We start from the raw sequence: 56,824 nt of genomic DNA on the forward strand, positions 1-56,824 counted from the left end.
AAACCATTAAACACTACATGACCAATATCCTGCAGAAGTCACAAGTGCGAAACCGGGTTGAGGCGGCCTTGCTTGCCCGGCAGGCGACCGAATCCTGAATGCGCAGGGTGGTATTGCCCGCCGGCCGTTCGGTTGGTAATGGCCACCTCAAACCGCCCGTGCGCCTGACGGACGGGTTTAGCTGCAGAGCTGTTTATGGGCTTAAACCGGGAATGCAATCCCCCTGTAACACATCGAATCTTCAGGGTTTTCATTATTGGCGGAGAGCGAGGGATGAGCTCCCTGCGGTCGCTGGAGCTACGCGCTGCGCGCTGCGCGCTCCGCGATCGAACCTGCTTTTGAATCGAGGGTTCGAATCGTGGGCTGATCGGCTGCCCACGATTACCAACTTCATTGGTTGTTGACAAATTTGGCGGAGAGCGAGGGATTCGAACCCTCGATACGCTACTAACGTATACACACTTTCCAGGCGTGCTCCTTCAGCCACTCGGACAGCTCTCCAGATTGTTTTTTCAGCTCCTTGCCGATACAAGCGCCGCGTAGGCGGGCTCGTTACCCGGGCTTGCGCCCTCGCCCCTTTGGGCAAAACCAGCGCGCAGAAATATACGTCCCTCCGCGTCTCTGATTTTTGGAGGCGCAAGGGTATACCAGAACGCCCGTGGGCGCAATGCCGTCGGGGCAGATTATCGGGTTAGATATGATGGCTCATTGGCAGCTGTTTGGAATCTTTCAGCAGATTCCTGAACTCCTCCCCCGTCATTCTGATCAGAGCCCGGTGGTCGCCGGCCTCAAAATAGATTTCCGGTTGATCGAGCAGTAAGGGGTCAACCCAGGTGTCAATCCCGTAGGCTTCGCCAATGGGCGGCATGGCACCTACTTCGCAGTCGGAAAATGCGCCCGCCATCTCACTCTCCGTGATCAGCTGCAGTCGGTGTTTCACCAGTTCGCTGAGTTTGTTGAGCTCCAGCCGATGGGTCGCCGGGATGACGGCCAGCAGATACCGGTCTTCGTCACCCAACAGCACGCTTTTGGCCAGCCGGTCACCCGGCACGTGAGCAACTTCCGAAGTTTCCAGCGCCGAGTTTGTCCGCACATGTTCAATCACCTGATAGGTTGAACCATGATCAGTCAGATACTCTTTCAAGGTAATTGCGATTCCCATAACGCCTCCTCTGCCGAGATGCTGGTCCGTTCTGCATTTCGGCATCACTTCTTCAAACCAATCAACAGGTTATCAACCGCAACATGATCACTCTCGCAGTCGTACTCCGCCCGCAGATCACAGCTCGAATCACATGGCAGGCTAACAGACCTCACACAACACATTTCCTACTTCCCCTGTGCCTGGTTAAAGTATAGTCCCTGACACATGGGGTAACTGATACCGGGATTTTTTTCGATGACCAATAAGAAGAAAGTGAAGAAAAAGCATAAAGGACCGTATTTAGCCGATCAGGCAGACCGTCACCGGCTCTATGAACTCTCTGTCCAGTACGCCGCATCGGAGATAGAGTTCGTTGATGAGACGTACAAATCGATACGCGGCAACAAGGCACAACTGCTTCGGGAAGATTTCTGCGGGACCGCCAATGTCTGTTGCGAGTGGGTGCGCCATCGCAAGGGGAATCGCGCCATCGGCGTCGATCTTGATCGCGAGGTGCTGGCCTGGGGCCAGGAGCATAAGCTCTCCGAACTGAGTCGGGGCCAACGCAAGCGGATCGCGCTGATCGAAGAGGATGTCCTGCAGGTCGAAACCGAAGCCCCGGATATCGTCTCCGCGATGAATTTCAGCTATTGGCTGTTCAAGGGACGACAGGAGCTGAAGCGGTATTTCAGTCGGATCAGGGAGACGCTGGACGAGCAGGGTATTTTCTTTCTTGACGCCTACGGGGGTTACGACTCGTTCAGGGAGCTGGAGGAGGAGCGGGAGATCAATGACGGTGAATTCACCTATATCTGGGAGCAGGAGCGCTACGATCCGGTGACCGGCGGCTTGATCTGCCACATCCATTTCGCCTTCCCGGACGGGTCCAGACTGGAGCGCGCCTTCAGTTACGACTGGCGGCTCTGGACCCTGCCGGAGATCAGGGACCTGCTGGAGGAGGCGGGTTTCAGCAAGGTCACTATCTACTGGCAGGGCTGGGATGAGGACGGCGAGCCCGATGGCATTTTCGTGCCCGCCACCACCGGGGAGGCCGACGCCGGCTGGATCTGCTATATTTCCGCGGAAAAATAATCCGTACCGCAGGACCATATAACTCACGATTCTTCTTATATGCCTATTTGATATTTTTATTACTGAATAAGTAAGTCTAAGGTTGTCCTCAGTAAATTGCCGGCCGCCCAACCGCGGCGCACCCATTATCTACCTGAGGAGCAACCCATGAGCATTTCCATTCTGGATGTCCAACGTCTGGCGACCACCCACGATGATCGCTCCCCCGAGGAGATCATCAGCCTGGCACTGGAGACTGTCGACAACATCGCCATCTCCTTCAGTGGTGCGGAAGATGTGGTGCTGATCGACATGGCGGTCCAGATCAACCCCAATGTCAAGGTGTTCTCCCTCGATACCGGGCGTCTGCACCCGGAAACCTACCGCTACCTGGAAACGGTGCGCAACCACTACGGCATCGAGCTCGATGTGGTCTCCCCGGTCGGCGCCGACGTGGAGAAGCTGGTACGGGAGAAGGGGCTCTACAGCTTTTACCAGGATGGCCACAAGGAGTGCTGCACGGTACGCAAGGTGGCACCTCTGCGCCGCAAGCTGGCCACCCTGAGCGGCTGGATCACCGGTCAGCGCAAGGACCAGAGCGTCGGCACCCGCACCGAGATCCCGGTGATTCAGGAGGACCCCTCTTTCTCCACCGAGGACAACAAGCTGCTCAAGTTCAACCCGCTGGCCAACTGGACCTCCGCCCAGGTCTGGGAGTACATCCGCAGCAACGAGGTGCCCTACAACCCATTGCACGCCCAGGGATTCGTCAGCATCGGCTGCGAGCCCTGCACCCGCGCCGTGCTGCCCAACCAGCATGAGCGTGAAGGTCGCTGGTGGTGGGAAGACGCGGTCGACAAGGAGTGCGGTCTGCACGCCGGCAATGTCGCAGCCAGGGCGGCTGCCCGCTAAATCAGGCCGACTAAATCAGGCCCGCCAAATCAGGAGAACGTCATGGCCTTTATTACGATGGTGAAGAAGCTGACCCGCGACGGACAACCCTGTTCCAAGTGCCGGGATGTGGAAGCCCGGATGCATCGTGAAGGTCTGTTCGACCAGATCGACCGGGTGGTGATCGCCCAGGAAGGTGACCTGAGTAGTGAAGGCATGCGTCTGGCGGAGATCTACCAGGTCGATCGGGCGCCGTTCTTTCTGGTGGCCGACGACAGCGGCGACGTGCGTGTCTACACCGTCTACTTCAAGCTGTTGCGCGAGGTTCTGAAACCGGCCCAGGAGAAGCGGCCCGCCCTGTCCGGGCTGCTCAATCCGACACCGGCGGCCGAATTTATCTAGCGCACCTGACGATAAGGATCAGCCATGGATCCGCTGTTCACCCTGGCAGGTTTTGTGGTGGGGATTTGCGTTGGCCTGACCGGTGTCGGTGGCGGCGCATTGATGACCCCGATCCTGGTGATGGGCTTCGGCATACCCACGGCGCTGGCCGTGGGCACCGACCTGATTTACGCCGCCATCACCAAGGCAAGCGGGGTCTGGTTCCATGGGCGTAAGGGCAGCATCCGCTGGCCGCTGGTGGGTTATCTGGCCCTCGGCAGCCTGCCGGCGACCGTGATAACCGTGCTGTTGCTCGACCAGCTACAGCCGAGTGGCGATCACGAACGACTGATTACGGCAGCCCTGAGCGTGACGCTGATTTTCACCTCGCTGGTGCTGCTGCTGAAAGAACGAATCGCCAGGCGATTGGAGAACGGCAACTCGCGAACAGCCGCCTGGATACGATTTTACCGGACCCGGCTGCTGATTCTGCTCGGGGCGCTGCTGGGGGTGCTGGTCACCCTCTCCTCGGTGGGTGCCGGGGCACTGACGGCGGCCATCCTGTTTCTGCTCTATCCCCGCATGCCGGCGATTGCGGTCGTGGGGACCGACCTGGCCCACGCGGTGCCGCTGGCCGCTCTCGGTGGTCTCGGCCACCTGCAGCTGGGTAACGTGGATCTTACCCTGCTCGGCAGCCTGCTGCTGGGTTCGATACCCGGCACGGCGCTCGGCAGCCAGCTGGGGATACACCTCCCGGAACGGATGTTGCGCCGGGGACTGGCCGGGCTGCTGTTTCTGACCGGCCTCAAGTTTGCTTTTTAGTGTTTAACTGACCATTGGAGTCAACCATGATCACTGCAGCCAACCCGCTGATCGACTCGAAGGATTTCGATGACTACGAGCAGCACCTGCAGAACTACCTGCAGGGCAACCTGGACCCACACCGGTTTGTGGCCATTCGCCTCAATCTCGGTATCTATGCCCAGCGGCAGGATGGCATGTGTATGGTCAGGGCCAAGCTCCCGGGCGGACGCATGAACCCTCGTCAGCTGCTCGGCTTTGCCGAGGCGGCGGAGAAGCACTCTGGCACCACCAACGTGCACATCACCACCCGGCAGGATATCCAGTTCCATTTTGTGCCGCTGGAGCGTACGCCCCAGCTGCAGCGCACCCTGGCGGAGTACGGCATCGCCACCCGCGAGGCCGGCGGCAATACGGTGCGCAACATCACCGGCTGCGCCCTCTCCGGCGCCTGCCCGGCGGAGCACGTGGACATCAATGCCTATATCGACAAGGTGGCGAACTACTTCATCCGCCACCCGCTGACGGCCTCCATGCCGCGCAAGTTCAAGCTGAGCTTCTCCGCCTGCGAATCCGACTGCGCCAACGGCCTGGTGCATGACCTCGGGGTCATTGCCACCCGCAAGGACGGACGTCCCGGTTTCCGCCTGCTGGCGGCCGGCGGCCTGGGCGGCAAGCCCAAGGAGGCGATCGTGCTGGAGTCCTTCATCGAGGAGAATCAGCTGATCCCGGCCATCGAGGCGGTGCTGTCGGTGCATGACAAGTACTCCGACCGCAAGCGCAAGATGCGCTCGCGTATCAAGTTCCTGCTGGACCGCTTTGGCGCCGAAGGTTTTATCGAGAAATACCGTGCCGAATATACCCGCACCTCCAACGCCTACAGCCCGGAGGCAGCGCCCATCGGTGTGTGGCGCGAGCGCAGCATCGACGGCAGCCAAGTCAAGACCACCCTGCGGGCACCCACCGCCCAGCACCAGGAGGACCTGAACATCCTGCCGGTCAGCGTGCCCGACGGCCGGCTGGAGATCGAGACCCTGCGCGGTCTCGCCGACCTGCTGGTCAAGGAGGGTCTGCACGACATCCGCACCACCGCGGACCAGAACCTGAGCATTTTCAATGTGCCCACCGACAAGCTCGGCAGCCTCACCGTGGCGCTCAAGGCGCTGGGGCTGAAACTGCCGCGCTGCGGCGATCTGGTGGTCTCCTGCCCCGGCACCGCCACCTGCCCGCTCGGTATCACCGCCTCGCGGCAGATGGCACCGCGGCTGAGCGGTGGCGTAGGCGACCTGAGCGTGCGCGTCAACGGCTGCCAGAACGGCTGCGCCAACGCCACCATCTCGGATATCGGCCTCTACGGCAAGGGCCGGCGCCATCACGGCCGGCTGGTGCCCAGCTACACCCTGCAGCTGGGGGGTAACGGCAGCGAAGGCGGCAGCATCGGCCTCACCGGTCCGGACATTCCCGCCGTGCGCGTGCCCTCGGCCGTGAGCCTGCTGCATGACAGCTATCATGCCGATCGCCAGGCGAATGAGAGCTTCCGCGATTGGGCTCACCGCGAAGGACGTGAATACTTCGACGAGTTGCTGGGCCACCTGAGCAACGTGGGAGCGATGGAGCTGCCGTTCCTCACCCGCGACCACGGCGACAGCAGCGTGTTCAAGGTGGAGTCCATGGGCGTCGGCGAATGTGCCGGTTCCCAGGCGGCCCCGGCCGACAAGCTGTTGCTGGATGCCCGCTACGAGTCGGATCTCAGTGTCGCCTTCGCGGCCAAGAACAAGCAGGCGGATGCCGGCGAGAGCCTGGAGAACCAGATCACCTACTCCGGCCAGGCGCTGCTGGAGATCGCCGGACTCGATCGCTCACTGAAAGGTGAGGAGCAGATGTTGCCGGCCCTGCGTTCGGCCTACGGGGTGTACAAGGACGAACTGGACAAGCTGGAGCAGTTCTACGTCGAGCTGCGCTCCTTCCAGTCGACCCTGGACGAGCTGCAGCTGGCGAGCCTGATCGCTTCGGCCAGGGAGTTGACCGCCTGGGCCGGGACACGGATCGAGGAGCACAACAAGCGTCCGCATACCGCCACCGAGCAGCCCCGGTCGGGTACGGACGGCTGAGCTGCTTCACCCACCCCGCCCGACAACGCCCCCGCTTGGGGGCGTTTTTTTACCCAACCCGCCGTGCATGACCCGGCCACTGGACCGAACCGACCGCTTTGGCGTGTAGGGCAGCCTGTGGGTGCCGCCCCGAAAGTTCGATGTGGTGTCGGGTATAACCCTATATCCAGAACGAGAAGCCGCCAGGTATGCATTCCCACGCGGAGCGTGGCAATGAGGAACAATCCGCAGTAACTGCTCACGGGGTGATTGGCCTGCCTTGTTGGTCGATCTTGATGGCGCCTCGAATCCGGCCCCTTTTTCAGCGCCTGCCCATACTCGCTTCGCTCAGACAAGGGCAGGCTTGAATCTGAAAAAGGGGCCGGATTCGAGGAAACAAGCCATCGCGTTAGGCCAACAAGGCAGGGCAATCACTTACAGACCGGGTGAGTAGATATATCCAGAGTGAATGCCGTGAAATAAGCTGAACACAGCGCCCAAAGCCGCTCCAGGCCATCCCTGGATAAAGCCGCTCCCGGCCATTGCATCCTCGGCTCCGTAAACGGTACATGGCATCCTCGGCTCCGTAAACAGTACATCCCTGTACCACTCCTCCTGACCACTCCTCATGGCGTCCGCGGCATAGGTCCATCCCTGGACAAAAAAATGCCCGGCGGGGGTGCCGGGCAAAACTCTCTATAAACAACAAGAGAGGAGGAGGATTTGTTTACAAAATCAATGTACGAAGAGCGCGCCGTTGACCGGAATGTTGGCCCCGGTGAGGTAGGCCTGATCATCGGCCGCCAGGAAAGCAACAGCCGAGGCGATCTCTTCCGGGGTGCCCATGCGCCCCATGGGGATGCCGGAGATGATGGCCTGACGCACGTCGTCGCGCATCGCGGCGGTCATGGCGGTCTCGATATAGCCCGGTGAAACCGTATTGGCGGTCACACCCTTGGCGGCGCCCTCATGGGCCAGCGCCATGGTGAAACCGTGGATGCCCGCCTTGGCGGCCGAGTAGTTGGTCTGACCAAACTGACCCCGTTGACCATTCACCGAGGAGATGTTGATGATGCGGCCAAAACCCCGGTTCAGCATCCCTTCCCAGGCCGGTTTGGTGACATAGAAGGCGCTGTTCAGGTTGGTGTTAATCACCGCATCCCAGCTTTCGGCGTCCATCCGTTTCATGGTCTTGTCGCGGGTGATGCCGGCGCAGTTGACGATGATATCCACCGGACCGAACTCCTTCTCGACCTCCGCCACCATGCGGGCGCTATCCTCGGCGGAAGCGACGTCGCAGACCGCGAGCGCCACATCGACACCGGCTTCCGTCCGCGCCTTGCTCCACTCGACCAGCTTGTCCTCTTCGGCAGGATGGTAGGTCGCGACGACCCGGACTCCCTGTTTTGCCAGACGCTCGCAGATTGCGGTACCGATACCACCCACGCCACCGGTCACGATAGCCAGACGTTTGCTTTCATTCATAACATAACTCTCTGTTTTTATTAATTTAATCGTTATTCAAGCGGCTTTTGCGGACTTCTCGACCTGCTGGGTGAATACCTCAACGCCCTGCTCAACCCAGGAGCGGTAATCGTCACGCACATCGGTGGTCACCTGCAGGGTCTCGCGGCCCTTTGTCACCAGATTCTCACCAAACTGCTTGGCTACTTCCATTTCGACATTGACCAGCTCTTTGACATCTTTCAGTTCGGTGGTCGCCTTGAACATTTCGATGCCGGCGTCGACAAACAGGCCAAAGGTTTCGGTCTGCTTTGCCACCAGCTTCTCCCAGGTGCGAAGGTTCAGTTCACCCAGATTGCGAGCCGCTTCAAAACCGGCCACTCCAAACTCTTTCAGGATTTCCAGATTTACAGTAGAGGTTTTCATGTGATCGTTCCTTTTGTGAATTACCGTATGTTGCGTTGCAGCATATCGCCCATTCCACCCGGAAGTCAAGCTTTTTTTGTGCGCTGCACAAACGGTATTTCAAATACGTCATCCAGCAAAGGGACACGACCACGACAGCGCAAGAACGGACCGGAACAAAAACATCACCTTATTAAATTAATATTTCCGTAACAAACGGTTAGCGTGACAAGCATACCCTTGCAGAGGAAACCGCAGCACACTGCAGGGGCATTTTCCAATACCCCAGGGAGCCGGGCATGTCAGTGATACCGGCTGCGAATGGGTACAGAAACAGCAACTATTTGTGCACTGCACAATTTCATGCTACATTGCCGTCCATAGAGCGAAACCACGAGACACTGGAACCATGTTGAGCAGGGAACAGCTAGATCATCACCAACACACCCTGCAGGCTTCTGAATCTTAGCCAGCTCTTAAAGCCAATCTTTTTTGACCCTACTTCGAGGTAGATTCCATGGCCACACAGAACCCTTTTGATTTCTCCGCCCTGTTCGCCGGCTTTGATCCCCAGGCCATTGCCAAGCAATTCCAGGAAGGCCTCAGCGGGATCTCCATACCCGGTATCGACAGCAACAGCCTGATTCAGACCCAGCGCAAGAACATGGAGCTGTTGATGTCCACCAATCAGGCGATGCTGGCCAGCTCCCAGGCACTGATTCAGCGTCAGGCAGGCATGCTGCAAGAGACCATTGCCGAGGTTACCGCCGCCGCCACCAAACTGGCCGAATCCGGCAATCCGCAAGACGTCTCGGCCCGCCAGGTCGAACTGCTGCAGAGCGCATTCCAGAAGGCACTTGCAAACTCCAACGAGATCAGCAATATGATCCGCGAGACCCAGGAGTCGGTTGCCGGCCAGGTTAACAACCGAATTTCCGAAAGCCTGCAGGAACTGAAAGAAACCATTTCCAAAGTAAAGTAGTGCAGGTCAACGGCCTTCCCTATACTAAAAATAAATCTGCGTAAGTTAAGGAACAGGAGAGAAAAATGTCGAAATCCCAGCAGTCCGAGGTCAATTCATTGGGCTTTGCATCGACAACCACGGAACTAGAGAAGAATTTCAAACAGGTCGAAGAGATCATGGCGAACTTTGCAAAATCCTATGAACATATGGATCTGGACCCGTTCAACCTGATGAAATCCTCTGCCGAATGGTACGCCGCTGTGGCAAAAGATCCGCAAAAGGCGATCAATGCCAACCTCTCCTTTCTGCAGAAATCCATGGAGCTGTATCAGCACTCCCTGACCAGCCTGCTGGGCGGCAGCGTCGCGGCCGAACCGGTGATCACCGAGGATAAGGGTGATCGTCGCTTCAAGCATGAAGGATGGGAGGAGCAGCCGGCATTCAACGCCATCAAGCAGTCCTATCTGCTGGTCTCCAAGTGGCTACGTGACCAGGTGCAGGGCGTCGAGGGACTGGATGAGCATACCGCGGAGAAAGTGGAGTTCTTCACCGAACGTTATCTCGACGCCATGTCACCTACCAACTTTGCCGCCACCAACCCGGCCGTCATCGAGAAGGTCATCGAGACCAAGGGCGCCAATCTGGTACATGGCCTGAAAAACATGCTGGAGGACCTGGAAGCCGGCAAGGGCGAACTGCGCATCCGCATGACCGACACCTCCGCCTTCGAGCTGGGCGAAAATGTCGCCACCACGCCCGGCAAGGTGGTGTTCCAGAACCGCATGTTCCAGCTGATCCAGTACACCCCGGCCACCGACACCGTGCTGAAACGGCCCCTGCTGGTGATTCCGCCCTGGATCAACAAGTATTACGTCATGGATCTGCAGCCGAAGAATTCGCTGCTGAAATGGCTGGTGGACCAGGGCCACACGGTGTTCGTGGTCTCCTGGGTCAATCCGGACAGCTCCTATGCCGAGACCAGCTTTGCCGACTATGTTACAGAGGGGGTGATTGCCGCCGTTGACGCAGTTGAACAGGCGACCGGTGAGTCGGAGATCAACATGATCGGCTACTGCATCGGCGGCACGCTGCTGGCCACCACACTCGCCTACATGCAGGCCAAGGGTGACCAGCGGGTGAAGAGTGCCACCTTCCTGACCACCATGCTCGACTTCGCCAGCCCGGGGGAACTCGGGGTGTTCATCGACGAAGAGCAGATCTGCGGTCTGGAAAAAAAGATGCACGAGAGCGGCTATCTGGATGGTACCCAGATGGCGGGCACATTCAATCTGATGCGCGCCAATGACCTGATCTGGTCGTTCTATATCAACAACTATCTGCTGGGCAACGATCCACGCCCATTCGACCTGCTGTACTGGAACTCGGACTCCACGCGGATGCCGGCCAGGATGCATGCCTGGTATCTGCGTAATCTCTACCTGGAGAACAACCTGTGTAAACCGGGTGGCGTAACCATCAACGATGTCCCCATCGATATCGCCAGGGTGGATATTCCGGTCTGCTTCGTCTCCACGGTGGAAGATCACATCGCCCCCTGGAAATCGACCACCTCCGGTGCCCGACTGTTTTCCGGTGATGTGCGCTTCATGCTCGGCGGATCCGGACATATCGCCGGTATCATCAACCCGCCGGCAGCGGGGAAATACAATTACCGGGTAACCGACCGGTTGCCGGAAGATGTTGAAACCTGGGCGTCCGAGGCGGAGGTGGTCGACGGCTCCTGGTGGCCGGCGTGGGATCGCTGGGTAAAGGCCCTGGCCGACGAACCGGTGGCGGCCCGCCAGCCGGGTGACAACGGTATGCCCATCATCGAGAATGCCCCCGGCAGCTATGTGAAACGCACCCTGAATGACATCAGCCAGACCGAGGCACCCGTGACACCGGCCGTGGATGAGCGGAGCGAAACGGCTGCGCCCGCTCCTGAACCGGCGGTCGCCGACAGCTCACAGCCGGCACCGGCGGATGATCTGACGGCCATCAAGGGCATCGGCCCCAAACTGGCCGATGTCTTGACCAACTCCGGCATCGTCAGCTATGCCCAGTTGGCGGAGATGGGTAGCGATGGCATCAAACAACATCTGTTGAGCGTGGATGAACGCTATGCGCGTTATGACACCACCAGCTGGCCGGAACAGGCCAGAATGCTGATGCCGTAATCCCATTGCGGAGTAATAGTTAAAAAAGGCCAAGTCGGTTCCGACTTGGCCTTTTTTATGCCTCACCGGAAATGTCCGGGAGAGGTGCAACGGGCGACAGGTTGGGCAAACTTTCCGCGCCCGGATCACACCCCTCGCCTACGCCCTACTCCACATAAGGCAACAAGGTAAGCTCCGCGCGGCGGTTCTGCTGGCGTCCCGTGGCGGTGCCGTTGCTGGCGACCGGGCGGCTCTCCCCATAGCCCACGCTATCGATGCGTATGGATTCAACGCCGTTGGCGATCAGGACACCGCTGACCGCCTGGGCGCGCTGCTGCGACAGACGCTGATTATAGGTGTCAGAACCGGTGCTGTCGGTATGCCCCGCAACCTCGATCATGGTGGACTTGTACTCTTTCAACACCAGCGCCACGGAACCCAGGGTATCGACAAAGTTGTGATTCACCTCGGCACGATCGACGGCAAAAGTGATATTGGCCGGCATATTGAGGATGATGTTGTCCCCGTTACGGGTCACGCTCACCCCGGTATGCTCCAGCTGCTGGCGCAGTTTGGCTTCCTGGACGTCCATGTAGTAGCCGACGCCGCCACCGGCAATCGCGCCGATACCGGCGCCTTTCAATGCCCGTTCCGTGCGCTTCTTCTTGTCCCCGGAGGTGGCTATACCCAACACCGCACCGACTGCCGCGCCGATGGCCGCCCCTTTGGTGGCGCTGGAGGTCTTCTCCTCGCGGGTATAGGGGTCCACCGTGGTACAGGCCTGCAACAAGAGAGCCGAAACGATCAGGCCACAGAGGGAGATTTTCTTATTCATATAACACTCCTAACTAGATAACAATCAGAGGAAGCCAAGCTGATTGGCACCCATGCAAAAAACACTCGAGTTAACTACCACCGGCAAAGCCGGGGGTTTATTGGTGAGCGCCTCAAAGGCGTCACAACAGCCTGAGCTGCCCAAGGCGGCCGAACAACTTTCCGTACCTACGGCACCTCCCCGGTCCCGGATCGGTAAAGGATCATTACTCTCGCCAAGACGCCAAGCACGCCAAGAAAAATCGATTCCTCCCTTTATTCTTTGCGCTCTTGGCGTCTTGGCGAGAGTCCGTTTGCCGTCTGTCAGCCAGGGGCGCTCGATCCATGCATAGGTCAAACCTGACGAGTCCCCCGGCTGAGCCGGGGGACTACCCAGGGGATGCACCAGCCTTAAGCACCGGCACCCCGGAGCTAGCTGGAGATTGGCCTATGCTTGCATATCGCGATGCCTTGTTACCGCTAGCGAATCACACTTCCGTGAACCGGGGCGGGACAGGATGGCCAGCTTCAATGAACCTGATCCACACGAGGCCGCAAACCCACCGCTTACCACATCAGATCATCCGGCACCTGGAAGTCGGCGTAGGGATCGTCCTCGTCCACATCGCCGGCAGGGTCATTTCGCAGCACAATCGTCGATCCATCCCGCTGGGCGATTTTCTCCGCCACGCCGATGGGCACCACGGCATAGTGGTCGTCAAAGCGGGTGATGGCCAACTGCCCGCGACTGAGGCGCGACTGGATCTGCTCGCTGACATAGAGTTTCTTGACCTTGCTGCCATCGGTGAAGCTATAGGCGAGTTGGCCTTCATCCAGCGCCACCTGGTTCATCTCGATCAGTTGCCTGATCTGTGCCTGCACAGCGCGTCTGTCCGCTTCGGCCTTGCGCTGGAGATTGAGTTGCCGGTCCCGTTCCGCCTGGACCCGTTGCGCCTCTTTGGCCGCCTGTTTCACCTCGTCCGTCGATTGGGCATGCCCCTTGCGTTGCTGCTTGGCCTGTTTCTGCTTTTCCTTGCGCACTTCACTGGCCTTCTTCTTGTCCACCAGACCCGCCTTGAGCAGCTGATCCTGTAATGAGATACCCATCAATAAATCCTCATTGGTTTGGTTAGCCGTCTGTCGGGATCGACCAACAGACGCCTAGTCTTTATAACATTCGACCACGTCGCCGTTGTGAAAAATCATGCACTCCCCCGGTGCTATCCGGGTCCACTCCTCGTTGGCGGTCAGCGGCTCGGTGGCAATCACCGCCACCCGGTCCTGCGGGGTGGTGACCTGGGTGAAATCCACCGTCACATCCAGATCCTTCAACTCCGCCTTGTCGAACGGGTGCCGGCGAATCAGGTAGTGCAGATCGGTACTGCAGTGGGCGATCAGGATCTCGCCATTGGAGAGCAGAAAGTTAAAGGTGCCGAGCCGGGCAATCTGCCGCGTCTTCTCGCGGATCGCCTTGCACAGCTCCGCGATCGGGGGGCGCTTGGCAAAGCGTTGCCGCAGGTGGTGGAGGATGGCGCAAAAGGCGCGTTCACTGTCGGTGGTGCCCACCGGTTGATAACAGCCCGAGAGTTCCGGCGCATACTCCAGCAGATCGCCATTATGGGCATACACCCAGTACTCACCCCACAGCTCGCGGATGAACGGGTGGGTATTCTCCAGGCGCACCGCACCGACGCTCGCCTTGCGGATATGGGCGATCACATTCATCGAATGGATCGGGTAGTGCTTGACCAGGTCCGACACCACGGAATCCGCCGAGGGCTGTACATCCATGAAAGTACGGCACCCCTTGCCTTCAAAAAACGCAATACCCCAGCCGTCCTTGTGCTCATCGATTTCACCGCCCCGCCGGGCGAAGCCCTCGAAGGAGAAGCAGATATCGGTGGGTACGTTGCAGTTCATTCCCAGCAGTTGACACATGTTTCAAATCCACTTTCCGCTACTGTTAAGGTGATTGCCGGAAATCGTCTAAACACTGCCCATCTGCCGGGCGATAAAGGCGGTTTTCGCGGATAGCTCCAGCGAGCAGGTCCACTTATAGGCCAGATTCAACGTCTCTCCCGCGGCATAGACCCCGTGCCCCCGTACCACGGTGATGCGGTGCGATTGCAGCATGGCGGCCACTGCCGCCGGGGCCTGCGCCACATAGTCGGCATAGGGAATGGTGATCACCGGCACCTGGGGGAAATAGAGTTGCCCCTCAAAATCCACCGGCATGAAAGTCTCCCCATTCAGGGTCGCTGCCACCGTGTAGGGGCCATGACTGTGCAGCACCGCGGTGACCGCGGGATTCTGCCGGTACACCTGTTGATGCAGCGGGCCGTCCAGCGAGGCCCCGCCGTCGCAGCCCCGGGCCACCGAGCAGGCCACCAGATCATTGACGGTCAGGGTATCGGCACAGGCACCCGTGGGGGTTATCCAGAAGCGGTCGCCATCCCGCACCGAGGCGTTGCCGCTGTGCGAATCGTTGTTCCCGTATTGCCGCAGCCACCGGTAATACTGTACCAGCTGTTGACGTATCTCCATCCCGGCTCCTTCACGTTCACCTGTTGGACTATGATAGGCGAATTATCCCTTTATCAGTACAATAACGGAAATCCCCATACTGGATCCGCTATGCGTTGTACCAAGAATAGAGGCGGCCACGGCCTGCCGGCAGTTAGGCCTTTTGACGGTCTCCGCCCTGTGGCAAGCGGCCGTGCCGAGGCGCCGAGGTGATGACGCCCGACGATCTGGCGGCACTCTGGGTCACCCTGCGACTGGCCCTGACCTCCACGCTGCTGCTGCTGTTGCTGGGGACACCGGTCGCCTGGTGGCTGGCCAGGTCCCACTCCCGCGCACGCACCCTGGTGGAGACCATCATCGCCCTGCCCCTGGTGCTGCCGCCGACGGTACTCGGCTTCTACCTGCTGATCGCCCTCTCCCCCAACGGTATTATCGGCGCGGGCTGGATGGCCCTGGGCGGGAGCGGACTGGCCTTCACCTTCAGCGGTCTGGTGATCGGCTCGGTACTCTACTCCATGCCGTTTGTGGTGCAGCCGTTGCAGAATGCCTTCGCCGCCATCGATCGGCGTACCCTGGAAGCCGCCGGCACCCTGCGGGCATCGCCCCTGGATAGCTTCTTTTCGGTGGTGATACCTCTGGCGCGTCCCGGTCTGATCACCGCCGCCACCCTGGGATTTGCCCACACCCTGGGCGAATTCGGTGTGGTATTGATGATCGGTGGCAACATACCGGGCAAGACCCAGGTCCTCTCCATTGCCATTTATGATCACGTGGAGTCGCTGCAGTATGCCCAGGCCCACCTGCTCTCCGCCGGGCTGTTGATCTTCTCGTTCCTGATTCTGTTCCTGGTCTACCGCACCAACGGCAGCAGCCTGCTGCGCCGGGAGAACCGGTGAGCACCGGCATCAACTTTCGTTTCAGATTGCCGTTGGGCACCTTTACCCTCGATGCGAAAGGTGAAATTCCCAGCCGCGGGGTAACCGCCCTGTTCGGCCGCTCCGGCTGCGGCAAGACTTCGCTGCTGCGCTGTATTGCCGGACTGGAGCAGGCCGGCGAGGCCTACCTCTCCATCGCCGGCGAATGCTGGCATGACAGCGATAAAGGCTTTTACCTGCCGCCACACAAGCGCGCCATCGGTTACGTATTCCAGGAGGGGATGCTGTTTCCGCATCTGCGGGTGGGGGAGAACCTGAGGTTTGGTCACCGCCGGACGCCGGTCGGTCAGCGCAGTGAGGATTTTGACCGGGTGGTGCAACTGCTGGCGTTGGGACCGTTAATCGATCGCAGTCCGGCCCAACTCTCCGGTGGCGAAAAACAGCGGGTGGCCATCGGCCGGGCGCTGCTCAACCACCCCCGCCTGCTGCTGATGGACGAGCCGATGGCGGCGTTGGACCGGGGACACAAAAAAGAGATCCTCCCCTACCTTGAGCGGCTCCATGGGGAGTCCAATATCCCCATCATCTACGTCACCCATGACCTGAATGAACTGGCCCGGATTGCCGATCACCTGGTTCTGATTGAGCAGGGAACCATTCTGGCCGCCGGTCCCTTGAACGAGATGCTGGGCCGGGTGGATCTGCCGATCGCCCGGGATGAGGAGGCCGGCGCCCTGTTCGATACCCGGATCGTCCATCATGACGAGACCTACCACCTGACCCGGCTGGCGTTTGGCGGTTGCGAACTGACCGTGGGCTGGATCGACCGACCGGTCGGGGCGATGGTACGAATCCGCATCCATGCCAAGGATGTGAGCCTGGCACTGGACCCGCCCGGCCCGACCAGCATCCTCAATGTGCTGCCGGTGACGGTGTTGGAGATGGCGGCGCACGGCCGTGGCCGGATGATCGTGAAGCTTGAGCTGGGCGGGGAAGCGCTGCTGGCCCGTATTACGCAGAAATCCCAGGCCAATCTTGATCTCCAGCCCGGGATGCGGGTCTATGCCCAGATCAAGAGTGTTGCGCTCTCGCTCTAGCCGGCGGCGTCCCGATCGGCCATCCAGTCGATGATAAAGTCGGCGATCTGCCGCGCCTCGTTGAGATCCAGCAGGGGCAAGGGCAGCCCATCCGGTGGTGTACCGTCACAGGCGAAGGCGACAATGGCGGGATCCTTCGGATAGAGCAGCGGTTTCCCCAGGGCGCTGCGGTGCAGTTCGATTTTCGGAAAGGCCACGTGCTTGAAGCCCTCCACCAGGATCAGGTCCAGGTTCGCCTGGTCCAGCTGGTCAATCATCTCCTGCAGCACCGGATCCTCCCGGGTCTCGGTCTCCACCATCAGCGCCCAGCGCCGGCCCGAGGCGATCAACATCTGCGACGCCCCCGCCTTGCGCAGTTCGTAGCTGTCCTTGCCCGGCTGGTCGATATCGAAATCGTGATGGGTGTGTTTCACCATGCCGATGCGCAAACCCTGCCCCTGCAACAGCGGCAACAGCTTCTTCAACAGCGAGGTCTTGCCGGTGCCGCTATAGGCGGCAAACCCCAGGACCGGTATCTCTGCGTTCAATCTACCCACCAAACACCGTCTTCAGGATGTCCGTGGTTCGGGCAACCGGGTCCTCGCGGATCAGCCGCTCCTGCTCGGCCAGTTTCAGGAACAGACCATCCAGTGCCCGGGCGGTGACGTACTTATCCAGATCCAGCGCGTCCATATCCACGTAGGAGCCGAGGAAGCCCACCTGACCGACCAGATCCTTGTAGGCGGAGGTCACGCCGGCCCGTTTGGTGGCCTGTTGCACGATGGGCAGGATGACCGCCTTCAGCCGATCGCTCCCCTTGGCCTTGAAGTAGTCGGTGGCCGCGCTGTCGCCACCCTTGAGAATGCCCCGGGCATCCTCCAGCGACATCTGACGGATGGTCTCGCCGAAAATCGACAGCGTCTCCGGGACCGCCTGCTCCGCCGCCCGGTTCAGGGTGGTTTCGAACTCGTCCACCAACGTGCCCTGACCGACAGCCCGCAGCCCCTTGGCAACGCTATTCAGCCCCTCGGGCAGCGGGATCCGCACCTGGGCGTCGTTCAGGTACCCCCCCTGGCGACCGAGCAGGGCAATGGCCTTCTCGGTACCGACGCGGAGGGCCTCCTTCAGCCCCTGGATTATCTGCTCGTTGCTCAGGGTGGACGCAGTGGATACGTCGCGCTGCTCAACCGCCTCCCTGGCCGATTCAAGCCAGGACTTCCAGTCCGCCTGGGCCACCCCGGCGATGAACACGGCGCCCAATAGGAGGGCCGATACCCCTTGTTTCTGCTGCATGGCTAGGCTCCCGGCCGGCGCTTGCGATTGTGGTGGGCAGTGCCGGACCGGAGCGGACGCCCCGCCGGTTGCATGCGGTTTAGTGTACCAGAAGTGGGGGGATTGGCAGGTATTCCCGTTTCGGGAACAGATCCGGCCGGGCCGCAGAGCGTGTCTGTTTCAGACCGTCACGGAACAGGATTTCAGCGATGGCATGGCGGTGCGCCGATGCCAGGGGTTTGCGTTACTCTGAAAACCCTGGCATGGCGGCTCGCCTTGGTACGAACGCCGCCGGATCAGCGAGACGGGCTGCTGCCGAGCAGCAGCGCGAACTGCAGCGCCTCCCGGTGGCTGACGCGTACGGCCTGGTTCACCGGTGCATTACAGATGAAACCTGGGGTGCAGCTTGGCAGACGTGCCGAGGTTGCCTTATTCTCGACGACAGCCTGCTCCTGCAGGTGTGAAGTGATGGCAGGCAATCCGTTTCCGGCCGCAAGTGATCGAGTGTTCTGAGTCGTTCCCATGGCGGTGGTTGATGCCGTTACCAGCATGACCAGACCGACCAGTGTTTTCGAACCGATATGTTCAGACCCGTGTATTCTGCCCATGACGCCACCTCTAAATCTGCCCGGTAATCGCCCTCCCGAGTGCAAGTCTGGACAAGGTCATATAGAGATACAAGGGCCTGGCAGGCAAAAAGAATGGTTTATTTTCAAAGCGCTACGCCACTCCCATTTCGCTTAACGACCGGCTCCCAAACATTGCGGAACCGCTTGGCATTCAAAGGGTCGATTGGGTCACACCGTTAAACCTTCCTCGCGGCCAGTGCGGTAGATCCATCGGTTGATTGAACGCGTGCAGGGTTGAAAAACAAGCCCCGTCTGCAGAATTTGTGGGCGCGGGAATCGGACATTTTCTCTCGCCAAGACGCCAAGAACGCCAAGGAAAACTGATTTCTTCGCTTAAATTCCGATTCCTCACTCTTTGCGCGCTTGGAGTTCTTGGCGAGAGTGGAAAACCCGTTCCGAAAATAAACGATCTGAAAACCTTAACTCTTCGCTGCCGCTTCCAGCATGCCATGCGCCAGGTGCTCGCTATGGGCAAAACATCAGCACACGGATTTTGCGAAGAAGCCAGGAGTAGATAGAGGTGTAGCTGAGAGGTGGCTTGGGAGGGGTTATTTCGAGCCGTGCAGCATCACCACCAGATCGGCTTCGCTACGGCTCAGGCCGAGTTCCTTCACCAGGTCGCTGGCGCTGGCGCCCCGCTGTACCAACTGGATCGCCTCCCCGTAGGGACGGTCCGGCTGGCTGGACTCCATCGACTCCTGCCGATGGGCCAGATCGCGGCCGCTGCGTTCCAGATCGCTGACCCGTTGATCGACGCCCACCGCTCCGGAGCAGAGGGCGTTGAGATTTTCCGTCAAGGAGTGGATCTGTGACTCCGCCTCGCGTAGCCGCCCGGCGAAAGTGCGCAGCCGAAGGCCGGTGAGGATCAGCGCCGCGATGGCCAGAAAAAGAGAGACGAGCGTAAGGATTTGCATAACAGCGTATTCAGGCGTAATCGTCGATCTTTGGGTGCTTGTCACCCCCATTGATCACCGGTTTAGAGGGCTGGTTTTTTTTCTTTTTGTCCTGCGGCTCGATCTCGGGGCGTTTCCCCCGGGATTCATCACGCCGCACAGGCCAGGCAGGCTTGATCGGTGTTGGCTGACTGATTTCCGACATGGCTCACCTCCGGTTGCGGGCAAAAATCAGAACATACCGACCTGATCCCACTCCTCTTCGCTCAGCAGTTTGTTCAGATCCACCACTATCAACAGATCATTTTCCCGTGTGGCGACGCCCTGGATAAACTTGGAACTGTCCTCGTTACCCACATTCGGCGCCGCATCGATTTCCGAGCCACGCAACTCGACCACCTCGGCCACACTATCCACCAGAATGCCGACCACCTGCATCTCGGACTCGATAATTACAATCCGGCTCGCTTCACCGATATCCCCGGGGGGTAGGCCGAAGCGGCTGCGGGTATCGATAACGGTAACGACATTTCCCCGCAGGTTGATGATGCCGAGGACATAGGGCGGCGCACCGGGTACAGGGGCAATCTCCGTGACCCGTAACACCTCTTGTACATGCATCACGTTGATGCCGTAGGTCTCATCCTCCAGACGGAATGTGACCAGCTGATAAACAGGATCATTTGCTGAACCCTCGGCAGCGCGAGTAGTCATGGCCGTACCTCTGTTTCACTTAAATTATATGTCATTTTACTGGCCCCCTCGGGGCGATGCAGAACCGAAGGCATTATTTGTGCCCCACCATCTCCAGCAGTGCGTCCACATTGAGCAGTACGCTCAGCTGCTCGATCACGGTACCGGCCATCCAGGGTCGGCAGCCCACCCCGCGGCGCCAGCGGACATCCGCCTGCTCCAGGGTCAGCGGGCTTTGCAAGCTGTCGCAGGCCAGCCCCCAGCGACCATCCCCGATCATCAACACATGGCTGCCCCGGGGTCGCTGCTCCGACGCCTTCTCCAGGCGGTCCGGCATGATCAGCTGGGCGGTATCGATCACCACCACATTCCGCTCCCGATGGACCAAGACCCCCAAATGCCAGTCGGGTTGCCCCGGGATCCGGGTCAGATCCTGATCCCATTCGGTGATACTGCAGAGCGCCGTGAGCGGCACCACCATATTCATGCCGCGCACCCTGAAGGGCAGGCACTGGAACCGCGAACGACCCCACTCCGGAACGATCCCTTCCGGCTCGCCCGCCGCCGCCGCGGTCACTTCTACTGCTGTATCGACCGACGGGGCGATTTCTATAGCCCCAGCCGCCTCGACCGCCGCCTCGCTCTGCACTCCCTGGCGAATCTCCACCACCTGGGCCAGTTTCGGTTGCGCCTGAACGGGGGCAGTCACGGTCCGCGGCGGCGCCTCCTGGAACGCCTCCACCTCACTCAGCAGTGCGGCCAGATAGCTGTCGATCGCCTGTTCCGGGGCATGCAGTACCGCCTTGGGTTTTTTCGGGTCCATACTCATTGGGCCACTCCGGATACGGGGATCGATTTCGGCTCGCTCTGCAACATCTCCAGTAGCGCCGTGTAGGCCTCCACGCCTTTTCCCCGCGGGTCCGCGACCGAGGGCGGCAACCCGACCTTGCTCGCCTCCCGCAACCGGGTATCAACCGGGATGACCCCATTCCAGATGTGTTCCCGGTAGGTCTCCCTAAGCACGCGCAGACTATCGACCGAGGCCCGGGTGCGGCGGTCGAACATGGTCGGTACGATGGTGTAGGGGAGCGGCGTGCTGCGCGCCTTGAGCACCATCTTCAGGGTATGCAGCATGCGCTCCAGCCCTTTCAACGCCAGGAACTCGGTCTGCACCGGGATGACCAGCCGTTCACAGGCGGCGAGCGCATTCACCATGAGTACACCCAGCATCGGCGGACAATCGATCATCACATAGTCGAACTGCCCGGAGAGCTGCTCGAACGCCCGCTTCAGCACCAGCCCCATCCCTTCCATGCGTCCGGCCTGCCGATCCAGCGTAGCCAGGGCGACCGACGCCGGCAGCAATTGCAGTCCCTCCGTGCCGGTCTTGTACAGCAGGCTGGCGGGGTCGATCGGTCTTTTGTCGGCCGCCGCCTGAAACAGGCTGTAGGTGCTCTCCTCGATGGCATCTGGATCGTAGCGGAAGTAGCTGGTAAGCGACCCGTGAGGATCGATATCCACCAGCAGGGTACGAAACCCCCATACCGAAAGCAGACCACCCAGGGTCACGGCGGTGGTGGTTTTCCCCACCCCGCCCTTCTGATTGGCGATGGTCCAGACCTTCATCCGTCACCCCCGCTGGAAGTTCCCGGCGGGTATGCGCTGCCATTCGTCAGCTGCCGCGCCATGATCAGTAGATTGACCCGCCGATTGTCCTTCCTCCCCTCCGCGGTGGTGTTGCTGGAGAGCGGCCTGAACTCGCCATAACCGATGGCGGCCATGCGCTCGGAGGCAACGCCCAGCTTGGCGAAGTAGTGCACCACACTGGCGGCCCGGGCGGCGGAAAGCTCCCAGTTGGACGGGAAACTGATGGTGCTGATGGGCACATTGTCCGTGTGCCCCTCCACATTGATCATATTCGGCAGCGGCTTGACGATAAGGATCACATTGCGCAACGCCTTCAGGGCCTCCCGGGAGAGTCTGGCGCTGCCGCTTTCAAAAAGCATGCTGCTTTTCATCTCCACCTCGACGCCCCGGTCCGTGCGGCTCACATTGACCAGCCCCTGATCGGCATATTCCAGCAGCGCCCGGGCGAGTTCGTTTTCCACCGCCTCCAGGGTGCGGCTCTCCATCAGCGAGCCGTCCTCGCCACGCTCGGACAGCGGATCCGATGGCAGGGTCTGCGGTTGATTCCGCTCCGGAACCACCGGATCCCCCATCTGAGGTTCCAGGGTACGCACCTCATCCCCGACCTGGATGGGATCGGCACTGCGCACCGGGGAGACGAAGGCCTCTGTCAGGGTGTTGGAGAGGACACGGTATTTGCCGTCGTTGACCGAGGAGATGGAGTACATGACGACAAAAAAGGCAAACAGCAGGGTGATGAAATCGGCGTAGGAGACCAGCCAGCGCTCATGGTTATCATGCTCCTCATGCCGTCTTCTGCGCGCCATCAGATGATATATCCCTGCAGCTTTGACTCGATATTGCGCGGGTTTTCCCCCTCGGCAATGGATACGATACCCTCGACAATCATCTCCCGATAATGAGTCCGGCTGAGCGCCAGCGCCTTCAGCTTGCTCCCGAACGGCAACAGGAACAGGTTGGCCAGGCCGACACCATAGATGGTGGCCACGAATGCGGTGGCGATGCCGCTACCCAGCTTACTGGGATCGGCCAGATTCTGCATCACATGAATCAGCCCCATGACCGCGCCGATGATACCGATGGTCGGTGAGTAGCCGCCCATACCTTCAAACACCTTTGCCGCCTGCAGGTCATGCTGCTCGCGGGTCTCTATCTCCACTTCCAGGATGTTGCGGATAACCTCCGGTTCACTGCCATCCACCAGCAGTTGCATCCCCTTGCGGATAAACAGATCAGGCTCCTTCTCGGCAATCTCCTCAAGCCCGAGCAACCCCTCTTTTCTGGCGACATTGCTCCACTCGACCAGCTTCCTGATGGTGGGATTCAGCTGCTGCCCGGTCGGCCTGAAAACGCTCCCGGCGGAACGCAGGGCATGCAGAAACACCGTCATCGGGGTCTGCAGCATGATGGCGCCGATGGTGCCGCCGAACACGATCACCAGGGCGGGTCCGTTGGCCAGGGCGCCGATCTCGCCACCCTCCAGTGCGTTCCCGCCCAGGATGGCGGCCAATGCGATGATGACACCGACAATGCTCAGGTAGTCCATGTCACACCGCCTTGATCAGACTGGGTCCGATATCCGCCAAGGCGAGTACGCGGTCGGATAATCCCGCCTTTTCAACCGCCTGCGGCATGCCATAGACCACGCAGCTCTCCTCATTCTGTGACCAGACGGTTGAGCCGCCCTCCTTGAGTAGGCGTGCCGCCTGTTTGCCGTTCGCGCCCATACCGGTGAGGATGATCGCCAGCACATCGCGCGGCATCAGCCGGGCCGCCGAGCCCAGGCTCACGTCGACACAGGGCCGATAGGTCTGCTCGGGAGTACTCTCCTTGACGCGGATCACCACCCCCTCGCCACGGCGTTCCAGCAGCATCTGTTTTCCACCCGGGGCCAGGTAGGCATGAGCGGGGCGCAGCAGATCCCCATCCGCCGCCTCCTTGACGCTGATGGCACACTGGGAATCCAGCCGCTCCGCATAGGCGGGGGTGAAACTGGCCGGCATATGCACGACGATAATGATCGGCAGGGGAAAGCTCGCCGGTAACGCCGCCAGCAGCGTCTGGATGGCCACCGGCCCCCCCGTGGAGGCACCGATCGCCACCAGCCGGTAACTGCCCCGGTGAATCGGGTAGGCGGGGCGCTGTGCCACCGGTGCCGGCCGGGGCTTGATGAGGGTACCAAGACGCCGGTTGACCCCGCGCGTGCCGATCGCCAGCACCCGTCGCACCAGCAGCGTGGACGCCTCCTGGCCGGTAGTGCTGTCGAACTGTTTCGGCAGAAAATCCACCGCCCCCGCTTCCAGGGCATCCAGCGTTGCCTTGGCGCCCTCGTGGGTGAGCGATGAGAACATCAGGATCGGAATCGGATTTTCCGCGACGATGCGTTTTACCGCGCTGATGCCGTCAAGTACCGGCATCTCCACGTCCATGGTGATCACATCCGGTTTCAGGCGCCGGGCTTCGATGATGGCGCTCTGGCCGTCACCGGCGAAACCGACCACCTCGATCATGGGATCGCCACCCAGCATGGCGGCGATTCGCCTGCGGAAGAACGCCGAATCGTCGACCACCAGCACCCGTACCCTGGAGCCGACCATTAGCGGCCTACCCGAGGGTTGCCGGGGGCGGCGGGTGGACAGTCCGGATGATCGGTTGTTTTCAGTCCAATCCCGGATTTCAGGTCAGCGACGGGCATATTTTCTCATCAAACCCGGAATATCCAGGATTAGGGCGATGTTGCCATCACCGGTAATCGTCGCCCCCGCCATCCCGTCCAGCCCCTGCAACAGGGCGCCCAGCGGCTTGATCACCACCTCCTCCTGTCCGATCAACTGGTCCACCACCAGGCCGACCTGGGTATTCGCCACGTTGACCACCACCACGTGTCCGACCGCTTCTCGGTTTTCCCGGGCGCTGTTCGGCACCAGCCACTTGTGCAGATAGAACAGCGGTAGCGCACGTTCACGCACCATGATGGTCAACTGGCCATCCACCACGTTGGTGCGCCGCAGATCGAGATTGAAAATCTCCACCACACTGGCCAGGGGCAGGGCAAACGGCTGCTTCCCCAACACCACCATCAGGGTCGGCAGAATGGCCAGGGTCAGCGGCAGCTTGATCGTGATCAGACTGCCTTTGCCATATTCCGAATCGATCTCCACCTGGCCGTTCATCTGGGCGATCCGGGTCTTGACCACATCCATGCCGACCCCTCGCCCGGAGACATCGGAAATCTCGGTCTTGGTCGAGAAGCCGGCCGCGAAGATCAGGTTATAACAGTCCCGGTCATCCAGACGTGCCGCCGCCTCTTCATCCATCATCCCCTTCTCGACGGCCTTGCGGCGCAGTATGTTGGGATCCATGCCCTTGCCGTCATCGGCAATCGTCAGCAGGATATGATCCCCGGCCTGGGCGGCGGAGAGTACCACCTTGCCGCGGCGGGGTTTGCCGGCGGCCTCGCGCTCCGCCGGACTCTCGATGCCGTGATCGACCGCATTGCGCACCAGATGCACCATCGGATCGGAGAGTGCCTCGACCAAGTTCTTGTCCAGATCGGTCTCCTCGCCATGCAGTTCAAGATCGATCTCCTTCTTCAGGCTGCGCGCCAGATCCCGTACCACTCGGGGGAAACGGCCAAAGACCTTTTTCACCGGCTGCATCCGGGTCTTCATTACCGAGTTCTGCAGATCCGAAGTTACCACATCGAGATTGGCGACCGCGGTGGCGACCTCTTCGTCACCCAGTTTGGCCTTGAGGGTTTCCAGCCGGTTGCGTACCAACACCAGCTCACCGACCATGTTCATGATCTCGTCGAGTCGGGCGGTATCCACGCGGATGGTGGTCTCGGCCGTGGTCGAAGGGGCTTTGCGTGCTTGCGCCTGGGCGCCTTCCGCCTTGGCCGGGGTGTCGTCCGGTGCCGGTCGTTTGATGGTCGGCTTGGGTTGCTCGATGGCGGCTGGCGCCGCTTTCCGGGGCACTGGCGCGGGCGCAGGCGCGGCACCATTGATCACCCCGAACTTGCCCTTGCCGTGCAGCTCATCCAGCAGCGCGTCGAACTCCTCTTCGCTGATCTCGTCCGATGCCGCCGGGCTTGCGGGCGCGGTCGACTTGGCCCCGGTCGCCGGCGCAGCCGCCGCGGGCACGCCGCCAAACTGCCCCTTGCCATGCAGTTGATCCAGCAGGTCCTCAAACTCATCCTCGGTGATATCATCACCGCCGGCCATGGCGGGTTGCGCGACGGCCGCCGACTTTGCGGCCTTGGCCGGTGCCGGCACCCCCCCGTGTTTCCCGGTCCCATGGAGTTGGTCCAGCAGTTTTTCAAACTCCTCTTCGGTGATGTCGTCACCCCCACCGAGGGCGGGATCCGGCTGTTCGGCGGTTGCCGACGCCTCCTGATACGCAGCGGCTGCGGGTTCCGGTTCCGGTTCGGGATCCGGCGCGACAGCCGCCGGTACTGCCGGTTCGGCGACCACCTCACTTTCAGGAACGGCCAGCCGGTGGAGCGTCTCCAGCAGGCCGGGATCGGCCGCCTCCGGCTCCTCGCCGGCCTGCACCCGGGCAAACATCTCGTTCACCACATCCAGTACCTGCAGTACCGCGTCCATCAATACCGCATCGGCGCGCCGCTGCCCCTGACGCAGGACATTGAAGACGTCCTCCGCCCGGTGGCAGACCGTCACCAGGGGATCGATACTGAGAAAGCCCGCACCGCCCTTGATGGTATGGAAGCCGCGAAATACTGCATTTAGCAGATCATAATCGTCAGGACGCTGTTCCAGATCCACCAGCTGTTCGCTTAGCTGTTCAAGGATCTCCCCGGCCTCAACCAGGAAGTCCTGCAGGATCTCGTCATCCATATCAATGGCCATGCTTAGACACCTCTAAAAGCCTAGACTGGAGAGCAGATCATCCACATCATCCTGCCCGTTGACCGTATCACCCTGATCGATCCCGGGGATGACGGGTCCCTCCAGTTTCTTTGCATCTTTTTGTTTTTCTGGCAATTTTGAGCCGGATATCCGAACCAGCTGCACCAATTTATCTTCCACATCGTGTACCAGGGTGATCACCTGCCGGATAATCTGTCCGGTCAGATCCTGGAAGTCCTGCGCCATCAGTACGTCGGTCAGATGGCCGTGCAGCTGTTTGGAACGCGTTGCGGTCAATTCCAGAAAGCCGCCCAGTTCCCGGCTCAGTTCCCTGAAATCATCCACGGAAAGCTCCCGGTTACAGAAGCGCTCCCACTGGACGGATATGGCCCGTGCCTGGCAGCCCAGATCATCCGCCAGGGGCAATCCGGCCTCTACCGCACTCAGCGTGGTATTGGCCGACTTCTCGGTCATGCTGATCACGTAGCTGAGCCGCTCGCTGGCATCCGGTATTTCGACCCGGGCCAGCTCGGTGATACGCGGATCGAGCAGGAACTCGTTGATCGCTTCATGCAGCTCCCGGGTCAGCCGGCCAACCTCCATGAACAGCTTGCTCTCCACGCCCTCCGACAGCATGGAGGCAATGCGCGTCACTTCCGCTTCATTGCCCGATTCCAGTTGCTGTACCAGCTCCCTGGCCAACGCCAGACGCTCGCCACTATCCATACAGTTCTCCCGACGGACTCGTCATGCGACCGGTCAGCTGCCTACACGCTCAAAAATCTTGCTGATCTTCTCCTCCAGCGTCACGGCGGTAAACGGCTTGACCACATAGCCGTTGACGCCCGCCTGGGCCGCCTCGATGATCTGCTCGCGCTTGGATTCGGCGGTGACCATCAGCACCGGTAACTTCACCAGATTGGGGTCCGCCCGTACCGCCCTCAGCAGGTCGATGCCGGTCATCCCGGGCATATTCCAGTCCGTCACCAGGAAATCAAAGTTACCTGACTGCAACATGGGTAGTGCGGTATTACCATCATCCGCTTCCTGGGTATTGGTGAACCCCAGATCCCGTAGCAGATTCTTAATAATCCGTCGCATTGTGGAGAAATCATCCACAATGAGAATCTTCATGTTTTTATTCAAGGCAACCTCCAAACTCGATGCCGTTACGTATTTTCATAGACCGATCAGAGTTCATCTGCATCGGATAACCAATCTGCCAGGCGGGCGCGTAACCGCAGGGTTGCCTGGCTGTGGATCTGACACACCCGGGATTCACTGACGCCCAGCACCTGACCGATCTCCCGCAGGTTCATCTCCTCGTCATAATAGAGGGCGATTACCAGCCGCTCCCGTTCCGGTAATCCGGCAATCGCCTCGGCCAGGGACTTTTTGAAGGCATCTTTCTGCATGCCGTCAAACAGCCCCGCCGCATTACCTTCGCTACCGTCGCAGGGCAGTTCGCCAACCGACTGGAGCTCCTCGATACTGAAAATGCGGCAACCGGCCGCATCCTGCAGGATACGGTGATACTGCACCAGATTCATATCCAGCACTTCCGCCACTTCCACATCCCGGGCATCGCGGCCATGCTCGTTCTCGATGGACCGCATGGCATCGGCGACCATCCGCGCCTTGCGATGTACCGACCGGGGCGTCCAGTCACTGCGGCGGATCTCGTCGAGCATGGCGCCCCGGATACGAATCCCCGCGTAGGTCTCGAAGCTGGCGCCCTGACTGGGATCGTAATTTCTGCTTGCCTCGAGCAGACCAATCATCCCCGCCTGTATCAGATCATCCGCCTGTACGTTGGGCGGCAGACGATTCATCAGGTGATAGGCAATGCGCTTGACCAGGGGAGCATGCCGATTCACCAGGGTGTCGGCATCCATCTCCTGAATCGCGGTATAACTCGCTAGTCCGCTCACCGGCCCATCTCCCCGCTCTGACTTGTGTATTGAATCAGCCGTTCCACGAAGAACTGGAGATGCCCGCTGGCGCCATCCGGTACAGGCCAGTTATCGGCCTTCTGTGCCAGATTCTTGAATATTTTTGCAATGTGGCTACGCGGGTTGGCCTGAACCACAGGTTTCTGTGATTTCACCGCCTTTCTGAGATTTTCGTCATAAGGAATGCTGCCCATGTAGCTAAGCATAACATCCAGGTACTGATCAGTAACACGGCACATCTTGTTGTACAGGTTGCGTCCCTCTTCCGCCGTGCGGGTCATGTTCGCCAGGATACGAAAGCGGTCCAGGCCATACTCCCGGTTGAGTAATTTGATCATGGCGTAGGCGTCGGTGATGGATGCCGGTTCATCGCAAACCACCACGATCAACTCCTGGGCGGCGCGACTGAAGCTGACCACCGTATCCGAGATGCCCGCCGCGGTGTCGATGATCAGGACATCCAGATCCCCGCCCACATCACTGAAGGCACGGATCAGCCCGGCATGCTCCGCCGCACTCAATTCGGCCATCTGCTGTACCCCCGACGCACCCGGCACCACACGGATACCGCCCGGCCCCTGCACCACCACCTCTTCCAGGGTACGCTCACCACTCAGCACATGGGACAGGTCGTACTTGGGATGGAGTCCCAGCACCACATCGATATTGGCAAGCCCGAGATCGGCATCCAGCAGCATCACCCGCCGCCCCATCTCCGCCAGCGCGACGGCCAGATTCACCGAGATATTGGTCTTACCAACTCCGCCTTTTCCGCCGGTAACTGCGATGACCCGTACGGGTGTAGGTTGAACCATGCGTCTTAATCCTGCTGCTTGATCTGTTATTGCATCAGCCATGAGCATTTGCTCTCGCCCCCCCCAGCGCCAGTGCCAGGTATTCATCGGAATACTCCCCACCCCCTGTGCTGCAGGCCACGGCCTTGCTGACCAGGGTATGCGAACGAGCCAGATGGAGATCCTCCGGGACCTTCTGACCGTCGGCGACAAAGGCCAGGGGCAGCGCCTGGTGGATCAGCGCCGACAGCGCGCCGCCGAGCGAACCGGCCTCGTCCACCTTGGTGAGTATGCAGGCCTCGGGTTTTGCCGCCCCGAAGGCGCTGATCGCCTGTTCCAGGGAGGAGTAATCGGTCGCGGCGGAGAGGGTCAGAAAGCTGCGCACGCCCTGTCCGGCCACATCCAGCAGCGCCAGCTGTTCACTGAGCCGCACATCCCGCTGACTCATGCCGGCCGTGTCGATCAGGATCAGCCGCTTTCCCGTCAGTCCGTTCAGGGCAACCGCCAGCTCTTCGCGGGTACCCGCCGAGCGTACCGGCACATCCAGGATCCTGGCATAGGTATTCAACTGCTCCTGGGCGCCGATGCGATAGTTGTCGGTGGAGATCAGCGCTACCTGATGGGTGCCGTGGCGCAGGGCGAAACGGGCGGCCAGCTTGGCCACCGTGGTGGTCTTGCCGACGCCGGTGGGCCCGATCAGGGCAAACACACCACCCTGCTCCAGCAGATCGTCGCCGACGGTCTCGATACGAGTTGCGAGATAGTAGAGTGCCTTGCGCCAGGCCTGATCGGCACTGGTGGCATCCGCGACCGCGTCCACCAGCTGGGTGCAGATATCGGGGCTGATGGCGAGCCCCATCAGTTTGCGGAAAAGGTCCCGGGTTTCCGGATTGTGATCGCCCATTTCACGCCAGCTCAACCCCGAGAGTTCGGTCTCCATCATGCGGCGTAGCGCCTTCATCTCCTGGCGCATCTCCACCAGCACCGGATCCTGGCTCCACTCCACCTTGGGGACCACCTGCTCCTTCAGCTGCGACACCGATGCCACCCCGGAGGCCATCTCGCCCGCTGCCGGGTTGTCCCTGCGCTGCGGACGGGACGGCCTGAGCGTGGTGAGGGCCGGTTTGGCAGGGCTGGGCGGCGGGGGCGCGAAGGCGGCGGCATCGTAGTCGATGGCCGCCACCAGCTCGATGCCGCCATCCACCTTCTTGTTCGACAGAATGACCGCGTCGGAGCCCAGCGTCTCGCGAACCTGGCGCAAGGCCTGGCGGATATCCGATGCGAAAAAGCGTTTAATCTTCATAACGAGTACTCTGTCAGGATGATATTGACGTATTCAGTTGTCCTGTCCGCGTTCCTGGCAAGGCGCGGCTCGCAGCTAATGGCCCGGTCCTTTGCAAGAGCCGCAACACGGCCAGGGGCGCGGACAGGCCAACCCGTAGGGCGTCCCTGTGGTGTCCCGCCGCTGCGTTGCGTCGCTTGACAAGGACCGGGCCATTGCCTGCACGACGCGCCTTGCGGCGAAACACCACAGGGGCGCTGAACTAGTCAATATCATCCTGATAGAGTACTAGCTTCCCTGCAGCCAGCTACCCGATCAAACGGCTTCTTCAATCCGCCATTCTTGAATGCTCGATCGTTTAGCGATGGCTGCCTTATGTTTCTGCATTGGGCCTGCCCACCGTGGCAACCACCTTGATCTTGCGGTTGTCCGGTATTTCGTTATAGGAGAGCACACTCATACCCGGTACGCTGTGCTTGACAAAGCGCGCCATCCACATGCGGATCGGTGCGGCGACCAGTAGTATGCTCTCCTGTCCTGCTGTCTCCTGTTGGTTGGCGGTTTCGGCCAGCGCCTTCTGCAGCTGTTCCGCCAGACCGGGTTCGAACCCGACCCCCCCTTCATGAGCAGGCTGAATGGTCTGTTGCAATATCTGTTCCAATCCAGGATCCAGCACAACAACGGGAATTTCTTCAACAGGACCAACAAGTTGCTGGACAATGGAGCGGGACAGGGCAACCCGCGTCTTGGCGGTCAATGCGCCGAGGTCTTGACTCTGAGGCGCATATTCCGCCAATGTTTCGGCAATGGTGCGGATATCCCGTATCGCCACCCCCTCGGCAAGCAGGTTCTGCAGGATCTTCAGCAGCTGTCCCAGGGTCAGTACCGCCGGCACCAGATCTTCCACCAGTTTGGGGGCATTGCGGCTCAACACCTCCATCAGCTGCTGCACCTCCTCGTGCCCGATCAACTCATGGGCGTGGGACTGCAGGATCTCGCTCAGGTGGGTAGCGACGACGGTGCTGGCATCCACCACGGTGTAGCCGAGGGTCTGGGCCTGGTCGCGCTGCACGGCGTCGATCCACACCGCCTCCAGGCCAAACGCCGGGTCGGTGGTCGCCACGCCCTGCAGGGTGCCGAACACCCGCCCCGGATTGATCGCCAGTTCCCGGTCGGGATAGATCTCGGCTTCGCCGATGGTGACGCCATTCAGCGAGATCCGATAGCCGCCGGGACTGAGGTCGAGGTTATCGCGAATGTGCACCGGCTGAATCAGGAAACCCAGCTCCTGGGAGAGCTTTTTACGCACCCCCTTGATCCGGTTCATCAGCTGGCCGCCCTGATTCTTGTCCACCAGCGGGATCAACCGGTAACCCACCTCCAGACCAATGATATCCACCGGCTGCACATCATCCCAGGTCAGTTCCTTCTGCTCCGGCGCGGGCGCCGGCTCGGGCATGGGCTCGACCAGCGGCGCGGCCTGCTCGCGCTGTTGCCGCTGCAAGATCCACCAGGCACCGCCCCCGGCCAGCGCCGCCAGGGTCAGGAAGGCAAAATTGGGCATGCCGGGGATGATGCCCATCATGCCCAGCACCACCGCGGTGATGATCAGCGCCTTGGGATTGGTAAACAGCTGACTGAGGATCTGCCCGCCCATGTCCTGCTTCGACGAGGTCACCCGGGTGACAATGATGGCGGCCGAAGTGGAGAGCAGCAGGGACGGGATCTGCGCCACCAGGCCGTCGCCGATGGTCAGCAGGGCATAGAAACGCAGAGCGGTTGACAGATCCAGGCCATGCTGCAGCATGCCGATGGAGAGCCCGCCCAGGATATTGATGAACAGGATCAGGATGCCGGCCACCGCATCACCGCGGACAAACTTGCTGGCGCCGTCCATCGCCCCGTAGAAATCCGCCTCCTGGGCCACTTCATCACGCCGCTCCCGGGCCTCGTCCTGATTGATCAGTCCGGCATTCAGATCGGCATCGATCGCCATCTGCTTGCCGGGCATGGCATCCAGGGTGAAACGGGCACTGACTTCCGATACCCGCCCCGCGCCCTTGGTCACCACCACGAAATTGATAATCACCAGGATGGCGAACACCACCAGTCCCACCGCATAGTTGCCGCCGATGACAAAGGCGCCGAACGCCTCGATCACCTTGCCGGCGGCATCCCCACCCTGATGCCCTTCCAGCAGCACCACCCGGGTGGAGGCGACATTGAGCGCCAGGCGCAGCAGGGTCGCCACCAGCAGGAGACTGGGAAACACACTGAATTCCAGCGGGCGCAGGGTGTACACCACCACCATCACCACAATCAGCGACAACGCGATGTTGAAGGTGAAGAAGATATCCAGCGCCAGCGGCGGCAGCGGGATCACCACCATCACCAGCAGCATCACCAGTACCAGCGGTGCGCCGAGACCGCGTATCCCGGAGGACTTCACATTGTTGAGGATCGCTGTCGCATCCATTATCTAGACTCCGGATAGATCACTCGGGCACCTTCAACTCATCGGGTATCTGCAATTCATCGGGTACCGATGGCCGATGGCCCTGCCCCGGCACATAGGCCCTGAGCTGGAACACATAGGCCAGAATCCTGGCCACCGCGAGATAGAGGCCGGCCGGTATCGGCTCGCCCAGTTCGGTATGGAAATAGATGGCACGCGCCAGCGCCGGCGATTCGATAACGGGCACCGCGTGCTCGCTACCCACCCGACGAATATTGGCGGCTATCAGCTCGGTGCCCTTGGCCACCACCACCGGTGCATTCATGCGCAACTGGTTATAACGTAGCGCCACCGCGTAGTGGGTCGGGTTGGTGACGATCACATCCGCCTTGGGCACCTCGTCCATCATCCGCCGGGTGGCCATTTCCCGTTGCAGCTGCCGGATACGTCCCCGCACCTCCGGCCGTCCCTCGGTATCCTTCATCTCCTCCCTGATCTCCTGGCGGGTCATCTTCAACTGGCGCTTGTGATCCCAGAGCTGGAACGGCACATCCACCGCGGCCACCAGGATCAGCGTCGACGAGATCAGCACGAACGCCCAGCCGATCAGATTGACCAGTTCACTGATGGCGGGCGCCAGCGCCATGCCGCTCAGGCCGATGAAGGAGTCCAGGGTGAGCCACAGCACCAGCGCGGTCGCCCCGCCCACCAGGAAAAACTTCGCCATCGCCTTGGCCAGCTCGACCAGTCCCTTCATCGAAAAGAGGCGCTTGAACCCTTTTAGCGGATTCATCTTACTCAGTTTCGGCGTCATCGCCTCGCCACTGAATGACACGCCACCCAGGGCGATCGAGCTGAGCACCGCCACCACCACCATGACGACAAAAAACGGCGCCAGCATCAGCAGCGCATCCTGAATGCTGGCGACCAGCCGGCGGGTCATGGCCAGGGGATCAAACATATCGACCCGCGGAATGGTCAGGTTGGCGCTCATGATGCCGCTGAGACCCTCCCCCATGCTGCCGCTCATGCTCACCAGGACCATGCCGCCGATCAGGGTTATGGCCAAGGTGTTCAACTCCTTGGAACGGGCTATCTGTCCCTTCTTCTTGGCGTCATCCAACCGTTTCGCTGTCGGTTCTTCTGTCTTCTCCTGGCCATCTTCATTCTCAGCCATGCCTCACCTCTCGATGCGCAGCAGCTGTTGGGTAAAGGAGAGTCCCTCATCCAGCAGTTCGGAAAAGTTGCCCATGACATCGGGCAGGGTGATCCAGATCAGCATGAACCCGATCAGGATCGACATGGGGAAGCCGACGGCGAAGATATTCAGTTGCGGCGCGGCACGGCCGATGACGCCCATGCCGAGGTTGACCAGCAGCAGCGCGGCCACCACCGGCAGGGCCATGAGCAATCCGGCGGTGAACATCCGGCTGGCCCAGCCGACGATCTCCGACAGGCCGTTCTGGCTGAGGCCGGTCATCGCCACCGGAAAGGTATGAAAACTCTGGGCCAGGGTCTCGATCAGCACCAGGTGCCCGTTCAGAATCAAAAACAGCAGCGTGGCCAGGATCAGGTAGAACTGGGAGATCACCGGCACCTGCACGCCATTTTGCGGATCCACCATGGAGGCAAAGCCGAGCCCCATGCTGTAGGCGATCACCTGGCCGCCGAAGATCAGGGAGGCAAACACCATCTGCAGCATGAATCCCATGAACACCCCGATCAGTATCTGCTGCAGCAGGATGACGAAAGCCTCGTGACTAAAGGGATCGACCACCGGTGGCGGCGGAATGACCGGCACCAGCACCCAGGTCAGTACCAGTACGAAACCGATCCTGAACAGCACCGGCGTCTGGCGCGAGCTGAACACCGGCGCGGATATCATTAACGCCCCAACACGCACAAACGGCCAGAAGAAGGCGGCCAGCCAGGTCTGCAGTTGCACGTCGCTAAACAGCATCAGGAGGCCCGGCGGCTAACCGACGAAATCCGGTACGCTCTCATAGAGCGTCAGGGTGAAGTTCATGATCACCTGCAGCATCCAGGGGCCGGTCATCATCAACACCACCACCACGATGATCAGCTTGGGGATGAAACTGAGGGTCATCTCGTTGATCTGCGTGGCGGCCTGAAACATCGCCACCAGCAGACCCACCGCCAGGGCGGGAATCAGCAACACCGCGCCCAGGGCGACCGTGACTTCCAGTGCCCGCTGACCAATATCGAGTACGCTGTCCGGTGTCACCCTGCCCCTCCGTTAAACTAGAAAACTGGACGCCAGGGTGCCGAACAACAGCGCCCATCCGTCAATGAGTACAAACAGCATGATCTTGAACGGGAGTGAGATGATCAGTGGCGAGAGCATCATCATACCCATCGACATCAGCACACTGGCCACCACCAGGTCGATGATCAGGAACGGGATGAAGATCAGAAATCCGATCTGAAAACCGGTCTTCAGTTCCGAGGTGGCGAAGGCCGGCAGCAGCACGGAGAACGGTACCGCTTCGGGCGACTCGAATTCAGCAAAATTGCCGATGCGGGCAAACAGCGCCAGGTCACTCTCGCGGGTCTGTCCCATCATGAAGCCGCGCATGGGAATGGCCGCGCGCTCCAACGCCTGGGTCGCCGTCACCTGCTCCTCCATATAGGGCCGTACCCCCTGGTCATAGACCTGTTGAAATACCGGCATCATGATGAACAGGGTCAGAAACAGCGCCAGTCCGATCATGATCTGATTGGAGGGGGTGCTCTGGGTACCCAGTGCCTGACGCAGGATGGCCAGTACGATCACGATACGGGCGAATGAGGTCATCATCAGCAGGCCACCCGGCAACAGGGTCAGCGCCGTCATCAGAAACAGCACCTGAATGCTCAGGCTGTAAGTCTGTCCACCGTCCGCATTGGGTGTAGCCGTCAACGCATCCAGGCCCGGTGCCGCGGTGACGGCAAACGGGAGCAGCAAGAGGATTAAAAACCGCAACAGACCCATCATTTCTTTCGCTCCGCCAATGCCGTCTCCAGTTGAGGGGCGAAGCGTTCATCGGTTTCGTCGGTAGCCTCCCCTTCCTCCAGCACATGCAACGTCTGGACCCGTCCCGGGGCCACCCCCACCAACAGCCGGGTGGTGCCGACCCGTAACAGTACCGCCCGTTCGCGCGGCCCGAGCGAGACGCCACTCAATATTGCAATCTCCCCCTTGGAGGACATGGGCAGCCGGCCATATCGGCGCAGCAGCCAGCCGAGTGCAAAAATCAGCGCCAGGATCAACACCAGGCCGCCAGCCGTCTCCAGCAGCACACCGCCACCCAGGGGCGATGGTGCCAGCGCGGGCGCGGCCGGACGTTCTGCCTCGGCCGGCGCGATCAACGGCACCAGGAGCAACTGCAGACCGGTGAGGATCAGCGGCCATCTCATCTGCCGAGTCTCCGCACCCGGTCGGCGGGGCTGATGATATCGGTGAGGCGAATACCGAACTTCTCGTTCACCACCACCACTTCGCCTTTCGCGATCAGCGTGCCGTTGACCAGCACATCCATCGGCTCACCAGCGAGACGATCCAGCTCCACCACCGAGCCCTGATTCAGCTGCAGCAGATTGCGTATCGAGATCTGGGTCCGGCCGATCTCCATGGAGATGGTGACCGGCACATCCAGGATGGCATCCATCTGCACCTCGCCACCCCCGCCCTTGGCGGATTCGGCGGTCAACTCCTGGAATTGCGCCGTGTCCGCGGTCATGCCGCCTGACGCCGGGATCACGTCATCCTGTTCTTCCAGCGCGGCGGCCCACTCATCGGCCAGTGCTTGGTTCGGGTCTTTGTCTAAATCGCTCATGCTCTTGTCCTGGCTAATAACCGTTGATCAGGATTCATTCAGCAGATCCTGCAGTCCTATATGTTTTGGTGGGTCAATCCATTTCTCGATCTTGATCCCGTAGTACCCATCCGAGACACCCACCCTTCCGGAGAAGATCGGCACATCGGCCGCGGCCACCTCGACCACCTGCGGGATATCCACCGGTATCACATCGCCCTTCTTCAATCTGGCGAGCTCCTGCATGGTCAGGGTGGTCTCGCAAAACACCGTGGAGAGCTCGACCGACACGCCCATGATCTCGTCCTTCAGGGCAACCAGCCAACGCTCATCCTTGTCACCGCGGTCCGACTGCACGCCGGCGTCCAGCAGATCCCGGATCGGTTCGATCATTGAGTAGGGCATGCAGATATGCATATCGCCGCCACCGGCTTCGAGATCGATATGGAATGAAGTGACCACCACCACCTCGGACGGGCTCACGATATTGGCGAACTGTGGATTGACCTCCGAGCCGACGCATTCGAATTTCAGCGGCAATACCGGTTTCCATGCTTCGTGCAGATCACTGAATGCGAGATTCAGCAGCATCTGCACCACCCGCAACTCCGTGGGAGTGAAATCGCGGCCTTCAATCTTGGTATGAAAACGGCCGCTGCCACCAAAGAAGTTGTCCACCACGCTGAACACCAGCTTGGGATCCAGGACAAACAGCCCCTTGCCCTTGAGCGGGGCGACCTTCACCAGATTCAGGCTGGTTGGAACGAACAGGCTATGCACAAACTCGGAGAATTTGAGCATCTGCACGCCCGACACGGAGATATCGGCCGAACGCCGCAGCATATTGAACAGACTGGTGCGGAAATAGCGGGCGAACCGCTCATTCACCATCTCCAGCGTGGGCAGGCGACCACGGACGATTCTGTCCTGGCTGGCGAAATCGTAGGAGCGGGCCTCGCCATCCAGCAGGTCATCCGCCTCGGTATTGATATCGCCGTCATCGACACCGTGCAGCAGCGCGTCGATTTCGTCTTGTGAGAGCAGGTCACTGGCAGCCATGGTTTTATTGCATCACAAAGGAGGTAAAGAACACGGCCTCGATCTCACCCGGCCCTTTCTGGTCCTTCAATATCTGGTTGATCGTGTTGAAGGCTTCCGCCTGGAGCTTCTCTTTTCCTTTCCTGTCGCGCAGCACCGCATCCTGTTGATTGCCGAACAGCGACAACAGGTTATGCCGCACCATCGGATCATTGTATTTGATAAACTCAATCAGGGCGGGGTCACGGGCCATCACCTGCACACCGATCTGGAGCATTTTTGCCTTGCCGCCCGGGGGTAGATTGACGACAAAAACCGGATTCAACGGGTGATAGAGGGCCGGGCGCTGCTCCTCGACCACTTCCGCTGCCGCTTCATCCGTCGACTCTTCGTCTCCGCCGATGAAAAACCAGCCCACGCCGAGACCGATCACCAGCAGCAGGACCACACCGGCTATTATGATGATCAGCTTCTTTTTTGATCCGCCGCTGTTTTCCGCACCCAGATCAAGATCTTCATCTTCCTGTTTTTTTGCCACAAACTGTTCCTCGCATAAGCCCGAACCAACCTATGCAATAGGCATACCATTTATTAATTGATGATTTTTTATTTAATTTTCAAATAGTTATTATTTTTAATCGACAAGCGACAAAGAATTGACTGCCGGCAGGCCCGCCACAAGGCAAAAAAATGGCAGCCACGCCGCCGGGAACCCGCCCGCAACAGCACATGATACTTAGGGCTCGCGCAAGAATAATTCCATAGTACCGAGGGCGTTCCTGGACCCCGCTGCCAAGGCACGCTTTGCAGGCAATGGCTGGGAACGGCTTGGGCGGGCGCTGAAAACGGGGCCGGATTCGAGGAAACAGCCATCGTGTGAGGCCGCTCCTGGGCATCCCTGCCCCCGCGGCATTAGTGAATCCGTTCACGTCGCCGGCGAGGCAGGCCAATCACCCTATGAGTAGTTTCTGAAAAAGTAGATTTAATGCCGCAAGAAACGCATCCAGCGCCAGAAATTGAGCAGGCCGGCCAGGGAGGCGGCCAGGTAGGTGAGGGAGCAGGCCCGCAGGATGGTCCTGGCCGCGGGTAGTTGCTTCTTGTCCAGATAACCCGATTCCAGCAGCGGCATGGCCCGCCCGAAACTGGCATCCCACTCAACCGGCAGGGTCACCAGTTGCACCAATAGCCCCACTCCCAGGGTAGCCACGGCCGCCAGGAACATCAGGGCACCCGCCGCCGGGGCCTTGGTGATCAGCGTCAGCACCGGGACCGCGAACAACAGAAACGAACCGAGACGCTCCGTCACCAGGGCAATCTTCACCAGACGCATGCGCCAGCGGAACGGCCCATACCCCAGGGCGTGCTGGATGGCATGCCCCACTTCGTGGGCAGCCGTCACTACCGCCGTCAGGGTCCGGCCATCCAGGTTATCCGGGGTGAGGCGGACACATCGGGTCACCGGGTCATAGTGATCGCCCTGCCCCGCGGCCGCGGCCCCCACCCCAACCTGATCCAGGGAGAGCCTGCCCAGCAGATGGGACGCCAACTCACCCCCGGTGCCGGGAAACCGCCCGTCTTCCCGGCTATGCCGGGCTAGAACCGACCTGACCCACCACTGCGGTCCCAGAATAAGGAGTATCAACACGATAAAAAGGATGACGAACTGCATCACTCACTCTTCCAGTAGCCGGGCCTGAGCCCTTGCCGCCGTTTCGTCCACCCGCTTGAGCAGCAGGGCACCGGCCACGAACAGCACCGCCACGGCGAGAATGGAAAGCCTGGGACTCCCCGTTGCCACACTGACCATTCCCATCAGCAGCGGGCCCAACACGGCAGCGAACTTTCCCAACATATTATAGAAGCCGAAGAACTCGGCCGGCTTATCCACCGGGATAAGCCGGGCATAGAACGACCGGCTGAGGGCCTGAATCCCCCCCTGGACCAGACCGACCGCCACCGCCAGCAGATAAAACTCCCACACCTGACTCATCTGATAGGCCCAGAGGATGATCACCAGATAGACGCCGATGCCAACAAAAATGCCCTGCCGCGGACCGAAGCGCTCGCCCAGCCGTCCGAACAGCAGCGCCGCCGGAAAGCCGACAAACTGGGTGATCAGCAGCGCCACAATCAGATCATTGGCATCAAAGCCGAGGGCCAGGCCATAATCCACCGCCATCCTGATGATGGTATCCACGCCATCGATATAGAGCCAATAAGCGACCAGAAACAGTCCCGCCTGACGCAACAGCCTCAGCCGCGAGAAGGTGTAGCGCAGCTGCTGCACCCCGGCCCTGATACCGGTCAGCCAGCCGCGGGTGGTGGAGACCACCGGTTCGGGCACGAACAGCAGCACGGGCAGGCTGAAGACCGCCCACCAGATCGCCACCATCAGGAATGAGGCCTTCACCGCGGCGGCCGCATCGGCCAGACCAAACAGCGGCGGATCGAGCGTCATCCAGACGTTGACGGCAAACAGGATACCGCCCCCCAGATAGCCCAGGGCGTAACCGAAGGAGGAGACCATGTCCAATTCCGGTTCCGTAGCCACCTCGATCAACAGCGCATCATAGAACACGTTGCTGCTGGAAAATCCGATCACTGCCAGGGTATAGAGCGCCAGTGCCAGCATCCATCCACCGGCGGCCACCAGGTAGAGGCTGCCGGTCATGATGATCCCCATTATGGCGAAAAAGAGCAGGAACCGTTTACGCGCGCTCCCGCGGTCGGCGATGGCACCCAGCAGCGGTGCCAGCAGCACGACCACCATGCTGGCGAGGGCATTGAAACTCCCCAGCATGAAGGTGCTCTCGCCGGCATCCAAACCGCTGGCCCAGTACTGCTTGAAGAATAACGGAAAAAAGCCGGCCATCACGGTCGTCGCGAAGGCGGAATTGGCCCAGTCATACAGGCCCCATGAGACAACCCGCCGACTCTTCCAGACTGCGTTCCTGTGCTGCGTCACACGCGCTCCATTGATCTGGCTCCGTCAGCTCAAACCCTGCTCGCACGCCTCGCGCAGGACGCTGCCGGCCGCATCGAAGGATTGATTCAATTGTTCAAATGCGCCGGTCACGGCGGCGAGATCCCCCTGCCGGGCGGCCAGTTCCATGCGCCGGGCCAGGGCGGAGAGTTTCATCGCACCGACATTGGCGCTGCTCGATTTCAGCGAATGGGCTGGCAGAATCACCTGCTGGGTATCCCCATCCAGAATACCCGCCTCTATCTCGCGGATCAGTCCCGGCGCCGCATCGAGATAGCTGATCAGCAGGTCGCTGAAATCGTCGACCATAATCTCATACAGCTCTTCGAGAACGGCTCTGTCGACCTCGATCTCCGACCGATCCCCGTCGGCGGCATGAATGGATGCCGCGGCAGACCGCTTCCCAATACGCGGATCAGGCTCTATCTCCCGGCTCTCCGCCGCCCGCGCCTCCGGCTCACTCCGGGGCAGCCACCGGCTGAGCATCAGGCGCAGGGTCGCGGGCATGACCGGCTTGGAAAGATAATCATCCATACCCGCCTCCAGGCACTTCTCGCAATCCCCTTCCATGGCATTGGCGGTCATGGCGATAACCGGCAGGCGCGCCAGCCCCCGGGTCACTTCGCGCAGGCGAATTGCCCGGGTCGCTTCATAGCCGTCCATACGCGGCATCTGGCAGTCCATCAGGATCAGGTCGTAGTGCTGCTGATCAATTGCGCGCAGCGCGGCCAGGCCATCCGCGGCCACATCGCACGTCAACCCCAGGCGCAGCAGCATCTTTTTCGCCACATTGAGATTGATCAGATTGTCCTCGACAATCAGCACATGGCCCATCAGCTGTATCTCATCGGCAGACGGCATCTCTGCCGCGATCGATTCAACCGGTACGGTCTCCGCCCACGACTGTCCCTGCCCATCGGCATAAAAAAACTGGTTGGCGAGCTTCTCCTCGCCCTGCTCCCGGCTCGCCCCTGCCTCGCTCTGTACATCCATCACTCGACAGAGGGCACGGTACAGATCGCTCTTTTTCACCGGCCGGCCCAGCGTCGCATCCAGCCCCAGCCGGGTAGCGGAACGGGGAGTCTGGCCGATGGCGAGCCTTTTCAGGCCAGCCAGTACCGCCTCGCCATTGAGCTCTTGCAGAAAACCCTGCAGTCGACCTCCCAGGGACTTGCTGTCGATCACCAGCAGTTCATAGGCCCAGCTCTCACCCAGGCTTGCTGTCGATACCAGTTTAGCCAACGCGTCCATGGTGCCATCCGCACCTTGATAAAGGACGCCCCACTCAGCCAGATATTGCCCGATCTTCTCTGCGTGGCGGTCGTTATCGTCGAGCACCAGGACCCGCAGTCCCTGTAGCGAGCGGCGTTCGGCCGGCATATCCCGCAAGGACTTGCGCAGCGGCACCACGAACCAGAATACCGAGCCCTTGCCCACCTCCGACCTGACCCCGATCTTGCCGTCCATCAGCTCCACCAGCCGGCGCGAGATCACCAGCCCAAGCCCGGTTCCCCCGTGTTTCCGGGTGGTCGAGGCATCGGCCTGGTTAAACGAGCGGAACAGTCGTGCCTGGATCTCTTCGCTGATGCCGACCCCACTGTCCCTGATGGTAAAGATCACCTCGACATGCTTCCTGCCGCGGCCCCGGCAGGCCGCCTCCACCACGACACTCCCCCGGGGGGTGAACTTGATGGCGTTACTGACCAGATTGGTCAACACCTGGCGTAATCTGATGGGATCCCCGCGGACCACCGCGGGCAGATCCGCCGCGACCCGGTAATCCAGCTCCAGTCCCCGCCGCTCAGCGCTCTTGGCCATCATCGCCACCACCGATTCAACCAGCTCGCGCAGGTTCAGCTCAATCGATTCCAGATCAAGCTTTCCCGCCTCTATTTTCGAGAAGTCGAGGATATCGTTAATAATGCTCAGCAGGTGATGGGAAGAGTTCAGCGCGGTAGCGACGATCTGCCGCTGCTCCCGGTTCAGGGTCGTTTCGCGCAGAATCTCCAGCAGCGGCACGATACCGTTCAGCGGCGTGCGGATTTCATGGCTCATGATCGCCAGAAATTCGCTCTTCACCATGTTGGCAGTCTCCGCCGCCTCTTTGGCCAGGTAGAGTTTCTGTTCGACATCACGCCGCCGCTCATCCTGGTCACTGAGCCGGGAGTGCAGACCGTCCATCTTCCGCCGCGCCAGATTAAGCTTTCCACTCACATTCTGCTTGCCGGCCCGCAGTCGGGCAATAATGCCGAAGAGCACCGAAAAGGCCATGGCCACCAGGCCCAGGCCCAGCACAACCGCCAACAGCACCGAGATGCTTGCGCCGGAGGGCCAGAACCGGCTGGCGGTGAACACCCATAACAGGGCTGCCAGGAAACCGGCTATAAACAGCAGCAGCGTCAGCTCCAGCGCCGACGACAGCATGATCGACAGCAGCGTGCTGGCACCGATGGCGAGCAGGATGAGCAGCCCGGCATCCGTCTGCTGGAGCGGCAGGACGTAGGCGGTAATGGCGCCCCAGAGGAGACCTGACAGCAGGGTGGCAGGCAGCGGAAAATATACCCAGGAGCTGATTCCGGCGATTTCCGGTTTGCACCGGTACCAGGCATACCAGAGCCCAAGGTGCGCGACGCCGACCAGCAGCAAGCCTCCCGAGAGAACGCCTATCGGCCCACTGCCGACTCTGCCGTTCAGCCAATAGACCAGCCCCGCCAGCAGAAGGGTGGCGAGCCCGGCAAAACCGAGGCCAGCGTAGAACAGGCGGACCCGCTCCAGGGTGATCAATCGCGTCCTGATTATTGTGTGCTCTGACATGCTGTTTCCGGGGTGCCTCCGGCGGGCATCCACACGCATTAAAACAACCAAATTATCGCCGGCGATGCAATCCCCGGTACCGCGCAGGGCGGAAACCGCCTATCTTACACCGACACACCGCTTCCGCAGTTGCACAATGCAGAGACGCCGGCAATTGTTCACAAAGGCTGTCAAGAAGACCATTTTATGCAAAACTGGCGGTTATGATCCTTGCCCTGATTCCGGTCAGCATACACTGTATCCCAAGGAACCGAATATATGTCCGAGCAACAACAGAAAGAGCATGAACTCAAAGCCGCGTTCATTCAGCATCTTCCTGAACGGATTAACAGTATCGGCAACGACTGGGGCCGCCTCTCCCGCGACCCATGGGATGATCAGCTGCGCAAAAAATTGTGCCGGAAATTGCAGAATCTTACCGGTTCCTGCGGAAGCTTTGGGCTGATCAACCTGAGTGAGAGCAGCTTTTCACTGGAAGTCTACCTCGGCGCATTCGGCGATTCGGACAATCGCCCCACCAGCGAACAGCAGTTGACCGTGAACACCCTGATTGCGGCGATCAGACATGAATCCGAGTTGCTACACAGCAAATCCGGGATCGAGCGCCCGGTGAACCTGCTGATCTATCTGCTGAGCGGCAATGAACAACTGGCACCCGGCCTGAGCGGCATGCTTGAACAACAGGGCTGCACCCTCCTCAGCTTCAACCAGGCCGATGATGTGGAGGGGGAGATACAGCGGCGACTGCCGGATGTACTGATCATCGATGACCGCTTTCTGCCCCGGATGGCCCAACTCAATCGCGAACTGGCCATCCAACAGGAACGGCACCACAAACAGGTGGGCCTGATCTGCCTGAGCCAGAGCCGCGATCTGGAACAACGGCTGCTGGCGTTGCGCAGCGGCGTGGACGCCTACTACATGACACCGGTCAACACCCGGGAGCTGTGTGACAGGGTGATGGAACTAGCCTCACCCAAAGCCGACCGTTACCGTATCCTGATTGTGGAGGATGACCCGTCACAGGCGGATTTTGCCGCCTCCATTCTCGGCAAGAGCGGCATGAAGACACAGGTCCTCACCGACCCGCTGAAAGTGATCGAGGCACTGGATAAATTTCGTCCAGACCTGATTCTGATGGACCTCTATATGCCCAACGCGAACGGCATCGAGCTGACCACCATCATCAGGGAACATCCCGATGGCGTCACCACGCCGATTGTTTTCCTCTCCGGCGAGCTGAACACCGACAAGCAGCTGCATGCCCTGAGCGTTGGCGCTGATGATTTCCTCAGCAAGCCGATCCGCCCGCGGCACCTGATCAACACCATCACCAACCGGGTGCAGCGCGCCCGGATACTCGAAAAACGGCATCATCCCCCCAGTTCGCGTGACCAGCTGACCGGACTCTATAACCGTCGCTATTTCTACGAGCAACTGGATCGCATTACCGCCCAGGCACCGGATCGCGGGACAACCGGTGGTGTCTTGCATATCTCACTGAAGCAGGCTGGCCACACCCGCCCCGACCATGAAAGCCTTCTCGCAAAAATGGGGAGCCAGGTCAGTGGGCAGCTGGAAGACCAGGATATCGCCGCATGCATAGATGCGGAAAGCTTCGCTGTTCTGGTCATGCGGCCACACCCGAAGAATGTGATCGCCCTGGCCGAAAAACTTGCCCATAAACTTCTCGGCTTAAAAGATGCGGCTATGCCGCCCCCCAAAATAGGGATCGCCATCCTTGACAGGCAACCGACCAGCGCCGCCGAGCTGATGGCGAACGCGGCGACCGCCTGCCAGGAGATACAGGACAGCCAACAGCAGGTAAAGCTGTATCAAGAGAGGGGTCACAGCACCGCCCAGGCGGAAGCGGGACAGCTGCCCCACCTGTTCAGACAAGCGCTGGACAATAACGGCTTTCAGCTCTATTTCAGAACACTGGAGCAGCCGCGGAAGAGCGGGACTGAAGCGTATGAACTGAAACCGCGTCTGCAACTTGCCGATGGCAGACAGCTGGGCAGCCCGGAGCTGCTGTCATTGGCCGATGAGGAGGGGCTCGGCACCCGGTTCAGTCAATGGCTCATCGAGCGCGCCCTGAACATACTGGAAGAGAAACGGGCCGAAGGAAAAAACAGCCTGTTCTTCGTGGAGCAATCATCCGAGTCGATCTTCCAGGGCACCCTCGGCGGCTGGCTCAGGGATCAGTTGCGGACCCGGCAGATGGTGGGTGTCGGTCTGGTATGTGAATATCGAATTGCCGAGTTGAGTGTCGATCTGAAGCACGCACGACAGCATTTTTCACAACTCCAGGAGATGGGTATCAAGATCTCGCTGGCGCGCTTTGGCGCCAATAGCACCGCCATCAAAGTCCTGCAGTATCTGAAGGCCGACTACGTCCGGCCGGCGGGTCCGGTATTGCGGGCGGAGAAGCGTGAGATAGCCGGAATCGTGGAGCAGATCCACGGTGCCAATGCGGGCGTGGCATTGCCTGCCTCGGTCGATCCAAAATCAATCACACCCTGCTGGCTGGAACTCGCCGACCTTGCACCACCGACCTCGGGCATCACCAATCCCTGATGCCGGGAACAACTTATGACAATCGATAATCAGAAACGCGCTGCCATGACGCAGCAACTCCGCTTTCTCGCCCAGGCGGATGATCCATTCAGCCGGCACTTCTTCGAAAAAGCCGTTTTTACAACCCTGAATAAGGGGCAGTACGTCTGCCATGAGGGCAGCAGTTGCAGTCATCTGGCGATCATGCTGAATGGTACAGCGCGGGTCTACAAACTGGGTGAAAACGGCAAGGAGATCACCCTGTATCGGGTGGATCCGGGTGAGAGCTGTGTTCTCACCGCCTCCTGCATACTCAGCGAAGTGCCCTTTCCCGCGATTGCCGTATGTGAAACCGCGGTCGAAGCGGTGGTAATTCCGGCCGGAGACGTTCAAAAATGGTTATCCGAATCGATAACCTGGCGCAACTACATCTTCGGGCTGGTCGCCACCCGGCTGACCAATATCATCAATGTGGTTGAGGACGTGGCTTTCAGGCGCATGGACAAACGCATTGCCGAGCACCTGTACAAAAGAACGGACAGAACCAGCCATCTCCTGCTGGCAACCCACCAGGAGATCGCCTCCGAGCTCGGCACATCAAGGGAAGTGGTCAGCAGAATCCTGAAGGAGTTCGAGCTGGAGGCCATTATCAGGGTGACGCGCGGCTCCATCGAACTCCTCGACCCGGAAAAACTCGACCGGAGACGGTGCGAAATATAGCAGGACCGTAACTACTCACCCGGATTGGAAGTGATTGGCCTACCTTGCCGGCCAATCTCCCCCGTGAGTAGTTACACCGGACCGACCATCGCAACCCCTGTGTGACTTAGTCACAGACATCGCCAGATCAACGGCCTATCCTGCACCACTGTGAATGGGGCTCCGCCCCGGATAGAAACTGACTTGACGGGAGATTGAGATGAAAAAGAATGTGGGTAGTATCGACAGAGGACTTCGGGCAGTGGTAGGCATTGGACTGGTAGCCTGGGGTATTGCAACCCAGAACTGGTGGGGGGCCATCGGCATCATCCCCTTGTTCACCGCGGCCATCGGCTGGTGTCCGGCCTACCTGCCGTTTGGCCTGAGCAGCTGCAGGACCAAAACCTAAAGACCGCTCGGCGCAGGGTATTGCCGCTCAACCCGAGGGCAATACCTTGCTCGGCCAGGATCGGATAACCGCCTGCACCAGCGTTGCCAGCGGAATCGCAAAAAACACTCCCCAGAACCCCCAGAGTCCGCCGAACACCAGGATCGCCACTATAATGGCTACGGGGTGGAGATTCACCACCTCGGAGAACAGCAACGGTACCAGGACATTGCCATCCAGCGCCTGGATCACGAAATAGGCGACACTGAGCCAGATAAAATCGTTACCCCAGCCCCACTGGAACCAGGCGATCAGGATCACCGGAAAGGTGACCACCGCCGCGCCTATATAGGGGATGATGACCGAAAGCCCCACCAGCACCGCCAGCAGCATGGCATACTGCAGCCCCATGAAGGTGAAGGTGAAAAAGCTGACCGAACCAACGATGATGATCTCCCAGAATTTGCCACGCACATAATTGGCAATCTGCTCATCCATGTCCCGCCACACGGAGCCGGCAAAAGTCCGGTTGCTCGGCAGCAGACCGAGCGCCCAGTCGAGAATGACCCGCTTGTCCTTGAGAAAGAAAAACACCAGCAGCGGCATCAGGATGAGATAGACCAGCAGGGTGATAATCCCCACCACGGAAGAGAGGGAGAGGGAGACCACCTGTTGACCAAAGGTGGCGATCTCACCCCGCAATATGGTGAATATCTCCTGCACCTGCGCGGCCGAAATGATATCCGGGTATCTTTCCGGTAGCCGCATCAACAGTTTCTGACCCTCGCCAATCATCGTGGGAATCTGCTGGAACAGCTGCGTCACCTGACGCGAGAGTTCCGGCAACAGCACAAACAGGATCAGAATGACGAACAGCAGAAAGGCGATAAACACGACCAGTACCGCAGTAAACCGCGGCACCTTCATGCGCTCGATCTTCCCCGCCAGCCCCTCCAGCAGATAGGCAATCACCGCACTCGCCAAAACCGGGGTAAGCATCTCCCCCATGGTGATGATGATGGCGAAGCAGGCCACCAGAAACAGGGCAAGAAAAATCACCTCTGGATCGGAAAAGTGTCGCTTGAACCAATCTGTCAGTAATTGCATCCGGATAGGCCTATTGAAGGTTCTTGTTATTGCTCACGCTGTTTTGACACAAGCTCCTGGTGATGGCGCTCAAACAGCGCCTCCAGATCGTCGATCACTTCATTGGCACTGCGTCCATGCATGATATGGGCCGTCATCAGGGACGAGGTTTCCGTCAACAGGGCGGACCTGTCCAGCATGTGATAACTTTCGGAAAGTCGCTTGATAGCCGCAACGACGCTCTCGACCTCGGGCCGGGGGATCGGCTTCGGTTCCAGCACGGGCGGCGATCCGGTCGTTTCGGACGCCGGCCCGGAACGCTGCAGCAGAAACTCGGCGAATGCCAACAGGCTCAGCCTGTCCGGTTCACTCAGCGCTGAGTACAGCTTAAGCAACTTCCGGTCATCATCCGAAAGTTTCTTCCTGGGCAGCAACATATTCAGTCTATACAGTCGCTCTTGTGCTCCGCACAATACTTCTGTGCGAACTCCAGCAACTCCTCCATCACCCGGGCGCGGAATTTTTGCTTCTGGTGGACAAATGAGAAGGGTCTCTCCAGTCCCGGTTCGAGGTTGATGGCCACCAGGGTCCCCAATTTCAGCTCCTTCTGAATAGTCGCGCGGGAGACCACGGAGATACCCATACCCGCTTCCACGGCACCCTTGACCGCTTCCGGACTCCCCAGCTCCATGGAGATATTCAACTCTTCGACATTCTCCTTGATCTGGGCGAGATATTCATTAATCACCTCCCGGGTTCCCGAGCCCTCTTCCCGGCAGATGAAGGGATATTTCACCAGGTCCTCGTAGGTCAGCGTGCTGCGCTGCGCCTCGGGATGACCCGGCGGGACAATGGCCACCAGTTGATCCACCTTGCAGATCTCCACCACCAGGTTTTTATTGGCCACGGGGGCTTCAACCACACCCAGGTCTATCGTGTTGTTCTCCACCATGGAGACGATACCCTCGGTATTGGAGACCTTCAGGTGGATATTGACATCCGGATACTTCACCTTGAAGTCACCGAGTAACGCCGGCAGCATATATTCGGCAATGGTGGTACTTGCGCCGATGGTGAGGGAGCCGCTGATCTCCCCGGTCATGGCGCGGACGGAATTTTCCATCTCGGCATAGAGTTCAAAAATCTTCGCCGCATACTCGTAAACATGCGCCCCCGCATCCGTCAGGCTGATGCGATTATGCGTGCGGTCAAACAGGCGGGTATTGAAGTAATCCTCCAGCTGCCTGACCTGAAAAGTCACTGCCGGCTGGGTCATATGAAGAGATTCAGCCGCCTTGGTGAAGCTGAGCAACCGTGCCACGGTATGAAACACCTGAAGTCTGCGATCGGCCATGTGATATCCCCATAGATACGATTGGTAATAAAATCTTTTTATAGCATACAAATCCTTGAAAAGGCGAATTATTTTAGAACATGATAATTCTTTAAAGTACCCGGAAAGGCATCCCGCTCTCCCGACCGGTTGCATACCCGGAGCAGCACCTCCAATAGCACGCCATTAGCGCGCTTTTCAACTCCCATCCAGTAGTGAGCGCAAGGAGTTTTCGATCGCTCCGGGAACCCGGATCATAGCCGTGAAACTGTACCTCCCGGTGCGTTCCAGATCGGGAAAATCCAGGGGTAGCCTGAATCGCGGGTGCAAGACGAAAACCGCTCCCTGACGCACCACCAGGGTATAGGGGAAACGCGGCGTATGTTTTAACGGCCGGATATCCACTGCAGAAATGACGGCCCGATCACTGCCCTCGCCTTCTGTCAGCGAGAGCCCGAACAGGGTGGTGTCGGCGTCGTCCAGGTCGATCCTGAAAACCGCGCCGATGCCGCCTCTGCGGGCGGCCAACCCCCGCTCCACCGCCGCAAGAGCCCGGGCGTGACTGCCGAATCGGCCCAGGTGAAGGAAGTCATCAAACTGCTCCATGCCGGACGCATAACGATAGCTGGCCAGCGCTGTGGCCGACAGCCCCTCCGCCCCGAAGGTCTCCTGTTCACCCAGGATGCGCTTGAGCTGCAATCTAACCGGTTCAAGATCACCACTTATCCTGAAGGCATGCTGCTGATAGGCCGGATTGGTGTAGGCGACCTGAATCTTTCCTTCAACCCGGCTGATGCCGATCCGCTGGGGGACCGCAAACAGCGTCCCCACCTGCTGCCGCGCCAGCCGCTTCAGGTAGGCATTGGTAACCACCAGCACGTGTCGATCGGCAACAGGGGAGTATTCACCCAGCAACTGAAACCCACCGCCCGTCAACGCCTCCTTCAACTCAATAACCGTCTTCACCATATCGCCCTGCACATTGGACGACAAGACATAGGGGCGCAGCAATGCATCATCGGCCAGTGCGGGGAACGCGAGACCCCAGACGATTACTGACCGGGAGAAAATTCTGCATAGTGCCGAGAGAGTCATTCCATTACCCGCTTCGATAATTTTCACCACATCATGCACCCATCATCCGATGAGATCGATCTTTTCCATCGGCCGGACAGACGCCGTATCCATTTTTATGCGCTATATCAATACCGGGTAACCCCCCACCGGATATGATATGCAGGACTGTTTCAAACAGTTGTGTAATTAAAAGCAGGATGCTAGATTTCGTCGGATAATAATATAAACGGTCGAAATCGCCCCCTAATAATATCGGCCACCAGGTCAGGGAACTGATCGAATTTTACTTTTAGGCCATACAAGGCCGTTGACCAACTTACGGGGAATTCAATAGATGAAGAAACTTGCGCTTGTCTCGGCAATCTCCCTGGCTGCTAGCGGCCAGGCGATGGCGGCTGCCTATAAACTGCCCGAATCATCCATCAATGCAACAGCACTATCCGCCGCTTATGTTGCCAATGCGCATGGCGCCGATGCCTCGTACTATAATCCGGCAGCCATGGTCTTCAGTGAAGAGCAGCGCGCATCGATTGAAGCGGATCTTACTCTGGTTCATCTCACATCAATCAATCTAACCAGCACCAACCTCGGCACCGATGCCACCAAAACCGAGAACATCCCGGTACCGACGTTTCACTACATCAGCCCAGCTATGGACAATATGCGTTTTGGTCTCTCTGTGGTAGCTCCGGGTGGCCTGAGTAAACGCTGGAAGGGTATTGGCAAGACATTTGCCGAAGAGTTTACCCTGGAAACAATTGAGCTCAATCCGACCATCAGCTTCAAAGTCAATGACCGGTTCTCTATAGGCGGTGGGTTGCGAGCCATTTTTAGTAGCGGGGTGGTAAAAAGCAGTGATCAAGGGGTCATCCCCGTAATTAGCCCATCGCGCGATTTAAAAGGTGACTCCTGGGACTTTGGTTACAACCTGGCGTTCCATTTCGAGCCCACCGAACAACTCAAGCTCTCCGCAACCTATCGTTCCAAGGTTGATCTAACCGTTGAAGGCAATGCAACACTATCGGATACAGTGGCACTACCGACCATCTATACCCCGGCGAGCGTGGAGATTCCTATACCGGCCAGCCTCAGCCTGGCGGCCGCATACGACGTGACCCCCGACACCACGATGGAACTGGTATTGGAAAGAACCTACTGGTCGGCTTATAAAGAACTCGACTTCGAGTACCCCGCCTCCGTCGGCGGCTACACTGCACTGTTCGACAATCCTTCCGCCAAAAACTGGAAGGACAGCAACACAATCCGTATTGGCGTGACCCACCAGGTCAATCCCAAATTGACCATGATGGCCGGTTTCGCCTATGACGAAACGCCGGTGCCAGAGGCCTATGCCGGCTTCGAACTGCCCGATTCCGATGCAAAGATATTCTCTGTGGGTGCCAGATATAACTACTCTGACGACCTTTCTATCGGCGCCGCCCTGCTTTATGACCAGAAAAAGAAGCTGGCTATTGACGCAGGTGAGAGTACCAATCCATTCCTCAGTGGTGGCAGTCAAACATTTGAGGATGCCCGCGCCTATCTCCTTACCGTGGGACTGGAATATAAATTCTAGACAGTCATCCAACCACTGGCGAGATCCAAATACCGGGAGACCTCCCGGTATTTTTTATTGTACAGGCAGATAAAAAAAGCCGCGCTCCTTCCGGAGCGCGGCCTTTTCAGACTACAACCACCTTAGATATAAAGACAGATATCGCTTTCGCCGGCGAACTCGAAGAAACGGGCGGCACCCGCATATTCGATGCCGTCGATGAAATCGGCCGTATCCATATCAAACAGATCCACCGTCATCTGGCAGGCGATCAACCTGACTTCCGCCTCCTGACACAGCTCGCGCAGCTCTTCCAGACTGGCGACACCTTTGTCGGCCATCTTCTTTTTCATCATCATGGTCATCACGGACTGCATGCCCGGCAACGCCGTGCCCAGAACCGGGAACCATTTGTCCATGCCCAGTGGCATCGGCATGCCCGGATTACCCAGCGGGGTCACCTGCAGGTCCAGTTTCTTGCGCAACAGCTGAAGGCCGTAAAAAGTGAAGAAAATCTCCACTTCATAGCCAAGCGCGGCGGCCGTTGATGAAAGAATAAAGGGCGGATAGGCCCAGTCCAAAGAACCTTTGGTTGCGATAATGGCTAATTTCTTTGTTTCCATCTGAAAACCCTCCAGTGGATAAGGCTTGATCCGGTCAGACGAATCAGGATTTTTTGATCAGAAAGTGGAATTTGCCGCCTTCTTCGCGAGACTCCAGCAGCGAGTTGCCGGTCTGCTTGGAAAACGCCTCGAAATCTTTGACCGAACCGGGATCGGTTGCGATGATATGCAGAATCTTGCCGGACTCCATCGCGGTCAGACTCTTCTTTGCGCGCAAAATGGGCAGCGGACAATTCAGGCCGCTTGCATCCAATTCGTCGTCAAAATCAGCCATGGTAAACCTCCAGAATATTGTGTTTCGTTGTAAGAAAATCAGTCGTACCTTATATTCTAATTGTCAACCAAACGCAAGCCTGCTCCCTGAATGACAGCTGATCCGTGCGTCGTCCTGATGTCTGGTTGAAACCGCGGAATCGCGCTCCTTGTTACGATAAAATCACCCGTTGGCAACTATACGATAGCCGTTGCGTGCCCAGTCGATGATGCCTCCACGCAGGTTGATCACGTTGTCGAACCCCTGCTGCTTCAGATACATACAGGCATGATAAGAGCGGGCACCACTGCGGCAGTAGAGCACGATCTCCTTGTCCGGGGATAATTCTGTGATCTTGAGTGGGATCAGATGCATCGGCAGATGGGTCGAGCGCGGCAACATGCCACCCACTACCTCTGCCTCGCTACGGATATCCAGCAGATAAATATCTTCATTGGCCGCCAGTTTGCTTTCGAGCTCCTGGGAATTGATCTCTTTAACCACGGGTCGCACTCTTGTGATGATTAACCTAGTTATTTAGTATATTATAGATTTGCTAATATATACAAGTTTAGGAGTCTGTCGGGCTTGACCGATCGTAGCGAGGGAAAGTCGGTTTGTTCCGCACATCCCTGTGCTTCACCCCTTCGGGGTTTGCACGTCAATCGCTCCAGGCGATTGAATGAGCCAGATTTTTCGATCTTTCGAGGCCAGCAGTGGTGCAGGGATGCACCGTTTACGGACCTAAGGATGGAATAGTGGACCTATTAAACGAAAAAGATCGGAAAATATGGCCAAATCCGGCTTTTCCGCAGTAGATCAGCGTTAAGTCCGACAGACTCCTAGAGTGGTTATTGTTCCACTCCGGACCACATGTTAGAGTTCCGCCTCATTGCGCTGGACAAGCCATTCAGGCTCACGGACTCAAACACCGCTTACGAAGGTAACCGATGGATTTCTTTCCCATTTTCCTCGATATAAAAAACAGCACAAGCCTGGTGGTTGGCGGGGGTAACGTGGCCGCCAGAAAAGTGGCACTGCTGTTGAAGGCGCAGGGTAAGATCCGGGTCATTTCACCCGAACTCTGTTCCGACTTGAAGGCCACACTGGAAAAAGGGCTGATTGAGTACACCGCCCGGGAGTTCCAGAGTCAGGACCTGGATGATGTCTGTCTGGTGATTGCCGCCACCGCTGATCCGGAGGTGAATCGGCAGGTCTCAGAAGTAGCCCGCAGCCGGCATCTGCCGGTCAATGTGGTGGATCAGCCGGAACTCTGTTCCTTTATCACGCCCTCGATCATAGACCGCTCCCCGGTGGTTGCCGCCATCTCGACCGGCGGTGCCTCTCCGGTACTGGCGCGAATCATCCGCAGCCGGCTGGAGACCCTGATTCCCGCGGGTTACGGTCGCCTGGCGGAGTTGGCCAATCGTTTCCGTGACCGCGTCAAGGCCCGTTTCCAGGACCCCACGGATCGCCGGCTATTCTGGGAAAAGGTGTTACAGAGCGGGGTGGCCGAGCGGGTCTTCTCCGGTCATATGGAAGAAGCGGATGCCGGCATGGAGCGGGCGCTGGAGAGTACCGAATCCACAGGGGGTATGGGCGAAGTCTATCTGGTAGGCGGGGGACCGGGCGACCCGGACTTGCTCACCTTCCGCGCCCTGCGCCTGATGCAACAGGCCGACGTGGTGGTCTATGACCGGCTGGTCGCCGCGCCTGTCCTGGAACTGACCCGGCGTGACGCCGAGCGGATCTATGTCGGCAAGGAACGGGATCATCACGCCATGCGCCAGGAGGAGATCAACCAGCTGCTGGTGGACCTGGCAAAAAAGGGCAAACGGGTGGTCCGTCTCAAGGGGGGCGACCCCTTCATCTTCGGTCGCGGCGGCGAGGAGATCGACACCCTCTCGGCGGAAGGCGTGCCGTTTCAGGTGGTACCCGCCATTACCGCGGCCTCCGGCTGCGCCGCCTACTCCGGCATTCCCTTGACACACCGGGATTACGCGCAGTCCGTCACCTTCGTCACCGGGCACCTGAAAGACGGCTCCATCAATCTCAACTGGGGACAACTCGCCCAGCCGCACCAGACCGTGGTGTTCTATATGGGGCTGGTGGGGTTGCCGGTGATCGTCCAGAAACTGATCGAACATGGGGTATCGCCGGAAATGCCCATCGCCCTGATCCAACAGGGCACCACCGAAAAACAGAAGGTCTTCACCGGTACCCTGAGCAGTATACAGGCAATCGTTGATCGGGAGCGGCCCAAGCCCCCCACCCTGATCATTGTCGGCGAAGTGGTGCAGCTTCAGGAAAAACTGAGCTGGTATAAGACGCCTGACGTTCCCCGAAGCGGCGCCACCTCCCCGGTCGGCCCCGCCCTCGGCTGAACGCGGCAGCCAGGCCCCCGAAAATCAACCGCGAGTCAGCAGACCATTGGTATTATCATGAATAACGTACCCCCCATTCCCGGAAACCCCCATCTGCCGGCACCGCTGGCACTGCCGCTCAGCCTGGTGCCGGGCACCACCTACAGTCAGGTGATGGTCAAGCTGCTGAACCGGCTGTTTACCCCGGAGCTGGCGGATGGCGAGCTGGACTTTCTGGAAGGCAAGGTGATGCGTGTGGATGTGCTGGACGCCCGACTCCATTTCAGTATCACCCTACGGGACGGTGTCCTGGCCGCCGCAGAGAACAACAGACCGCATGACCTGAGCATCGAGGGATCGATTTACGATTTCCTGCTGCTCGCCACCCGGCGTGAAGATGCCGACACCCTGTTTTTCAATCGCCGTCTGCGGCTCGGTGGCGACACCGAACTGGGGCTCTACGTGAAGAACTTCCTCGACGCCCTGGAGTTGGACGAACGCATCGGCCCGTTCCTGAAGCTGATGAACGGCGTCACCACCCTGATCGGACGGATCCCCACCCTGCCACGCCCCAGACTGCCAAAGCCGAGACTGCCTTTTCCCGGTCTGGGACGCCGTAGCCGGTAACCGCCTCCCCCTATAGCAAAGGAGGCGGTAACTACTCACCCGGTCTGTAAGTGATTGGCCTGCCTTGTTGGCCTGCCTTGTTGGCCGATCTTGACGGCGCCCATAAGACGCCCTGTGACTGGCTCTGGGACCTTCACATCAGATTTTCGGCCGCCGCCTGAGCCCGGTTCTCCATCCCGGCCTCGCCATGCCAGTAGCCGTTGCACGAACCCACCGGGACCAGCCGTTCCAGCTTCTCGCGGGCGGTTATCGGGTCGATCTCGCCCTTGAGGCAGCCACTGAACAGCTCTACCACCTTTGCGGTGTGATTGGCCTGGGGACTGATGCGCAACACGTCCACCCCCAGTGCCCGGACCTGCTCCAGCTCCGGGAGCAGATTGAAGGTATGCGCCGACTGGGTCTGGATGCCGTTCAGGGCGAGGAAGCGGGTATCGTCCTGCGCGGCCAGGGTCAGCCCATCCGGAAAGTCCAGGCA

Annotated in this window: 59 protein-coding genes and 1 tRNA gene (1 of these 60 cut by a window edge); 15 read left to right on the plus strand and 45 right to left on the minus strand. The window is 59.5% G+C overall.

Translation table 11 applies throughout. The features are described from left to right. Window positions 1-410: 410 nt before the first annotated feature. Together NPX02_RS10315 and NPX02_RS10320 are read right to left on the minus strand one after the other, a co-directional pair. Window positions 411-501 (minus strand) — tRNA-Ser (locus tag NPX02_RS10315). Between the two features lie 190 nt (window positions 502-691). After that, complete coding sequence (locus NPX02_RS10320; protein ID WP_260293463.1) at window positions 692-1,162, minus strand: aminoacyl-tRNA deacylase; 471 nt, start codon at window positions 1,160-1,162, stop codon at window positions 692-694. Window positions 1,163-1,399: 237 nt separating this feature from the next. Between NPX02_RS10320 and NPX02_RS10325 the strand changes: the two genes are divergently transcribed. The 5 genes from NPX02_RS10325 (at window position 1,400) to NPX02_RS10345 (ending at window position 6,399) form a co-directional block, all read left to right on the plus strand. After that, entirely contained in the window at window positions 1,400-2,236 is an 837-nt protein-coding gene (locus NPX02_RS10325; protein WP_260293464.1) for a class I SAM-dependent methyltransferase, read from the plus strand. Between the two features lie 147 nt (window positions 2,237-2,383). Next, a complete protein-coding gene (locus NPX02_RS10330; protein ID WP_260293465.1) occupies window positions 2,384-3,127 on the plus strand; it encodes a phosphoadenylyl-sulfate reductase in 744 nt (247 codons plus the stop codon). 42 nt (window positions 3,128-3,169) lie between these two features. Further along, window positions 3,170-3,508: a hypothetical protein gene (locus tag NPX02_RS10335; RefSeq protein WP_260293466.1), complete on the plus strand. Its 339-nt coding sequence runs from the start codon at window positions 3,170-3,172 to the stop codon at window positions 3,506-3,508. A 24-nt stretch (window positions 3,509-3,532) separates the two neighbouring features. After that, window positions 3,533-4,309, plus strand: a complete 777-nt coding sequence (locus NPX02_RS10340; protein WP_260293467.1) for a sulfite exporter TauE/SafE family protein — start codon at window positions 3,533-3,535, stop codon at window positions 4,307-4,309. 26 nt (window positions 4,310-4,335) lie between these two features. Beyond that, on the plus strand, window positions 4,336-6,399 hold the full coding sequence (locus tag NPX02_RS10345) for a nitrite/sulfite reductase (RefSeq protein ID WP_260293468.1): 2,064 nt from the start codon (window positions 4,336-4,338) through the stop codon (window positions 6,397-6,399). Window positions 6,400-7,113: 714 nt separating this feature from the next. Here the strand turns inward: NPX02_RS10345 and phbB are convergent. Further along, window positions 7,114-7,863, minus strand: a complete 750-nt coding sequence (phbB, locus tag NPX02_RS10350) for an acetoacetyl-CoA reductase (RefSeq protein WP_260293469.1) — start codon at window positions 7,861-7,863, stop codon at window positions 7,114-7,116. A 36-nt stretch (window positions 7,864-7,899) separates the two neighbouring features. Further along, entirely contained in the window at window positions 7,900-8,268 is a 369-nt protein-coding gene (locus tag NPX02_RS10355; RefSeq protein ID WP_260293470.1) for a phasin family protein, read from the minus strand. Between the two features lie 496 nt (window positions 8,269-8,764). Here NPX02_RS10355 and NPX02_RS10360 point away from each other — a divergent pair, with 496 nt between their 5' ends. Together NPX02_RS10360 and phaC are read left to right on the plus strand one after the other, a co-directional pair. Further along, a complete protein-coding gene (locus tag NPX02_RS10360; protein WP_260293471.1) occupies window positions 8,765-9,229 on the plus strand; it encodes a phasin family protein in 465 nt (154 codons plus the stop codon). Window positions 9,230-9,294: 65 nt separating this feature from the next. Then, window positions 9,295-11,388 carry a class I poly(R)-hydroxyalkanoic acid synthase gene (gene phaC, locus NPX02_RS10365; RefSeq protein ID WP_260293472.1) on the plus strand — a complete coding sequence of 698 codons (2,094 nt, stop codon included), beginning with the start codon at window positions 9,295-9,297 and terminating at the stop codon, window positions 11,386-11,388. 145 nt (window positions 11,389-11,533) lie between these two features. Here the strand turns inward: phaC and NPX02_RS10370 are convergent, their stop codons facing one another. From NPX02_RS10370 to NPX02_RS10385, 4 genes are all read right to left on the minus strand, one after another. Beyond that, the gene (locus NPX02_RS10370) at window positions 11,534-12,202 is read right to left on the minus strand and encodes a YiaD family glycine zipper/OmpA-like lipoprotein (RefSeq protein ID WP_260293473.1); all 669 of its coding nucleotides are present in this window, start codon (window positions 12,200-12,202) and stop codon (window positions 11,534-11,536) included. A 545-nt stretch (window positions 12,203-12,747) separates the two neighbouring features. After that, window positions 12,748-13,287, minus strand: coding sequence for a DUF2058 domain-containing protein (locus tag NPX02_RS10375; protein WP_260293474.1), 540 nt, complete (start codon window positions 13,285-13,287; stop codon window positions 12,748-12,750). Between the two features lie 54 nt (window positions 13,288-13,341). Further along, complete coding sequence (locus tag NPX02_RS10380; RefSeq protein WP_260293475.1) at window positions 13,342-14,118, minus strand: class II glutamine amidotransferase; 777 nt, start codon at window positions 14,116-14,118, stop codon at window positions 13,342-13,344. Between the two features lie 48 nt (window positions 14,119-14,166). Then, window positions 14,167-14,724 (minus strand): class II aldolase/adducin family protein, encoded by a 558-nt coding sequence (locus tag NPX02_RS10385; RefSeq protein ID WP_260293476.1) that lies wholly within the window; start codon window positions 14,722-14,724, stop codon window positions 14,167-14,169. 191 nt (window positions 14,725-14,915) lie between these two features. Here NPX02_RS10385 and modB point away from each other — a divergent pair, with 191 nt between their 5' ends. Next, window positions 14,916-15,599, plus strand: coding sequence for a molybdate ABC transporter permease subunit (gene modB, locus NPX02_RS10390; protein ID WP_260293477.1), 684 nt, complete (start codon window positions 14,916-14,918; stop codon window positions 15,597-15,599). Next, the gene (gene modC, locus NPX02_RS10395) at window positions 15,596-16,675 is read left to right on the plus strand and encodes a molybdenum ABC transporter ATP-binding protein (protein WP_260293478.1); all 1,080 of its coding nucleotides are present in this window, start codon (window positions 15,596-15,598) and stop codon (window positions 16,673-16,675) included. The genes modB and modC overlap by 4 nt, the downstream gene beginning before the upstream one ends. On the opposite strand, the gene mobB is transcribed toward modC, so the two are convergent. From mobB to NPX02_RS10540, 29 genes are all read right to left on the minus strand, one after another. Next, window positions 16,672-17,211 carry a molybdopterin-guanine dinucleotide biosynthesis protein MobB gene (gene mobB / locus NPX02_RS10400; RefSeq protein ID WP_418067328.1) on the minus strand — a complete coding sequence of 180 codons (540 nt, stop codon included), beginning with the start codon at window positions 17,209-17,211 and terminating at the stop codon, window positions 16,672-16,674. The two genes, modC and mobB, sit on opposite strands and share 4 nt — an antisense overlap. After that, window positions 17,204-17,947, minus strand: a complete 744-nt coding sequence (locus tag NPX02_RS10405; RefSeq protein WP_260293480.1) for a DUF4197 domain-containing protein — start codon at window positions 17,945-17,947, stop codon at window positions 17,204-17,206. The genes mobB and NPX02_RS10405 overlap by 8 nt, the downstream gene beginning before the upstream one ends. 275 nt (window positions 17,948-18,222) lie before the next feature. Next, on the minus strand, window positions 18,223-18,534 hold the full coding sequence (locus NPX02_RS10410) for a hypothetical protein (protein ID WP_260293481.1): 312 nt from the start codon (window positions 18,532-18,534) through the stop codon (window positions 18,223-18,225). Window positions 18,535-19,103: 569 nt separating this feature from the next. Beyond that, complete coding sequence (locus tag NPX02_RS10415; protein ID WP_260293482.1) at window positions 19,104-19,469, minus strand: DUF2802 domain-containing protein; 366 nt, start codon at window positions 19,467-19,469, stop codon at window positions 19,104-19,106. Between the two features lie 10 nt (window positions 19,470-19,479). Beyond that, window positions 19,480-19,653, minus strand: coding sequence for a hypothetical protein (locus tag NPX02_RS10420; RefSeq protein ID WP_260293483.1), 174 nt, complete (start codon window positions 19,651-19,653; stop codon window positions 19,480-19,482). A gap of 26 nt (window positions 19,654-19,679) precedes the next feature. Next, window positions 19,680-20,162, minus strand: coding sequence for a chemotaxis protein CheW (locus tag NPX02_RS10425; protein ID WP_260293484.1), 483 nt, complete (start codon window positions 20,160-20,162; stop codon window positions 19,680-19,682). Window positions 20,163-20,235: 73 nt separating this feature from the next. Further along, window positions 20,236-20,970 (minus strand): chemotaxis protein CheW, encoded by a 735-nt coding sequence (locus NPX02_RS10430; protein WP_260293485.1) that lies wholly within the window; start codon window positions 20,968-20,970, stop codon window positions 20,236-20,238. Further along, entirely contained in the window at window positions 20,967-21,767 is an 801-nt protein-coding gene (locus NPX02_RS10435; RefSeq protein ID WP_260293486.1) for a ParA family protein, read from the minus strand. The genes NPX02_RS10430 and NPX02_RS10435 overlap by 4 nt, the downstream gene beginning before the upstream one ends. Then, a complete protein-coding gene (gene motD, locus NPX02_RS10440) occupies window positions 21,764-22,594 on the minus strand; it encodes a flagellar motor protein MotD (protein ID WP_260293487.1) in 831 nt (276 codons plus the stop codon). The genes NPX02_RS10435 and motD overlap by 4 nt, the downstream gene beginning before the upstream one ends. Continuing rightward, window positions 22,594-23,334, minus strand: coding sequence for a flagellar motor protein (locus tag NPX02_RS10445; RefSeq protein ID WP_260293488.1), 741 nt, complete (start codon window positions 23,332-23,334; stop codon window positions 22,594-22,596). Before NPX02_RS10445 ends, motD begins: the two co-directional genes overlap by 1 nt. Window position 23,335: 1 nt before the next feature. After that, window positions 23,336-24,385: a protein-glutamate methylesterase/protein-glutamine glutaminase gene (locus NPX02_RS10450; RefSeq protein WP_260293489.1), complete on the minus strand. Its 1,050-nt coding sequence runs from the start codon at window positions 24,383-24,385 to the stop codon at window positions 23,336-23,338. Between the two features lie 84 nt (window positions 24,386-24,469). Further along, the gene (locus tag NPX02_RS10455; protein WP_260293490.1) at window positions 24,470-26,656 is read right to left on the minus strand and encodes a chemotaxis protein CheA; all 2,187 of its coding nucleotides are present in this window, start codon (window positions 26,654-26,656) and stop codon (window positions 24,470-24,472) included. A 12-nt stretch (window positions 26,657-26,668) separates the two neighbouring features. Further along, on the minus strand, window positions 26,669-27,382 hold the full coding sequence (locus NPX02_RS10460) for a protein phosphatase CheZ (RefSeq protein ID WP_260293492.1): 714 nt from the start codon (window positions 27,380-27,382) through the stop codon (window positions 26,669-26,671). A 33-nt stretch (window positions 27,383-27,415) separates the two neighbouring features. Continuing rightward, window positions 27,416-27,790 (minus strand): chemotaxis response regulator CheY, encoded by a 375-nt coding sequence (gene cheY / locus NPX02_RS10465; RefSeq protein WP_470423643.1) that lies wholly within the window; start codon window positions 27,788-27,790, stop codon window positions 27,416-27,418. A gap of 56 nt (window positions 27,791-27,846) precedes the next feature. Then, window positions 27,847-28,587, minus strand: coding sequence for an RNA polymerase sigma factor FliA (locus NPX02_RS10470; protein ID WP_260293495.1), 741 nt, complete (start codon window positions 28,585-28,587; stop codon window positions 27,847-27,849). Then, entirely contained in the window at window positions 28,584-29,423 is an 840-nt protein-coding gene (locus NPX02_RS10475) for a MinD/ParA family protein (RefSeq protein WP_260293496.1), read from the minus strand. Before NPX02_RS10475 ends, NPX02_RS10470 begins: the two co-directional genes overlap by 4 nt. 34 nt (window positions 29,424-29,457) lie before the next feature. After that, entirely contained in the window at window positions 29,458-30,705 is a 1,248-nt protein-coding gene (gene flhF, locus NPX02_RS10480; protein ID WP_260293497.1) for a flagellar biosynthesis protein FlhF, read from the minus strand. Between the two features lie 352 nt (window positions 30,706-31,057). After that, window positions 31,058-33,160, minus strand: coding sequence for a flagellar biosynthesis protein FlhA (flhA, locus tag NPX02_RS10485; RefSeq protein WP_260293498.1), 2,103 nt, complete (start codon window positions 33,158-33,160; stop codon window positions 31,058-31,060). A gap of 19 nt (window positions 33,161-33,179) precedes the next feature. Continuing rightward, on the minus strand, window positions 33,180-34,316 hold the full coding sequence (flhB, locus tag NPX02_RS10490) for a flagellar biosynthesis protein FlhB (protein WP_260293499.1): 1,137 nt from the start codon (window positions 34,314-34,316) through the stop codon (window positions 33,180-33,182). Window positions 34,317-34,319: 3 nt separating this feature from the next. After that, window positions 34,320-35,099 (minus strand): flagellar biosynthetic protein FliR, encoded by a 780-nt coding sequence (gene fliR, locus NPX02_RS10495; RefSeq protein WP_260293500.1) that lies wholly within the window; start codon window positions 35,097-35,099, stop codon window positions 34,320-34,322. A 15-nt stretch (window positions 35,100-35,114) separates the two neighbouring features. Further along, on the minus strand, window positions 35,115-35,384 hold the full coding sequence (gene fliQ, locus NPX02_RS10500; protein ID WP_260293501.1) for a flagellar biosynthesis protein FliQ: 270 nt from the start codon (window positions 35,382-35,384) through the stop codon (window positions 35,115-35,117). Between the two features lie 12 nt (window positions 35,385-35,396). Continuing rightward, window positions 35,397-36,134, minus strand: a complete 738-nt coding sequence (fliP, locus tag NPX02_RS10505; RefSeq protein WP_305792830.1) for a flagellar type III secretion system pore protein FliP — start codon at window positions 36,132-36,134, stop codon at window positions 35,397-35,399. Next, entirely contained in the window at window positions 36,131-36,556 is a 426-nt protein-coding gene (gene fliO, locus NPX02_RS10510; RefSeq protein WP_260293502.1) for a flagellar biosynthetic protein FliO, read from the minus strand. Before fliO ends, fliP begins: the two co-directional genes overlap by 4 nt. Beyond that, window positions 36,553-36,975 (minus strand): flagellar motor switch protein FliN, encoded by a 423-nt coding sequence (gene fliN / locus NPX02_RS10515; RefSeq protein WP_260293504.1) that lies wholly within the window; start codon window positions 36,973-36,975, stop codon window positions 36,553-36,555. The genes fliO and fliN overlap by 4 nt, the downstream gene beginning before the upstream one ends. A gap of 27 nt (window positions 36,976-37,002) precedes the next feature. Beyond that, window positions 37,003-38,013: a flagellar motor switch protein FliM gene (gene fliM, locus NPX02_RS10520; protein WP_260293505.1), complete on the minus strand. Its 1,011-nt coding sequence runs from the start codon at window positions 38,011-38,013 to the stop codon at window positions 37,003-37,005. A 4-nt stretch (window positions 38,014-38,017) separates the two neighbouring features. Then, window positions 38,018-38,530, minus strand: a complete 513-nt coding sequence (locus NPX02_RS10525; protein WP_260293506.1) for a flagellar basal body-associated FliL family protein — start codon at window positions 38,528-38,530, stop codon at window positions 38,018-38,020. 444 nt (window positions 38,531-38,974) lie between these two features. Then, entirely contained in the window at window positions 38,975-39,661 is a 687-nt protein-coding gene (locus NPX02_RS10530; protein ID WP_260293507.1) for a zinc metallopeptidase, read from the minus strand. Window positions 39,662-39,664: 3 nt separating this feature from the next. Continuing rightward, on the minus strand, window positions 39,665-40,957 hold the full coding sequence (locus tag NPX02_RS10535) for an MFS transporter (protein ID WP_260293508.1): 1,293 nt from the start codon (window positions 40,955-40,957) through the stop codon (window positions 39,665-39,667). A gap of 24 nt (window positions 40,958-40,981) precedes the next feature. Continuing rightward, entirely contained in the window at window positions 40,982-43,789 is a 2,808-nt protein-coding gene (locus NPX02_RS10540; RefSeq protein WP_260293510.1) for an ATP-binding protein, read from the minus strand. A 258-nt stretch (window positions 43,790-44,047) separates the two neighbouring features. Here NPX02_RS10540 and NPX02_RS10545 point away from each other — a divergent pair, with 258 nt between their 5' ends. The 3 genes from NPX02_RS10545 (at window position 44,048) to NPX02_RS10555 (ending at window position 47,453) form a co-directional block, all read left to right on the plus strand. Next, window positions 44,048-46,366 (plus strand): response regulator, encoded by a 2,319-nt coding sequence (locus tag NPX02_RS10545; RefSeq protein ID WP_260293511.1) that lies wholly within the window; start codon window positions 44,048-44,050, stop codon window positions 46,364-46,366. Window positions 46,367-46,381: 15 nt separating this feature from the next. Beyond that, window positions 46,382-47,065 carry a Crp/Fnr family transcriptional regulator gene (locus NPX02_RS10550; RefSeq protein WP_260293512.1) on the plus strand — a complete coding sequence of 228 codons (684 nt, stop codon included), beginning with the start codon at window positions 46,382-46,384 and terminating at the stop codon, window positions 47,063-47,065. 199 nt (window positions 47,066-47,264) lie between these two features. Further along, entirely contained in the window at window positions 47,265-47,453 is a 189-nt protein-coding gene (locus tag NPX02_RS10555) for a YgaP family membrane protein (protein WP_260293513.1), read from the plus strand. Between the two features lie 27 nt (window positions 47,454-47,480). Here the strand turns inward: NPX02_RS10555 and NPX02_RS10560 are convergent, their stop codons facing one another. The 4 genes from NPX02_RS10560 to NPX02_RS10575 all read right to left on the minus strand — a co-directional run bounded on the left by NPX02_RS10560 (window position 47,481) and on the right by NPX02_RS10575 (window position 50,973). Further along, the gene (locus tag NPX02_RS10560; RefSeq protein WP_260293514.1) at window positions 47,481-48,539 is read right to left on the minus strand and encodes an AI-2E family transporter; all 1,059 of its coding nucleotides are present in this window, start codon (window positions 48,537-48,539) and stop codon (window positions 47,481-47,483) included. A gap of 26 nt (window positions 48,540-48,565) precedes the next feature. Then, window positions 48,566-48,913, minus strand: coding sequence for a hypothetical protein (locus NPX02_RS10565; RefSeq protein ID WP_260293515.1), 348 nt, complete (start codon window positions 48,911-48,913; stop codon window positions 48,566-48,568). A gap of 44 nt (window positions 48,914-48,957) precedes the next feature. Continuing rightward, window positions 48,958-49,872, minus strand: coding sequence for a selenium metabolism-associated LysR family transcriptional regulator (locus NPX02_RS10570; protein WP_260293516.1), 915 nt, complete (start codon window positions 49,870-49,872; stop codon window positions 48,958-48,960). 177 nt (window positions 49,873-50,049) lie between these two features. After that, window positions 50,050-50,973 (minus strand): hypothetical protein, encoded by a 924-nt coding sequence (locus NPX02_RS10575; protein WP_260293517.1) that lies wholly within the window; start codon window positions 50,971-50,973, stop codon window positions 50,050-50,052. 289 nt (window positions 50,974-51,262) lie between these two features. Between NPX02_RS10575 and NPX02_RS10580 the strand changes: the two genes are divergently transcribed. Then, on the plus strand, window positions 51,263-52,504 hold the full coding sequence (locus NPX02_RS10580) for an OmpP1/FadL family transporter (RefSeq protein WP_260293518.1): 1,242 nt from the start codon (window positions 51,263-51,265) through the stop codon (window positions 52,502-52,504). Between the two features lie 122 nt (window positions 52,505-52,626). Here NPX02_RS10580 and dsrE2 read toward each other — a convergent pair whose 3' ends face one another. The 3 genes from dsrE2 to NPX02_RS10595 form a co-directional block, all read right to left on the minus strand. Then, window positions 52,627-53,106, minus strand: coding sequence for a sulfur carrier protein DsrE2 (dsrE2, locus tag NPX02_RS10585; RefSeq protein WP_260293519.1), 480 nt, complete (start codon window positions 53,104-53,106; stop codon window positions 52,627-52,629). Window positions 53,107-53,149: 43 nt separating this feature from the next. Next, on the minus strand, window positions 53,150-53,380 hold the full coding sequence (locus tag NPX02_RS10590; RefSeq protein WP_260293520.1) for a sulfurtransferase TusA family protein: 231 nt from the start codon (window positions 53,378-53,380) through the stop codon (window positions 53,150-53,152). Between the two features lie 162 nt (window positions 53,381-53,542). After that, complete coding sequence (locus NPX02_RS10595) at window positions 53,543-53,863, minus strand: rhodanese-like domain-containing protein (RefSeq protein WP_260293521.1); 321 nt, start codon at window positions 53,861-53,863, stop codon at window positions 53,543-53,545. Window positions 53,864-54,309: 446 nt separating this feature from the next. Between NPX02_RS10595 and cysG the strand changes: the two genes are divergently transcribed. Next, complete coding sequence (cysG, locus tag NPX02_RS10600) at window positions 54,310-55,743, plus strand: siroheme synthase CysG (protein ID WP_260293522.1); 1,434 nt, start codon at window positions 54,310-54,312, stop codon at window positions 55,741-55,743. A 57-nt stretch (window positions 55,744-55,800) separates the two neighbouring features. Then, a complete protein-coding gene (ubiT, locus tag NPX02_RS10605; protein ID WP_260293523.1) occupies window positions 55,801-56,349 on the plus strand; it encodes a ubiquinone anaerobic biosynthesis accessory factor UbiT in 549 nt (182 codons plus the stop codon). A 133-nt stretch (window positions 56,350-56,482) separates the two neighbouring features. Here the strand turns inward: ubiT and ubiV are convergent, their stop codons facing one another. Then, window positions 56,483-56,824, minus strand: the 3' portion of a protein-coding gene (gene ubiV, locus NPX02_RS10610) for a ubiquinone anaerobic biosynthesis protein UbiV (RefSeq protein WP_260293524.1). 579 nt of this gene lie beyond the right edge of the window; 342 of the gene's 921 nt are visible here — the last part of the coding sequence; the start codon falls outside the window, past its right edge; its stop codon occupies window positions 56,483-56,485.

Origin of the sequence: Sedimenticola hydrogenitrophicus (genome assembly GCF_025175675.1) — a bacterium.
Lineage (GTDB): Bacteria > Pseudomonadota > Gammaproteobacteria > Chromatiales > Chromatiaceae > Sedimenticola > Sedimenticola hydrogenitrophicus.

Excerpts from the sequence above, each read along its gene's own strand:
- NPX02_RS10320 (WP_260293463.1), bottom strand. The coding sequence starts at position 1,162 with ATGGGAATCGCAATTACCTTGAAAGAGTATCTGACTGATCATGGTTCA.
- NPX02_RS10325 (WP_260293464.1), top strand. The coding sequence starts at position 1,400 with ATGACCAATAAGAAGAAAGTGAAGAAAAAGCATAAAGGACCGTATTTA.
- NPX02_RS10330 (WP_260293465.1), top strand. The coding sequence starts at position 2,384 with ATGAGCATTTCCATTCTGGATGTCCAACGTCTGGCGACCACCCACGAT.
- NPX02_RS10335 (WP_260293466.1), top strand. The coding sequence starts at position 3,170 with ATGGCCTTTATTACGATGGTGAAGAAGCTGACCCGCGACGGACAACCC.
- NPX02_RS10340 (WP_260293467.1), top strand. The coding sequence starts at position 3,533 with ATGGATCCGCTGTTCACCCTGGCAGGTTTTGTGGTGGGGATTTGCGTT.
- NPX02_RS10345 (WP_260293468.1), top strand. The coding sequence starts at position 4,336 with ATGATCACTGCAGCCAACCCGCTGATCGACTCGAAGGATTTCGATGAC.
- phbB (WP_260293469.1), bottom strand. The coding sequence starts at position 7,863 with ATGAATGAAAGCAAACGTCTGGCTATCGTGACCGGTGGCGTGGGTGGT.
- NPX02_RS10355 (WP_260293470.1), bottom strand. The coding sequence starts at position 8,268 with ATGAAAACCTCTACTGTAAATCTGGAAATCCTGAAAGAGTTTGGAGTG.
- NPX02_RS10360 (WP_260293471.1), top strand. The coding sequence starts at position 8,765 with ATGGCCACACAGAACCCTTTTGATTTCTCCGCCCTGTTCGCCGGCTTT.
- phaC (WP_260293472.1), top strand. The coding sequence starts at position 9,295 with ATGTCGAAATCCCAGCAGTCCGAGGTCAATTCATTGGGCTTTGCATCG.
- NPX02_RS10370 (WP_260293473.1), bottom strand. The coding sequence starts at position 12,202 with ATGAATAAGAAAATCTCCCTCTGTGGCCTGATCGTTTCGGCTCTCTTG.
- NPX02_RS10375 (WP_260293474.1), bottom strand. The coding sequence starts at position 13,287 with ATGGGTATCTCATTACAGGATCAGCTGCTCAAGGCGGGTCTGGTGGAC.
- NPX02_RS10380 (WP_260293475.1), bottom strand. The coding sequence starts at position 14,118 with ATGTGTCAACTGCTGGGAATGAACTGCAACGTACCCACCGATATCTGC.
- NPX02_RS10385 (WP_260293476.1), bottom strand. The coding sequence starts at position 14,724 with ATGGAGATACGTCAACAGCTGGTACAGTATTACCGGTGGCTGCGGCAA.
- modB (WP_260293477.1), top strand. The coding sequence starts at position 14,916 with ATGACGCCCGACGATCTGGCGGCACTCTGGGTCACCCTGCGACTGGCC.
- NPX02_RS10405 (WP_260293480.1), bottom strand. The coding sequence starts at position 17,947 with ATGCAGCAGAAACAAGGGGTATCGGCCCTCCTATTGGGCGCCGTGTTC.
- NPX02_RS10410 (WP_260293481.1), bottom strand. The coding sequence starts at position 18,534 with ATGGGCAGAATACACGGGTCTGAACATATCGGTTCGAAAACACTGGTC.
- NPX02_RS10415 (WP_260293482.1), bottom strand. The coding sequence starts at position 19,469 with ATGCAAATCCTTACGCTCGTCTCTCTTTTTCTGGCCATCGCGGCGCTG.
- NPX02_RS10420 (WP_260293483.1), bottom strand. The coding sequence starts at position 19,653 with ATGTCGGAAATCAGTCAGCCAACACCGATCAAGCCTGCCTGGCCTGTG.
- NPX02_RS10425 (WP_260293484.1), bottom strand. The coding sequence starts at position 20,162 with ATGACTACTCGCGCTGCCGAGGGTTCAGCAAATGATCCTGTTTATCAG.
- NPX02_RS10430 (WP_260293485.1), bottom strand. The coding sequence starts at position 20,970 with ATGAGTATGGACCCGAAAAAACCCAAGGCGGTACTGCATGCCCCGGAA.
- NPX02_RS10435 (WP_260293486.1), bottom strand. The coding sequence starts at position 21,767 with ATGAAGGTCTGGACCATCGCCAATCAGAAGGGCGGGGTGGGGAAAACC.
- motD (WP_260293487.1), bottom strand. The coding sequence starts at position 22,594 with ATGGCGCGCAGAAGACGGCATGAGGAGCATGATAACCATGAGCGCTGG.
- NPX02_RS10445 (WP_260293488.1), bottom strand. The coding sequence starts at position 23,334 with ATGGACTACCTGAGCATTGTCGGTGTCATCATCGCATTGGCCGCCATC.
- NPX02_RS10450 (WP_260293489.1), bottom strand. The coding sequence starts at position 24,385 with ATGGTCGGCTCCAGGGTACGGGTGCTGGTGGTCGACGATTCGGCGTTC.
- NPX02_RS10455 (WP_260293490.1), bottom strand. The coding sequence starts at position 26,656 with ATGGCCATTGATATGGATGACGAGATCCTGCAGGACTTCCTGGTTGAG.
- NPX02_RS10460 (WP_260293492.1), bottom strand. The coding sequence starts at position 27,382 with ATGGATAGTGGCGAGCGTCTGGCGTTGGCCAGGGAGCTGGTACAGCAA.
- cheY (WP_470423643.1), bottom strand. The coding sequence starts at position 27,790 with ATGAAGATTCTCATTGTGGATGATTTCTCCACAATGCGACGGATTATT.
- NPX02_RS10475 (WP_260293496.1), bottom strand. The coding sequence starts at position 29,423 with ATGGTTCAACCTACACCCGTACGGGTCATCGCAGTTACCGGCGGAAAA.
- flhF (WP_260293497.1), bottom strand. The coding sequence starts at position 30,705 with ATGAAGATTAAACGCTTTTTCGCATCGGATATCCGCCAGGCCTTGCGC.
- flhA (WP_260293498.1), bottom strand. The coding sequence starts at position 33,160 with ATGGATGCGACAGCGATCCTCAACAATGTGAAGTCCTCCGGGATACGC.
- flhB (WP_260293499.1), bottom strand. The coding sequence starts at position 34,316 with ATGGCTGAGAATGAAGATGGCCAGGAGAAGACAGAAGAACCGACAGCG.
- fliR (WP_260293500.1), bottom strand. The coding sequence starts at position 35,099 with ATGCTGTTTAGCGACGTGCAACTGCAGACCTGGCTGGCCGCCTTCTTC.
- fliP (WP_305792830.1), bottom strand. The coding sequence starts at position 36,134 with ATGATGGGTCTGTTGCGGTTTTTAATCCTCTTGCTGCTCCCGTTTGCC.
- fliO (WP_260293502.1), bottom strand. The coding sequence starts at position 36,556 with ATGAGATGGCCGCTGATCCTCACCGGTCTGCAGTTGCTCCTGGTGCCG.
- fliN (WP_260293504.1), bottom strand. The coding sequence starts at position 36,975 with ATGAGCGATTTAGACAAAGACCCGAACCAAGCACTGGCCGATGAGTGG.
- fliM (WP_260293505.1), bottom strand. The coding sequence starts at position 38,013 with ATGGCTGCCAGTGACCTGCTCTCACAAGACGAAATCGACGCGCTGCTG.
- NPX02_RS10530 (WP_260293507.1), bottom strand. The coding sequence starts at position 39,661 with ATGCAGTTCGTCATCCTTTTTATCGTGTTGATACTCCTTATTCTGGGA.
- NPX02_RS10540 (WP_260293510.1), bottom strand. The coding sequence starts at position 43,789 with ATGTCAGAGCACACAATAATCAGGACGCGATTGATCACCCTGGAGCGG.
- NPX02_RS10545 (WP_260293511.1), top strand. The coding sequence starts at position 44,048 with ATGTCCGAGCAACAACAGAAAGAGCATGAACTCAAAGCCGCGTTCATT.
- NPX02_RS10550 (WP_260293512.1), top strand. The coding sequence starts at position 46,382 with ATGACAATCGATAATCAGAAACGCGCTGCCATGACGCAGCAACTCCGC.
- NPX02_RS10555 (WP_260293513.1), top strand. The coding sequence starts at position 47,265 with ATGAAAAAGAATGTGGGTAGTATCGACAGAGGACTTCGGGCAGTGGTA.
- NPX02_RS10560 (WP_260293514.1), bottom strand. The coding sequence starts at position 48,539 with ATGCAATTACTGACAGATTGGTTCAAGCGACACTTTTCCGATCCAGAG.
- NPX02_RS10570 (WP_260293516.1), bottom strand. The coding sequence starts at position 49,872 with ATGGCCGATCGCAGACTTCAGGTGTTTCATACCGTGGCACGGTTGCTC.
- NPX02_RS10580 (WP_260293518.1), top strand. The coding sequence starts at position 51,263 with ATGAAGAAACTTGCGCTTGTCTCGGCAATCTCCCTGGCTGCTAGCGGC.
- dsrE2 (WP_260293519.1), bottom strand. The coding sequence starts at position 53,106 with ATGGAAACAAAGAAATTAGCCATTATCGCAACCAAAGGTTCTTTGGAC.
- NPX02_RS10590 (WP_260293520.1), bottom strand. The coding sequence starts at position 53,380 with ATGGCTGATTTTGACGACGAATTGGATGCAAGCGGCCTGAATTGTCCG.
- cysG (WP_260293522.1), top strand. The coding sequence starts at position 54,310 with ATGGATTTCTTTCCCATTTTCCTCGATATAAAAAACAGCACAAGCCTG.
- ubiT (WP_260293523.1), top strand. The coding sequence starts at position 55,801 with ATGAATAACGTACCCCCCATTCCCGGAAACCCCCATCTGCCGGCACCG.